The 56,727-nt window shown below is 60.4% G+C and carries 54 protein-coding genes, 1 tRNA gene and 4 pseudogenes (1 of these 59 running past the window's edge); 37 read left to right on the forward strand and 22 right to left on the reverse strand.

Going from position 1 to position 56,727, the window contains the following annotated elements:
• From nifV to NKJ35_RS09020, 14 genes are all read left to right on the forward strand, one after another.
• A protein-coding gene (gene nifV, locus NKJ35_RS08955) for a homocitrate synthase (RefSeq protein WP_352646401.1) crosses the window boundary here: on the forward strand, positions 1-58 show its 3' end. 1,151 nt of this gene lie to the left of the window's left edge; the window shows 58 of its 1,209 coding nt (coding positions 1,152-1,209); the start codon falls outside the window, past its left edge; it ends in the stop codon at positions 56-58.
• Positions 55-435 (forward strand): nitrogenase stabilizing/protective protein NifW, encoded by a 381-nt coding sequence (nifW, locus tag NKJ35_RS08960; protein WP_352646402.1) that lies wholly within the window; start codon positions 55-57, stop codon positions 433-435. Before nifV ends, nifW begins: the two co-directional genes overlap by 4 nt.
• Positions 436-621: 186 nt before the next feature.
• Complete coding sequence (locus tag NKJ35_RS08965; protein ID WP_352646403.1) at positions 622-1,473, forward strand: electron transfer flavoprotein subunit beta/FixA family protein; 852 nt, start codon at positions 622-624, stop codon at positions 1,471-1,473.
• 18 nt (positions 1,474-1,491) lie between these two features.
• Positions 1,492-2,601, forward strand: a complete 1,110-nt coding sequence (locus tag NKJ35_RS08970; RefSeq protein WP_352646404.1) for an electron transfer flavoprotein subunit alpha/FixB family protein — start codon at positions 1,492-1,494, stop codon at positions 2,599-2,601.
• Between the two features lie 8 nt (positions 2,602-2,609).
• The gene (locus NKJ35_RS08975; RefSeq protein WP_352646675.1) at positions 2,610-3,917 is read left to right on the forward strand and encodes an FAD-binding protein; all 1,308 of its coding nucleotides are present in this window, start codon (positions 2,610-2,612) and stop codon (positions 3,915-3,917) included.
• A gap of 11 nt (positions 3,918-3,928) precedes the next feature.
• On the forward strand, positions 3,929-4,228 hold the full coding sequence (locus tag NKJ35_RS08980; RefSeq protein ID WP_352646405.1) for a ferredoxin family protein: 300 nt from the start codon (positions 3,929-3,931) through the stop codon (positions 4,226-4,228).
• Positions 4,229-4,404: 176 nt separating this feature from the next.
• Positions 4,405-6,168, forward strand: coding sequence for a nif-specific transcriptional activator NifA (gene nifA / locus NKJ35_RS08985; RefSeq protein WP_352646406.1), 1,764 nt, complete (start codon positions 4,405-4,407; stop codon positions 6,166-6,168).
• Between the two features lie 237 nt (positions 6,169-6,405).
• Positions 6,406-7,884 (forward strand): nitrogenase cofactor biosynthesis protein NifB, encoded by a 1,479-nt coding sequence (gene nifB / locus NKJ35_RS08990; RefSeq protein ID WP_352646407.1) that lies wholly within the window; start codon positions 6,406-6,408, stop codon positions 7,882-7,884.
• Between the two features lie 32 nt (positions 7,885-7,916).
• Positions 7,917-8,111 (forward strand): 4Fe-4S dicluster domain-containing protein, encoded by a 195-nt coding sequence (locus tag NKJ35_RS30885; protein WP_023678248.1) that lies wholly within the window; start codon positions 7,917-7,919, stop codon positions 8,109-8,111.
• A gap of 99 nt (positions 8,112-8,210) precedes the next feature.
• The gene (locus NKJ35_RS09000; RefSeq protein WP_352491475.1) at positions 8,211-8,531 is read left to right on the forward strand and encodes a nitrogen fixation protein NifZ; all 321 of its coding nucleotides are present in this window, start codon (positions 8,211-8,213) and stop codon (positions 8,529-8,531) included.
• A complete protein-coding gene (gene nifT / locus NKJ35_RS09005) occupies positions 8,528-8,740 on the forward strand; it encodes a putative nitrogen fixation protein NifT (protein WP_023678250.1) in 213 nt (70 codons plus the stop codon). The genes NKJ35_RS09000 and nifT overlap by 4 nt, the downstream gene beginning before the upstream one ends.
• Positions 8,741-8,778: 38 nt before the next feature.
• Complete coding sequence (locus tag NKJ35_RS09010) at positions 8,779-9,681, forward strand: SIR2 family NAD-dependent protein deacylase (RefSeq protein ID WP_352646408.1); 903 nt, start codon at positions 8,779-8,781, stop codon at positions 9,679-9,681.
• Positions 9,682-9,754: 73 nt separating this feature from the next.
• Positions 9,755-11,623, forward strand: coding sequence for an ABC transporter ATP-binding protein (locus NKJ35_RS09015; RefSeq protein WP_352646409.1), 1,869 nt, complete (start codon positions 9,755-9,757; stop codon positions 11,621-11,623).
• Positions 11,623-13,518, forward strand: a complete 1,896-nt coding sequence (locus NKJ35_RS09020) for an ABC transporter ATP-binding protein (RefSeq protein ID WP_352646411.1) — start codon at positions 11,623-11,625, stop codon at positions 13,516-13,518. Before NKJ35_RS09015 ends, NKJ35_RS09020 begins: the two co-directional genes overlap by 1 nt.
• A 612-nt stretch (positions 13,519-14,130) precedes the next feature.
• Here NKJ35_RS09020 and NKJ35_RS09025 read toward each other — a convergent pair.
• From NKJ35_RS09025 to nifA (NKJ35_RS09035), 3 genes are all read right to left on the reverse strand, one after another.
• Positions 14,131-15,171 (reverse strand): LLM class flavin-dependent oxidoreductase, encoded by a 1,041-nt coding sequence (locus tag NKJ35_RS09025; RefSeq protein WP_352637426.1) that lies wholly within the window; start codon positions 15,169-15,171, stop codon positions 14,131-14,133.
• A 91-nt stretch (positions 15,172-15,262) separates the two neighbouring features.
• Positions 15,263-16,402, reverse strand: a complete 1,140-nt coding sequence (gene hisC / locus NKJ35_RS09030; RefSeq protein ID WP_352646413.1) for a histidinol-phosphate transaminase — start codon at positions 16,400-16,402, stop codon at positions 15,263-15,265.
• Between the two features lie 235 nt (positions 16,403-16,637).
• Positions 16,638-18,410, reverse strand: coding sequence for a nif-specific transcriptional activator NifA (gene nifA / locus NKJ35_RS09035; RefSeq protein WP_352646415.1), 1,773 nt, complete (start codon positions 18,408-18,410; stop codon positions 16,638-16,640).
• 998 nt (positions 18,411-19,408) lie between these two features.
• Here nifA (NKJ35_RS09035) and NKJ35_RS09040 point away from each other — a divergent pair.
• The gene (locus NKJ35_RS09040; protein WP_352591359.1) at positions 19,409-20,737 is read left to right on the forward strand and encodes a dicarboxylate/amino acid:cation symporter; all 1,329 of its coding nucleotides are present in this window, start codon (positions 19,409-19,411) and stop codon (positions 20,735-20,737) included.
• A gap of 302 nt (positions 20,738-21,039) precedes the next feature.
• Complete coding sequence (locus tag NKJ35_RS09045) at positions 21,040-22,071, forward strand: LacI family DNA-binding transcriptional regulator (RefSeq protein WP_023678260.1); 1,032 nt, start codon at positions 21,040-21,042, stop codon at positions 22,069-22,071.
• Between the two features lie 553 nt (positions 22,072-22,624).
• On the opposite strand, the gene NKJ35_RS09050 is transcribed toward NKJ35_RS09045, so the two are convergent.
• Positions 22,625-23,554, reverse strand: a complete 930-nt coding sequence (locus NKJ35_RS09050) for a LysR family transcriptional regulator (protein WP_352646416.1) — start codon at positions 23,552-23,554, stop codon at positions 22,625-22,627.
• A gap of 268 nt (positions 23,555-23,822) precedes the next feature.
• Here NKJ35_RS09050 and NKJ35_RS09055 point away from each other — a divergent pair, with 268 nt between their 5' ends.
• The 9 genes and pseudogenes from NKJ35_RS09055 to NKJ35_RS09095 all read left to right on the forward strand — a co-directional run.
• The gene (locus tag NKJ35_RS09055) at positions 23,823-24,416 is read left to right on the forward strand and encodes a NodA family N-acyltransferase (RefSeq protein WP_352646417.1); all 594 of its coding nucleotides are present in this window, start codon (positions 23,823-23,825) and stop codon (positions 24,414-24,416) included.
• A complete protein-coding gene (gene nodB / locus NKJ35_RS09060) occupies positions 24,413-25,072 on the forward strand; it encodes a chitooligosaccharide deacetylase NodB (protein ID WP_352646418.1) in 660 nt (219 codons plus the stop codon). The genes NKJ35_RS09055 and nodB overlap by 4 nt, the downstream gene beginning before the upstream one ends.
• A gap of 14 nt (positions 25,073-25,086) precedes the next feature.
• Entirely contained in the window at positions 25,087-26,412 is a 1,326-nt protein-coding gene (gene nodC, locus NKJ35_RS09065; RefSeq protein ID WP_352646419.1) for a chitooligosaccharide synthase NodC, read from the forward strand.
• Positions 26,413-26,491: 79 nt separating this feature from the next.
• The gene (gene nodS, locus NKJ35_RS09070) at positions 26,492-27,088 is read left to right on the forward strand and encodes a nodulation methyltransferase NodS (protein WP_502904625.1); all 597 of its coding nucleotides are present in this window, start codon (positions 26,492-26,494) and stop codon (positions 27,086-27,088) included.
• Between the two features lie 35 nt (positions 27,089-27,123).
• Positions 27,124-27,369: pseudogene (locus NKJ35_RS09075) on the forward strand (carbamoyltransferase N-terminal domain-containing protein); the annotation flags it as partial.
• Between the two features lie 43 nt (positions 27,370-27,412).
• Complete coding sequence (gene nodI, locus NKJ35_RS09080) at positions 27,413-28,324, forward strand: nodulation factor ABC transporter ATP-binding protein NodI (RefSeq protein WP_023719311.1); 912 nt, start codon at positions 27,413-27,415, stop codon at positions 28,322-28,324.
• 3 nt (positions 28,325-28,327) lie between these two features.
• Complete coding sequence (locus NKJ35_RS09085; RefSeq protein ID WP_352450738.1) at positions 28,328-29,116, forward strand: ABC transporter permease; 789 nt, start codon at positions 28,328-28,330, stop codon at positions 29,114-29,116.
• A gap of 67 nt (positions 29,117-29,183) precedes the next feature.
• Positions 29,184-30,134 (forward strand): LysR family transcriptional regulator, encoded by a 951-nt coding sequence (locus tag NKJ35_RS09090; protein ID WP_352457039.1) that lies wholly within the window; start codon positions 29,184-29,186, stop codon positions 30,132-30,134.
• Between the two features lie 30 nt (positions 30,135-30,164).
• A pseudogene (locus tag NKJ35_RS09095) lies at positions 30,165-30,431 on the forward strand (IS21 family transposase); the annotation flags it as partial.
• 29 nt (positions 30,432-30,460) lie between these two features.
• On the opposite strand, the pseudogene NKJ35_RS09100 reads toward NKJ35_RS09095, so the two are convergent.
• Positions 30,461-30,889: pseudogene (locus tag NKJ35_RS09100) on the reverse strand (transposase domain-containing protein); the annotation flags it as partial.
• A 434-nt stretch (positions 30,890-31,323) separates the two neighbouring features.
• On the opposite strand from NKJ35_RS09100, the gene NKJ35_RS09105 reads away from it, so the two are divergent.
• The 4 genes from NKJ35_RS09105 to NKJ35_RS09120 all read left to right on the forward strand — a co-directional run bounded on the left by NKJ35_RS09105 (position 31,324) and on the right by NKJ35_RS09120 (position 37,456).
• Positions 31,324-32,115, forward strand: a complete 792-nt coding sequence (locus NKJ35_RS09105; RefSeq protein WP_352646423.1) for a calcium-binding protein — start codon at positions 31,324-31,326, stop codon at positions 32,113-32,115.
• Positions 32,116-32,510: 395 nt separating this feature from the next.
• A complete protein-coding gene (locus NKJ35_RS09110) occupies positions 32,511-34,280 on the forward strand; it encodes a type I secretion system permease/ATPase (protein ID WP_352646676.1) in 1,770 nt (589 codons plus the stop codon).
• Positions 34,255-35,568: an HlyD family type I secretion periplasmic adaptor subunit gene (locus NKJ35_RS09115; protein ID WP_352548197.1), complete on the forward strand. Its 1,314-nt coding sequence runs from the start codon at positions 34,255-34,257 to the stop codon at positions 35,566-35,568. Before NKJ35_RS09110 ends, NKJ35_RS09115 begins: the two co-directional genes overlap by 26 nt.
• Positions 35,569-36,238: 670 nt before the next feature.
• Entirely contained in the window at positions 36,239-37,456 is a 1,218-nt protein-coding gene (locus NKJ35_RS09120; RefSeq protein ID WP_352457555.1) for a tyrosine-type recombinase/integrase, read from the forward strand.
• A gap of 21 nt (positions 37,457-37,477) precedes the next feature.
• Here the strand turns inward: NKJ35_RS09120 and NKJ35_RS09125 are convergent.
• Positions 37,478-37,553 (reverse strand) — tRNA-Ile (locus NKJ35_RS09125).
• Positions 37,554-37,733: 180 nt separating this feature from the next.
• Between NKJ35_RS09125 and NKJ35_RS09130 the strand changes: the two genes are divergently transcribed.
• A complete protein-coding gene (locus tag NKJ35_RS09130; protein WP_352506781.1) occupies positions 37,734-38,444 on the forward strand; it encodes an SIMPL domain-containing protein in 711 nt (236 codons plus the stop codon).
• Positions 38,445-38,572: 128 nt separating this feature from the next.
• Here NKJ35_RS09130 and NKJ35_RS09135 read toward each other — a convergent pair whose 3' ends face one another.
• The 3 genes from NKJ35_RS09135 to NKJ35_RS09145 all read right to left on the reverse strand — a co-directional run bounded on the left by NKJ35_RS09135 (position 38,573) and on the right by NKJ35_RS09145 (position 40,699).
• Complete coding sequence (locus NKJ35_RS09135) at positions 38,573-38,932, reverse strand: hypothetical protein (protein ID WP_352637442.1); 360 nt, start codon at positions 38,930-38,932, stop codon at positions 38,573-38,575.
• 225 nt (positions 38,933-39,157) lie between these two features.
• Complete coding sequence (locus NKJ35_RS09140; protein ID WP_254820372.1) at positions 39,158-39,604, reverse strand: YcgN family cysteine cluster protein; 447 nt, start codon at positions 39,602-39,604, stop codon at positions 39,158-39,160.
• A gap of 273 nt (positions 39,605-39,877) precedes the next feature.
• Positions 39,878-40,699 (reverse strand): hypothetical protein, encoded by an 822-nt coding sequence (locus NKJ35_RS09145; RefSeq protein WP_352646424.1) that lies wholly within the window; start codon positions 40,697-40,699, stop codon positions 39,878-39,880.
• A gap of 75 nt (positions 40,700-40,774) precedes the next feature.
• Here NKJ35_RS09145 and NKJ35_RS09150 point away from each other — a divergent pair, with 75 nt between their 5' ends.
• On the forward strand, positions 40,775-42,040 hold the full coding sequence (locus NKJ35_RS09150; RefSeq protein WP_352646425.1) for an OmpA family protein: 1,266 nt from the start codon (positions 40,775-40,777) through the stop codon (positions 42,038-42,040).
• Positions 42,041-42,276: 236 nt separating this feature from the next.
• Positions 42,277-42,792, forward strand: a complete 516-nt coding sequence (locus NKJ35_RS09155) for a TIGR00645 family protein (RefSeq protein WP_254820365.1) — start codon at positions 42,277-42,279, stop codon at positions 42,790-42,792.
• Positions 42,793-42,845: 53 nt separating this feature from the next.
• Here the strand turns inward: NKJ35_RS09155 and NKJ35_RS09160 are convergent, their stop codons facing one another.
• From NKJ35_RS09160 to NKJ35_RS09170, 3 genes are all read right to left on the reverse strand, one after another.
• Positions 42,846-43,712 carry an SDR family oxidoreductase gene (locus NKJ35_RS09160; RefSeq protein ID WP_352646427.1) on the reverse strand — a complete coding sequence of 289 codons (867 nt, stop codon included), beginning with the start codon at positions 43,710-43,712 and terminating at the stop codon, positions 42,846-42,848.
• 114 nt (positions 43,713-43,826) lie between these two features.
• Positions 43,827-44,459, reverse strand: coding sequence for a helix-turn-helix transcriptional regulator (locus NKJ35_RS09165; RefSeq protein WP_254820363.1), 633 nt, complete (start codon positions 44,457-44,459; stop codon positions 43,827-43,829).
• Positions 44,460-44,466: 7 nt separating this feature from the next.
• Positions 44,467-45,336, reverse strand: a complete 870-nt coding sequence (locus NKJ35_RS09170; protein WP_352646428.1) for a S1C family serine protease — start codon at positions 45,334-45,336, stop codon at positions 44,467-44,469.
• Between the two features lie 168 nt (positions 45,337-45,504).
• Here NKJ35_RS09170 and NKJ35_RS09175 point away from each other — a divergent pair, with 168 nt between their 5' ends.
• A complete protein-coding gene (locus tag NKJ35_RS09175) occupies positions 45,505-46,452 on the forward strand; it encodes a S1C family serine protease (protein WP_254820361.1) in 948 nt (315 codons plus the stop codon).
• Between the two features lie 120 nt (positions 46,453-46,572).
• Here NKJ35_RS09175 and NKJ35_RS09180 read toward each other — a convergent pair whose 3' ends face one another.
• Both NKJ35_RS09180 and NKJ35_RS09185 read right to left on the reverse strand, forming a co-directional pair.
• Complete coding sequence (locus tag NKJ35_RS09180) at positions 46,573-47,484, reverse strand: arginase family protein (protein WP_352646429.1); 912 nt, start codon at positions 47,482-47,484, stop codon at positions 46,573-46,575.
• 118 nt (positions 47,485-47,602) lie between these two features.
• Positions 47,603-48,025 carry a VOC family protein gene (locus NKJ35_RS09185; RefSeq protein WP_352646431.1) on the reverse strand — a complete coding sequence of 141 codons (423 nt, stop codon included), beginning with the start codon at positions 48,023-48,025 and terminating at the stop codon, positions 47,603-47,605.
• 67 nt (positions 48,026-48,092) lie between these two features.
• On the opposite strand from NKJ35_RS09185, the gene NKJ35_RS09190 reads away from it, so the two are divergent.
• The gene (locus tag NKJ35_RS09190; protein ID WP_352646432.1) at positions 48,093-48,719 is read left to right on the forward strand and encodes a TetR/AcrR family transcriptional regulator; all 627 of its coding nucleotides are present in this window, start codon (positions 48,093-48,095) and stop codon (positions 48,717-48,719) included.
• Here the strand turns inward: NKJ35_RS09190 and NKJ35_RS09195 are convergent.
• Complete coding sequence (locus NKJ35_RS09195) at positions 48,652-49,608, reverse strand: LysR family transcriptional regulator (RefSeq protein WP_352646434.1); 957 nt, start codon at positions 49,606-49,608, stop codon at positions 48,652-48,654. The genes NKJ35_RS09190 and NKJ35_RS09195 overlap by 68 nt on opposite strands.
• 110 nt (positions 49,609-49,718) lie before the next feature.
• Between NKJ35_RS09195 and NKJ35_RS09200 the strand changes: the two genes are divergently transcribed.
• On the forward strand, positions 49,719-50,363 hold the full coding sequence (locus tag NKJ35_RS09200; protein ID WP_352646435.1) for an FMN-dependent NADH-azoreductase: 645 nt from the start codon (positions 49,719-49,721) through the stop codon (positions 50,361-50,363).
• A 59-nt stretch (positions 50,364-50,422) separates the two neighbouring features.
• Positions 50,423-50,752: a hypothetical protein gene (locus tag NKJ35_RS09205; protein WP_352646678.1), complete on the forward strand. Its 330-nt coding sequence runs from the start codon at positions 50,423-50,425 to the stop codon at positions 50,750-50,752.
• Between the two features lie 5 nt (positions 50,753-50,757).
• Here NKJ35_RS09205 and NKJ35_RS09210 read toward each other — a convergent pair whose 3' ends face one another.
• A complete protein-coding gene (locus NKJ35_RS09210) occupies positions 50,758-51,048 on the reverse strand; it encodes an HlyU family transcriptional regulator (RefSeq protein WP_023678291.1) in 291 nt (96 codons plus the stop codon).
• A 113-nt stretch (positions 51,049-51,161) separates the two neighbouring features.
• Positions 51,162-51,842, reverse strand: coding sequence for a PadR family transcriptional regulator (locus NKJ35_RS09215; protein ID WP_352646437.1), 681 nt, complete (start codon positions 51,840-51,842; stop codon positions 51,162-51,164).
• A gap of 219 nt (positions 51,843-52,061) precedes the next feature.
• Here NKJ35_RS09215 and NKJ35_RS09220 point away from each other — a divergent pair, with 219 nt between their 5' ends.
• Positions 52,062-52,208: a hypothetical protein gene (locus NKJ35_RS09220; protein ID WP_352646439.1), complete on the forward strand. Its 147-nt coding sequence runs from the start codon at positions 52,062-52,064 to the stop codon at positions 52,206-52,208.
• A 60-nt stretch (positions 52,209-52,268) separates the two neighbouring features.
• Here NKJ35_RS09220 and NKJ35_RS09225 read toward each other — a convergent pair whose 3' ends face one another.
• The 5 genes and pseudogenes from NKJ35_RS09225 to rpoD all read right to left on the reverse strand — a co-directional run bounded on the left by NKJ35_RS09225 (position 52,269) and on the right by rpoD (position 56,427).
• Positions 52,269-52,649 (reverse strand): thiol-disulfide oxidoreductase DCC family protein, encoded by a 381-nt coding sequence (locus NKJ35_RS09225; protein ID WP_352646441.1) that lies wholly within the window; start codon positions 52,647-52,649, stop codon positions 52,269-52,271.
• Positions 52,650-52,754: 105 nt separating this feature from the next.
• Positions 52,755-53,048, reverse strand: coding sequence for a GYD domain-containing protein (locus NKJ35_RS09230; protein ID WP_352450720.1), 294 nt, complete (start codon positions 53,046-53,048; stop codon positions 52,755-52,757).
• Between the two features lie 207 nt (positions 53,049-53,255).
• A pseudogene (locus tag NKJ35_RS09235) lies at positions 53,256-53,685 on the reverse strand (sigma-70 family RNA polymerase sigma factor); the annotation flags it as partial.
• A 119-nt stretch (positions 53,686-53,804) separates the two neighbouring features.
• Complete coding sequence (locus tag NKJ35_RS09240) at positions 53,805-54,290, reverse strand: hypothetical protein (protein ID WP_352646443.1); 486 nt, start codon at positions 54,288-54,290, stop codon at positions 53,805-53,807.
• Between the two features lie 115 nt (positions 54,291-54,405).
• The gene (gene rpoD, locus NKJ35_RS09245) at positions 54,406-56,427 is read right to left on the reverse strand and encodes an RNA polymerase sigma factor RpoD (protein ID WP_023678297.1); all 2,022 of its coding nucleotides are present in this window, start codon (positions 56,425-56,427) and stop codon (positions 54,406-54,408) included.
• Positions 56,428-56,727: the final 300 nt, after the last annotated feature.

The following is a 56,727-nucleotide window of genomic DNA, read 5'->3' on the forward strand; positions in this document are numbered from 1 at the left end:
CCAGCCGTGCGCGAGCGCACCGGCACCACAGTTTTTCCGACCAGGGAGAATGCAATGAATTGTTCCGCTGACAGCCGCACCATCGATGTCACCGACATCCTCGCGCGACTGAAGCGCCTGTCGGCTGCGGAGGAGTTCTTCGCAGTCCTTGGCGTCTCCTATGACCCAAAGGTGCTGAATGTCTCGCGGCTCCATATCATGAAGCGCGTGGGCCAATACCTTGCCGAAGAAGATTTCTCCGGTCTGCCCGACCAGGTGATTGCCGCGCGGGTGCGCGCGACGCTCCAACGCGCTTACGAGGACTTCGCGATTTCCTCGCCGCTCACGCATCGGGTCTTCAAGGTGCTCAAAGACCACGATCCCAACAAACCTGCCACGCCGGGCCGCACCTTTGTCCCGTTCGACTCCGTACTGAAGCGGTTCGGAGAGGAATGACCGCGACACGGGTTGCGACGCGACAATGTCGAGAAGCCGACAAATCCGGTCATCACCACGGCGCCCTCAGAAGCAACAACCGAAGTTCTAGGAATAGGGGCACGCAAAACAATTGGCACGAATGATGCAAATCAAGGAGATGAACCGCCAAGCCCGCATCAGGACAGGAGCCTAGAGAAACCGCCAATGCACATCGTAATCTGCATCAAGCAGGTGCCGGACTCGGCACAGATACGGGTCCATCCGGTGACGAACACGATCATGCGCCAGGGTGTTCCGACCATCATCAACCCTTACGACCTGTTCGCCCTCGAAGAAGCCCTCAGACTGCGCGACGCCTATGGTGGCGAAGTCACCGTGCTCACCATGGGTCCGCCCATGGCAGAGGACGCGCTGCGAAAGGCTCTCGGTTACGGCGCCGACCGAGCGGTGCTCTTGACCGACCGCTATTTTGCCGGCTCCGACACGCTGGCGACCTCCTTCGCCCTTTCCCAGGCAATCGCGAAGGTTGGCGAGACGTTCGGCACGCCAGACCTCGTCTTCACCGGCAAGCAGACGATCGATGGCGACACCGCCCAGGTCGGGCCCGGCATCGCCAAGCGCCTCGGACTCCTGCAACTGACCTATGTCGCGAAGATCGCCTCCGTTGATATCGCTGCGCGCGAGATCAAGGTTGAGCGCCGCTCCGAAGGGGGCACACAGATGCTGAAGAGCAGGCTCCCTTGCCTGATCACCATGCTGGAAGGCACAAACGAGATCCGCCGGGGCTCGATCCAGGACGCCCTGTGCGCCGCGCGCAGCCAGGTCTTGAAATGGAGTGCGGCCGACGCCGGCATTGAGGATCTCACCAAATGCGGCCTGCGCGGTTCACCGACGGTCGTCAAGCGCGTTTTCGCGCCTCCTGCGCGAGCGGAAAAGGCGGCAAAAATCGACACCGCCGAGATGGCCTTGCGCGATGTCGCTGACGAACTCATCACGGCAATTTTCACCCGCCAGCCGGCATTGGAACATGAGCTCGCCTTCAACGGCGGCGCGTGAGAGGGCAAGGAGCAGACGATGTCGACCGCGAACCGAGAAACCCCTCGCGCTGCCGCCGGCCGTGCCGGCATAAAGAAGGAGCTGCCCGCGCATTTCAAGGACTACCGGCACGTTTGGGTTTTCATCGAGCTCGAACGCGGCCAGGTCCATCCCGTATCATTCGAACTGCTCGGCGAAGGCCGCAAGTTAGCAGACAAGCTGCAGGTCCAGCTTGCGGGCGTCGTGCTTGGACCGCCGGGAGAGGCCATCGGGAACGCCGTTGCCGAAGCGTTCGCTTATGGCGCCGACCTTGTCTACATCGTCGAGGCGCCGCTGCTCGCCGACTATCGGAACGAGCCATTCACCAAGGCGATGACGGATCTGGTCGATACCCACAAACCCGAGATCCTTCTTCTCGGTGCCACCACACTCGGCAGGGATCTTGCCGGCTCCGTGGCGACGACCTTGCAGACAGGGCTCACGGCCGACTGCACCGAACTCGATGTGGATACCGACGGTTCGCTCGCCGCCACCCGTCCGACTTTCGGCGGTTCCTTGTTGTGCACGATCTATACGCTCAATTTCCGACCCCAGATGGCGACAGTGCGACCGAGGGTCATGCCCATGCCGCAGCGGGCGGATAAACCGGTCGGGCGTGTCATCCGGCACAAGCTCTCGGTAGCCGAGGACGAGATCGTTACCAAAGTCCTCGGCTTCCTGCCGGATAGTCAGTCGGCAAAGGCAAATCTTGCCTACGCCGACGTCGTGGTTGCGGGAGGCCTCGGTCTTGGCGCGGCGGAGAACCTGCAGCTTGTGAAGAATCTCGCGCGGGCAATTGGTGCCGAGCATGGCTGTTCGCGCCCGTTGGTCCAGAAGAGCTGGATGTCGGCTGATCGGCAGATCGGCCAAACTGGCAAGACCATCCGGCCGAAGCTTTACATAGCGGCCGGGATTTCCGGCGCCGTCCAGCACCGGGTTGGCGTCGAGGGGGCGGATCTCATCGTGGCCATCAACACCGACCCGAACGCGCCGATTTTCGATTTCGCTCACCTCGGGATCGTCACCGACGCGATCCGCTTCCTGCCCGCACTGACGGAAGCCTTCACCCGGCGGCTGTCGCCCCACAGTCGCGATAAGCTTGCGAGCTAAGGATGGACATGATTGAGGAACAATTCGACGCCATTGTTATTGGGGCCGGCATGTCCGGAAATGCAGCTGCTTACACCATGGCCAGCCACGGCCTGAAGGTGCTGCAGTTGGAGCGGGGTGAATATCCGGGGTCCAAGAATGTCCAGGGTGCCATCATGTACGCGAACATGCTGGAGAAGATCATCCCGGATTTCCGGGACGATGCGCCTCTCGAGCGGCATTTGGTTGAACAACGGCTTTGGGTGATGGACGACACGTCCCACACCGGGATTCACTATCGGTCGGACGACTTCAATGAGGCGAAGCCCAACCGCTACACGATCATTCGTGCCCAGTTCGATAAATGGTTTTCGCGTAAGGTGCGCGAGGCCGGCGCGACGGTTCTGTGCGAGACGACCGTGACGGAACTCATCCGTGACGCCAAGGACAGGGTGATCGGCGTCCGCACAGACCGGGCCGGCGGAGCCATCTACGCGGACGTGGTCGTCCTCGCAGAAGGTGTCTGCGGACTGCTTGGCACGCGGGCCGGCCTGCGCGAGATGCCGAAGCCGCAAACCGTGGCGCTCGCCGTCAAGGAAATGCATTTCCTCCCCGAAGAGGTCATTGAGCAGCGGTTCGGCCTCAAAGGCGATGAAGGCTGCGTGATCGAGGCGGTGGGCACGACTTCCCGCAGCATGGCCGGGCTCGGCTTCCTCTACACCAACAAGGAGTCGATCTCACTGGGCATTGGCTGCCTCGTCTCCGACTTCGCCGCGATGGTCGAGAGCCCTTACGTCCTCCTCGACGCCTTAAAAACCCATCCTTCGATCCGGCCGCTGATTGCCGGCTCGGAAGTGAAAGAATATTCCGCGCATCTCATTCCCGAAGGCGGCTACAAGGCTATTCCGCAGCTCTTTGGCGACGGCTGGGTCGTGGTCGGCGATGCCGCGCAACTGAACAACGCCATTCACCGCGAGGGTTCGAACCTCGCCATGACCTCCGGCCGCATCGCGGCTGAGGCAATCGTCGAGGTCAAGAGCCGCAACGGTCCTATGACCAAACGGAATCTCGCCCTTTACAAAGCCATGCTGGACAAGACCTTCGTGGTCAAGGACCTAAGGAAATACAAAGACATGCCGGCCTTGCTTCACACCAATTCCTGCAATTACTTCACGACCTATCCGCGGTTGATGTCGCAAGCCGCGCAGAACTTCATGCGTGTCGACGGGACGCCGAAGATCGAGAAGGAAAAGGCCACGACGGCGGCCTTCATCAAGGCGCGCTCGCGCTGGGGGCTGGTCAGCGACGCGGTCCGCCTTGCATTGGCGTGGCGCTGAGGGGAGACGAAATGACGATCGCAGTGACGAAGTCACGTGTCGAGGACAAGCTTTACCAGAACCGCTACTTGGTGGATTCCGGCCGTCCGCATATCAAAGTGCTACCGCACGATACGCCAAGCGCGAACTTGCTCGCGCTGACCCACGTCTGCCCGGCGAAATGCTATGAGTTGAACGACAAAGGTCAAGTGGAGATCACCGCCGACGGCTGCATGGAGTGCGGCACCTGCCGGATTTTGTGCGAGACCACTGGCGAGATCGAGTGGAACTATCCACGCGGCGGCTTCGGAGTCCTCTTCAAATTTGGATGACAGAGGCACTCACCGTATCAACAGGGTCAATCTTGGTAGACCTGAGATCGCGACCAACGCCAAGTCTATCTCTGCTGGAATCGCCTCGCAATGAAGAGAAGCTCGTGAATACTGTGCTTTCATAATTCAGATCCAAAAGGAGGAGCACTCTGGACGACAACCCCTGAGGTGTTTCCATGGCTCACGTACCGCAAGATCGGGTCGACGAGGTAGGACCTCGGGATACCCACCCTGAACCGCCCATCAAAAGCATGCCCCAAGCAGATATCGCGCTCAGGGGACTCTACGAGATATCGAAGGTGCTGACCGCCCCCAGCGAGCTGGAGACTACGCTCGCCAATGTCGTGAACATCCTGCCTTCGTTTCTGCAGATGCGTCACGGAGCAATCGTCGTCCTGGACGCTGAAGGAGAGCCGGAGATTGCCGCAACTGCCGGCAATACCCATGCACCTCAATCAGGCACTCGCCGCGTCATACCACAGGCCGTAACAGATCAAATCGTCGCTACGGGAACGCCGCTCTTCATACCGGACGTCCGCAAGTCCCAACTATTCCCGGCTGACCTTCAAACGTCTTCGAGCAGCGGCACCATCCCAATTGCCTTTATCGGTATCCCGCTAAAGGCTGATCATAAGATCCTTGGGACATTGTCGATCGACCGCGCCGGAGACGGCGCCACCGACTTTCGCGACGACGAGGACACATACTTCCTGACGATGGTCGCGAATCTTGTCGGCCGGACCATCCGTCTCCATCGCATCCTGAGTACAGATCGTCAGCGGTCTGTCCATGAGCAATGGAGACCGGAGAAATCGCCCAACGAGGGTAGGACCTACGACCCTGCCCGGCATGCGGATGTCAAAATCGACGGGTTCATCGGGGAAAGCCCCGCACTCAAGCAGGTGCTCGAAACCGTCTCGGTCGTAGCAGGGACTAATTCCACCGTGCTTCTGCGGGGTGAAAGCGGTACCGGCAAGGAATTCTTTGCGCAGGCCATCCATAAGCTCTCACGTCGGAGAAAGAAGTCTTTCGTCAAATTGAACTGCGCCGCACTGTCTGAAAGCGTTCTGGAGTCAGAACTGTTTGGGCATGAAAAGGGCGCTTTCACGGGTGCTATCTCCCAGCGCGCCGGTCGTTTTGAATTGGCAAATGAGGGAACGCTGCTACTTGATGAAATCGGCGAGATTTCGCCGGCCTTTCAAGCCAAGCTGTTGCGTGTCTTGCAGGAAGGCGAGTTGGAGCGAGTCGGCGGCACCAAAACGCTACAGTTCGACGTGCGCCTCATATGCGCCACCAACAAGGACCTCGAGAAGGCCGTCATAAAAGGGGAGTTCAGGGCCGACCTTTATTACCGCATCAATGTGGTGCCAATTATCCTGCCTCCGCTCAGAGAGCGACCCGGCGATATTCCACGCCTTGCGAACGCCTTCCTCAACCGATTCAACAAGGAGAACGATCGCGCACTCGCCTTCGCGCCGTCGGCGCTTGAACTAATCTCGCAATGCTACTTCCCTGGTAACGTCCGCGAGCTGGAGAACTGCGTCCAAAGGACGGCCACACTTGCGCGTTCAAGGACGATCACGCCATCCGATTTCGCCTGTAAGAAGAGCCAGTGCCTTTCCTGGCTCCTCTGGAAGCGAGCCGACCGCTCGAATGGCGGCAATGCCATCGACGATCTCGCACGGGTCAACGCAGTGCCGGTCGAATTGCGGCTGCCGGCCAGTCGCATCGGTGCCTCCGCAGGCAAGGTATCTCCCCTTACGGCCGGCGATCCGAACGATCCCGCTTGTCCCCCGCGTCTGACGGAACGCGACCGGCTGATCGACGCGATGGACAAGGCCGGTTGGGTTCAGGCCAGGGCGGCTCGTATCCTCGGCCTCACGCCGCGGCAAATCGGCTACGCCCTGCGCCGGCATGGTATCGAGGTGAAGAAATTCTAGACGTCGTGATGACGTCAAACGTAAGCCCGGAGTAGTCTCCCTCACACTCTGCGCGCCCAAGGCTGGTAGCCTTCGCGACCCGATTTGCTTGTCCACTGTCGGAAGCCCGACAAAGGTGTGTCGGAGCAATCCGACGGAATCCGACACGAAGCCAATTCGTGAACCAAAACCGCTCTTTGAGCTGGCATAGCTCTTGCGGTTTGAACTGCGACATTCACCCAGCAACGGAGCCGTTCGATGTCCGCACCGGCAATTTCGCTTGAGAGCCTCAGCACGACATTCGATGACCAGTTGCTTGCCACCGTGAAAGCCGGTGGCTGCGCGTCTTCGTCCTGCGGCTCGTCGATAAAGCCGGACGACACGGATCCGGCTGTCTGGGAGAAGATCAAGGATCACCCCTGCTTTTCAGAAGAGGCGCATCACTATTTCGCGCGCATGCACGTCGCGGTCGCGCCCGGCTGCAATATCCAGTGCAACTACTGCAATCGCAAATATAACTGCGCCAACGAAAGCCGGCCTGGGGTGGTCTCCGAAAAGCTGACGCCCGACCAGGCGCTACGCAAGGTGGTCGCGGTCGCCAACGAGGTGCCGCAACTCTCCGTGCTCGGCATCGCCGGACCGGGCGATGCCTGTTACGACTGGAAGAAGACGAAGGCAACGTTCGAACGAGTCGCCAGGGAAATCCCAGACATCAAGTTTTGCATCTCCACGAATGGGCTCGCGCTGCCGGACCATGTCGATGAGCTTGCCGACATGAATGTCGATCACGTGACGATCACCATCAACATGGTCGACCCTGAGGTCGGTGCAAAGATCTATCCTTGGATCTTTTACGACCATCGCCGCTACGTCGGCATCGAAGCCGCCCGGATCCTGCACGAGCGGCAGATGTTGGGCCTGGAGATGCTGACCGCGCGCGGTATCCTCACCAAAATCAATTCGGTGATGATCCCCGGCGTGAACGATGAGCATCTGATCGAGGTGAATAGATGGGTCAAGGAGCGGGGCGCGTTCCTGCACAACCTCATGCCGCTGATTTCGGACCCGGCGCACGGCACGCACTACGGACTGAGCGGGCAACGCGGCCCAAACGCAATGGAGATGAAGGCTCTTCAGGATCGTGTCGAAGGCGGCGCCCAGTTGATGCGCCACTGCCGGCAGTGCCGGGCAGATGCCGTCGGCCTGCTCGGTGAGGATCGTGGCCAGGAATTCACACTCGACCGGATTCCCGGCGAGGTCACCTACGATGCCAGGAATCGCAAGGCCTATCGGGAGCTGGTCGCGGAGGAGCGCCGTGATCACGTGGCGGCTAGGAGAGAAGCGATCGGATTGGTCAAGGCAGCGAGCCCCGGCAAGTCCCTTCTCTTCGCGGTGGCGACCAAGGGCGGCGGCCGCGTCAATCAACATTTCGGCCATGCGAAGGAATTCCAGGTTTATCAAGCCTCGCCGAGAGGGATCAGTTTTGTCGGGCATCGCAAGGTCGAGCAGTATTGTCTCGGCGGCTCGGGCGGAGAAGCCGCCCTGGATGGCGTCATCGCTGCGCTTGAGGGCATAGATGTCGTGCTGTGCGCCAAGATCGGAAACTGCCCGCAGGATCAGCTCGCCGACGCTGGTATCCAAGCCACCGACGCATATGCCCACGACTATATCGAGACCGCAATCAGCGCGATTTACGCGGCCGCGTCTGGGACCCCCGCACTCGCGGCGACGGCCTGAGCGCGTCTCATCCATTCGGACCAGGAGTTAAAATGGCTTTCAAGATCATCGCATCCCAATGCACCCAATGCGGCGCCTGCGAATTCGAGTGTCCCTCCGGCGCGATCAAGTTCAAAGGCGAGAGCTATGTGATCGAGCCGCAAAAGTGCACCGAGTGCGAGGGGGTCTTCGATGCGCAGCAATGTGCCTCGGTATGCCCGGTGCCGAAGACCTGCGTTCCTGCGTGACGAACATTGGGCTGCCGACATGGTCGGGGATGCCTTCGCAGGACGCCTGGAACGCCTTTGTTCACAATCTGCAGCCTCAAGAGAAATCAGGGAACGGACATGTCGCTCGGACGCGAAGAGGAGGTCGAAATCCGCAGGCCTCCACGATTCATGCCGGGAGAGCGGGTACGTGCCACTCGCCACATAAAAAATGACGGCACCTATCCTGGCAGGGAGATCGGCGAAAATCTCGTGCGGAAGGGCGACGAGGGATATGTGCGCGACATTGGCACCTTTCTCCAGCAGTTCTTCATCTATGCGGTCGAATGGATCGACCGTGGCACCGTCGTCGGCATGCGAGCGCGTGAACTGATGAGCCTCGACAAAGCCGAGGCGCCCTGCAGTGCTGAAAACAATACCAATGAAGGGACGGCCAGATGAAAGTCATGATCCGCAGGACCGATGCTGGCTTGTCGGCGTATGTCCCCAAAAAGGACCTCGAAGAGCCGATCATCAAGCTTGAGAAGGAAGAGTTGTGGGGCGGAACTGTGACGCTCAGGAACGGGTGGCGGCTCCTCCTACCCGATCTTCCACGGGATACGCGTCTGCCGATCACCGTCGAGGCAAGGAAGGTTTCCGAAGAGGACTGATGCTGCCCCTTGATAACGTGCGTCGCGAGGAAACGAGCATGAACACCATGACATCGGGCCACCTGGTCATCGTGCGGGACAGTTTTGCCGAAAAGCTGCTTGACCTGGCGGAGGAAGCGCTCGCCGCCGATGAGGTGATCCCCTATCTCGGTCCGGGTCTTCTTGAATTCAACTGTGCGGAACCGCCTGTGCCGCATACGCCGGAGCTCGTTGCCGCGGCACTCAATGCGCGGGCGCCAGCCCCTTCCAGGATCCGCACCAATATGTGGTCGGTTGCGCAGTTCATCGAACAGCGCCGGCATCGCCGGACGCTTCAAGCTTGGATGACCGACATATTCGCAGCGCCGGTGGCGCCGACCCTCCTCCACGCCTGGCTCGCAAGGCTGCCGCTCTCCCTCATCGTCGACAGCTGGTACGACGGCGCGATGCGCACGGCTCTCGTAGAGACCGGCCGAACGGACGTCGTTGAGATACAAGGCGTCACGCGGGCGAACGAAATCCGGGACATTTGGACGAAAACCTACGATCTTTCCGGGAGGGAACTCGACCCCCGATCGGGGGCAAAGACGGTTCTCTATACACCTCACGGGAGTATTAGGCCGGCGCAAAACTTTCTCGTCGCAGATTCCGACTATGTCGAAGTCCTGACCGAAATCGATATCCAGACACCGATCCCAGACGTGGTGAAGGAAGGGCGCATCACCCGTGGATTTTTCTTCGTTGGCTGCCGCTTCAACGATCAGATGCTGCGCACCTACGCCAGGCAGATCATGAAGCGCTCCCGAGGTCCACATTGCGCGGTAATGGACACGGAAACGCTGTCCAGAAACGAAGCGCGTTTCCTTGCGGCAAGCGGAATCACGGTGATCGACATGCCAGTAAGTGAAGCCGCGGCTCGGCTTATAGGAACGCGCACTGCTGCAGGTGGTGGACAGGATTAACAATGGCGGGCCCCTTTGATGATTGGTCCTTCGGCTTGCCCCGAAGGCGCAAAATGCAGTCGGGAATACACCCGTGAGCAGTGATGCTGTCGGCAGCGCAACGAACGCTCTGAATTCGTTGACCCATGTGGAAGCGGCGCGCTGGGGCCGGGATGTGAGTACGCTGTTGCGCATCACGCGTATGAATTTGCGGCACCCCTGGCAGGTCGCCTTCGCTATGGGCTCGACGGTCCTGGCGGCGATCCTCCAGTTGCTCATTCCCCAGCTTCTCGGCCGGGCCGTCGACCTGACCCAGACAGCCATCGGGGGCGGTGTCGCGGGGACCGCGGCAGGACAAGCGCTCTGGACCCCTGCTCTCCTGCTGCTCGCCGTCAGCGCGCTACGCGGCCTTTTCACGATGGCGCAGAACTATTTTGCCGAAGCCGTCGGGCATCATGTCGCGTACGAACTGCGGCTCGCCTACTACGACAAGATCCAGCGTCTCAGCTTTTCCTTTCACGACCGGGTCCATTCAGGCGATCTGATCACCATCGGAATGCTCGATCTCCAAGGCGTGCGGATGTATTTTTCCACCGCGCTCGTTCGCGTGCTCCTGCTCACCATGCTGATCGGGATCGGCGCCTACATGATGATCTCGACCGATCCCATGCTCGGCCTGGTCGCGCTGAGCTTCGTGCCTTTTGTCGCCTGGCGCTCATCGGCCACACAGCTTAGGCTGCGCGCCACCTGGCTCGACCTGCATGAGCGGCTTTCGGTACTAAGCCGCGTGATGGAGGAAAATCTCGCAGGCATCCGCGTGGTCCGCGCTTTTGCGGCTCAAGCCTATGAGATGCTGAAGTTCGACGGCGCTTCCAAGAACGCGCTCGACCTCGCCCACGACCGAGTTGACATCTACGTGCCCAGCACGTCGGCGATGACCTTGTCCTTCTTTTTCGCAATGGGATTGGTGCTCTGGATCGGTGGCAGCAAGCTCGTCGCTGGCGAGATCAGCGTCGGAACGGTGGCGACCTTCCTGACCTTCATGACAATCCTGCAAATGCCAGTCCGCCAGATCGGCCTCATGGTCAATGCCTTTGCCCGCGCTTCTAGCTGCGGTTCGCGGCTTTTCGGTCTCCTCGACCAGGAGATCACAATCAGGGATGCTCTCGAGGCCAGACCGCTCGAGATAAGCGACGGCACTCTGCGCTTCCACAATGTCTCGTTTGCTTACCCCAGCGCCGAAAACCGCGCCATTCTGAAGAACCTCAGCTTTGAGGCCCGTAGGGGCGAGACGATCGCGATCGTCGGTCCGCCGGGTTCGGGCAAATCGACGATGGCTCATCTGGTCCCCCGCTTTTACGACGTGACCGGTGGCGCCATCACGCTGGACGGCCAGGACATACGCAATGTCACCCTCGCGACGCTTCGCAAGGCGGTCGCCGTCGTACAGCAGGATGCATTCCTATTCACCACCACGATCGAGAACAACATCGCTTATGGCGATCCCTGGGCGAAGAGACAGCGAATAGAACGCGCTGGCGAATTCGCCCAGCTCCACAACTACATCCTCGGGCTCCCAGCAGGCTACGAGACGGTCGTGGGCGAACGCGGCGTCTCTCTCTCTGGCGGCCAGCGCCAGCGTCTCACGATTGCTCGCACCATGATGCTGCGCCCCTCCGTCGTCGTTTTCGACGACTCAACGGCCGCGATCGATGCCGGCACCGAGCAGCGCATCCGCGCGGCGATGCGGCGCTTCGCCAAGGATCGGGTGACGATCATCATCGCGCACCGGCTGAGTGCGCTTATGCATGCCGATCAGATCCTTTTTGTCGATAACGGCGAAATCGTAGAACGCGGCACGCATCAAGAGCTTTTGGAGAAGCGGGGACGCTACAGCGCCCTTTACGATCTCCAGACGCGCCCGGGTGATGACATTATGACCCAGTATGGGGGCGCCCGCTGATGGCGCAGGGCCGCGCCGGCGAACTCGAAGCCGAACGTGACGACGGCAGACGCCCTCCGCGCGCGGTTGTCGGCTCGCACCGCATCGAGGAGGAGATGTTCGGCCGGGCTTTCGACAAGAGCATCCTCCGGCGCATCTGGGCCTTCGTCCGTCCCTATCGGGCCAGGGTAGTCATCACGATTGCAGCAATGCTGATCTTCACCGGGACGCAGCTTCTCATCCCGTTGATCATCCGCTACGCGCTCGACCAGAGCATGAACCCGGCAAGGACCGATCGCTCAGCCCAGCTTGCGGCCGTCGGCGCGTTCGTTTTGGCGATCTTGGTCAATTTCGCTGCCGGCTACATGCAGGAAACCGTAGTTGGGAAAGTGGCCGAAACTGTCCTGTTCGACATCCGCCGCGCCATGTTTGGCCATCTGCAGAAGGTTTCGCTCTCCTTCATGGACAAGACCGAGGTCGGACGCCTCATGTCGCGCCTGCAAGGCGACGTCAACTCCATACAGGAATTCCTCGAAACCTCGGTATATTCGGTAGGCGATGTTGCCCTTCTCTTCGGCATCGTTTTCGTAATGCTGTGGCTCGACTTCCGCCTCGGCCTCCTGACGCTCTCGGTTCTTCCGGTCCTGGTGATCGTCCGCATTGTCTGGCTGCCGCGTGCCCGCGAAGCCTTCATGGCTGCACACGAGACTAATTCCGCCGTCAACGGCGCGCTGGCCGAAGCCATTCACGGCGTGCGCACCGTCCAGTCCATGGACCGCCAGCAGGTGAATTTCCTTCTTTTTGACGACAAGGCCCATGCCAACCTGAGGACCCACCTGATCGCTGCCAAATATGCACTGGTCATGGTGCCTATCGTCGATGGCCTCACCGGCCTCGCCATGGCCGCCGTTATTGTGGTCGGCGGCTCGAGGGTCATGAATGGCCGCATAGATGTGGGCGTATTGGTTGCCTACCTATTTTACATCCAGCGCTTCTTTGACCCGATCCGCTCACTCACCCTGCAATATTCGATCATGCAGCGCGCCATGGCCTCAGGCAAGCGCCTGACCGATGTGCTCGACGTCAAGATCGGTGTTCAGGACAAACCCAATGCCGAGGTGCTTTCGCCCGAAATGGACGGCTCGGTCGAGTTCAGGGACGTCACCTTCGGCTACAATCCGAACCGTTCGGTGCTGAAAAATGTCTCCTTCCGGGTCAATCCCGGCGAGACGGTCGCACTGGTCGGGCCGAGCGGTTCTGGCAAATCGAGCGCGATGGCCCTGGTCCACCGCTTCTATGATGTTCAGCAGGGCCAAGTGCTGGTCGGCGGACATGATGTGCGCGATCTCACCCAGGAATCGCTCGGCCGCCAGATCGCCATGGTGCTGCAGGAGCCGTTCCTGTTCACCGGGACGGTCTTCGAGAACATTCGATACCACAAGACGGAAGCCACGCGCGACAAGGTGATCGAGGCCGCCAAGGCGGTCGGCGCCCACGACTTCATAATGAGCCTCGCCGACGGGTATGAGACCCAACTTGGCGAACGCGGCGACAACTTATCTCTCGGCCAGCGCCAGCTTATCAGTTTCGCCCGCGCCCTCGTCGCCGACGCCAAGATCCTCGTGCTCGACGAAGCTACCGCCAACGTCGACAGCTACACGGAAATGCAGATTCAGAAGGCTCTGATAAAGCTGCTTGAAGGCCGTACTGGCCTCGTCATCGCCCACCGTCTTGCCACGATCCGGGGTGCCGACCGCATCATCGTGCTTCAGAATGGCCAAGTTATTGCGACTGGCAACCACGATCAGCTAATAGCCATGGGGGGCCTGTATTCCAAACTCTACAATCTCAACTACGCCTCCTTTGACGATATTCCAGAACACGATACGACCGTACAAGCCGGCTCCCAGACCTGACGTCTTGGCGGCCTTGTGGTACTGACATTGACTTCGGGCGTGCCGGCGGACACTCAGGCCGCCGCAGACGAGGAAGCAGGCAGCATTCATGCAAAGCACTCGCGCAGATCGTGAAGACCGGCTGCGAACGATTTCCTCCAGCATCATTATCCGACCGCGGCGCACCCCGCGACATCGGGCGAACTCGCTCCAGGTGGTGTCGCTCGGCGTAGCAAAGCCGCTCGCGAGCGCGCCCTCAACAGCGCCGTAGCGAGTGACGGCTTTGCTACCGCCGAGCCGCTGATGAAGCTGGATGCGGGAGCCGCCACCGGCGCCGCCCCGGTCGAGAAGAACCCTCTGCGGCGGGCTATGGGCAATGACTAGCGCGAGCGCGACGAGCAGACGCGTGCGGGCATCGTGACGCGCTCGGCCATTATCTCCTTAGGATCGTGCAGGTTCACACGATGGCCCAGACGCCAGCCAACGCACAAACCTGGTAGTCCGTCCCGCCGGCTCGTCGTCAGTTTGGCCTCCCTCCCGATTGCCCGCCCCGCCACGTGCACGCTCGAGCATGTGGATGAGGGAGCGCTGTTACAACGATTTAACCTTCAGATTAGACCGCCAATTTCATGGTCAGACAAGTCGAGCCATGATTTCGGATTGAATGGTCGTCGCGGTGTACAGGGAAGCATCTAGCGGCAGATTTCCAAATGCCAGTTGACAAAGCAGGTAGTTGGCACCTGCCTCTTCCAACTGATCTAACAGAGCTTTTTGCACAGATTCTGCTGATCCTACCACGCACAATTCACGCTCTATTGCCTCATCGAAGGTCAGCGGCAGGTTTGGTGGGGTCGGGATGGCATTAAGGTCGTAAAGGAATTGGAAGCTCTTGAGCCATCGTTCGTAAGCAGGTGCCGCGATCGAATACGCGTCTGTTTCAGAACGCCCAATCACCACCATTCGGAGCAATCCAATAAATGGCGCTCGATCGCCGGTGTCAGTGTTGTCCTCTCGATAGGCGCGGAAGGCATCTGTAGTTTTGCGAACAGAAGAGGAAGGCCCTACACACGCGATGTTTGCTCCATTCGCAGCGGCCCAGGCTGCCGACTCGGGTCGATTGGCGGCGACCCATGTCGGCGGATGTGGACGCTGATGAGGTCTTAGCGTCAAAGGAACGTCATTGAGCTCAAAATGGCGGCCTTGATAGCACAGCGTGCCGACCTTCATGGCATTAACAAGTATTTCAACAAGAATTTCGCTGGCTTCCGCATAGCGGCCCGGCACCGCGTCCGCACCAATCCCGAAGTAACCCAATTCGATCGGGAGAGCACCGCGCCCTATGCCCAGTTCGAGCCTGCCACCGCTCAACTGGTCCAGCATACAGATCTCTTCGAACGCACGCAGCGGATGATAAAGCGCAAGCAGCATCACCAAGGGTCCGAGACGCAGGCGGCGGGTGCGCTGGGCGACGCTCGATAAGAACAGATTCGGCGATGGACCTCTCCCATGGGGGGTACAGTGGTGCTCTGCGAGATGATAGGCATAGAACCCTAGCTGATCGCACGCCTCTGCTAATATCAGGCGATCTTCGTACTGCCGGGCGATATCGAGGCCGTCCTCGTCCAGATGATCGAAGATGCCGAAGGCTAGGTTTGAAGGAAAGACGTTTGTCACTCGATATTGTCCCCGATTTTAAAGAAAAATGTTGTCGTGCTTGGGTGACCAAGCAAGTCTAAAGATAGCAATGTGTGATATCGGATTAGCGTCAGCGTACCGAACGAGCAGAGCCTGACGCTCCCCTGCCCGTGGTGCTTGGTATGTTTAAGCTTCCAACTATATCGCGAGCGGCAGCAAGAAATGCATCCAATTGCTCTTTTGTGCCGATGCTGACGCGGATGCAATGTTCCAAACCATTGTCCGGAAAGTAGGCAACGAGTATCTTTTGCCTTTCCAAGGCTGCTTGCCACCATGAGCCGTCCTGTCCCGCTGGCACACGGGCTAGCAAGAAATTTGCGTGGGAGGGCGTTACGGAAAATCCAAGTTGCGACAGTGCGGCTGTCACTCGCTGTCGTTCATGTCTGATGTGCTTGTGGTTCTCTGCGTAGGCGCCGCGATGCGCAAGCACGCTGATACCAACCGCATGCCCGATCACGTTCATGTTGAAGACGTTCTGGATGTTGCGCAGCCTGCCAATAATCTCAGGGTGACCGAAACCGAAACCGACGCGAATGCCGGCGGCGGCATAGCTCTTCGAAAATGTTCTCAAGATCAGAAGGTTCGAATAACGGTTGATGAGGCGCAGCCCGTGATCGGGTGCAAAGTCGACGTAGGCCTCATCAAGGACGACCAGGCGATCCGATTGTGCCACGAGGCGTTCGATATTGCTTATCGAGAGGAATGTTCCGGTCGGATTGTTTGGATTGGCCACCAGAATGAACTTGGCGTCTTTTGCCGGACCGGAAAGCAATTGCTCCATTGGCAGCGAATGAGTTTGACATCCGATCTCGAGAAACTCAGCACCATGCAACATGGCAAGTTTGCGGTTGAACGAAAACCCTGGCGATATCATCGCCACCGTGTCGCCAGGGGCGAGGAAAGCTCTGTAGATGAGTCCGAGCAGTTCAGACGACCCGTTGCCTGCGATGACCTGATCCGTGGATACGCCATAGGTATTGGACGCTGCTTCCCTCAAGCTGATGTTATCGTCGTCCGGATACAGATACTGGCGATTGAGGGCCGCCACTGCACTTTGCATTATGATTGGCGGCAACGGAAACGGGTTCTCATTCGTATTCAGCTTGACAAAACTTCTGTCCGGCGCTGGTCCGTTGGACGGCAGAGCATCTAACTGTCGCGTCCCTTGCGGAAGAGACGAAAGCACAGCTTGCAGTTTTGCATCGGACATATTTTATCTCCGTTTCAGTCGCACAGGTTCATCCGTATGAGCTCGCAACGAGAGCAACATGGCGGACGGATTGACGATGGCAGCGTCGCCTTTCACAAGATGGTCGCAACGCCGGCTGCCACGGGAATTCGGCCAGGCTGTCCTCGGTCGGATCGACTTGACGCGGACGCGGATCTGCATCCCTGCGCGGGCCAAGCCGCTAAGCGGTCTCAGCTAATCCGCCTGAGTCATGCTTTCACAGACGCTTGACCTCGATGCCGTATTTCCTCAGCACGTAGCCAATCTGGCGCGGGGTCAGTCCAAGCAGGCGCGCCGCCTTTGCCTGCACCCAGCCACATCTTTCCATGGCAGCAATGACGCGCTCGGCGTCGGTGGTCCTCGCGCCCAATGAGTGGGTTGCTCCGGCAGGCGGGACTGTGGTGGCGGCCGAACGAGCGGCCGCATCCGGCGGCGTGGCCGGATTCACTGCCTCTGGCAGGATTGGCGCTGGTTGCAGCGCGGCCTTGCCCGATCTGCTCTTCCGCAGCGCCTCGGCAAAGCATTGGTCGTGGGAGCACGCAAAGTCGTTTCTCCCGATTGATAGTCCCTCCGCCAGGATCGCTGTCCGGTGCACGCAATTTTCAAGCTCGCGAATGTTGCCGGGAAATTCACATTTCATCAGTACTTCAATCGCACGCGGATCGAAGGTCAGCGTACGGCCGTTCTCATCGTTGAAATTCTTGAGAAACTCAGCTGCGAGGAGCGGAATATCGCTGCGCCTTTGGCGTAACGCCGGCACCAGCAAGGGAACCACGTTGATGCGATAATACAGGTCGGCGCGGAACTCATTCCTTGCAACCGCCTCTTCAAGGTTCCTGTTCGTGGCGGCAATCACGCGAACGTCGACCTTGATCGTCTGGTTGCTGCCGACGCGCTCAAACTCCTGCTCCTGTAGCACGCGCAGTAGCTTTGCCTGGAAGGAGGCCGAGATCTCGCCGATCTCATCCAGAAACAACGTCCCCTTGTCGGCGAGTTCAAAGCGACCCTTGCGGGAATTGAACGCGCTTGTGAAGGCACCCTTCTCATGACCGAACAATTCGGATTCCAGGACTGTCTCTGGCAGCGCTGCACAATTGAGTTTGATGAAGGGCCGCTTGGCGCGCGGCGACAACTCGTGAATTGCCTTGGCAACCAGCTCCTTCCCGGTCCCGGATTCGCCTCGCAACAGAACCGTGGTCTTTGCCTTGGCTACCACTGCGATCTTCTCGAGCAGCGCGCTTAGCGCCGGACTATCGCCAATCATCCCCTTGACGTGAACCTTCTTGCGCTGCGGTGCAGGGCGCTTGACATCAGAGAATTGCGTTTGCAGCCGATCTTCCACCTCCGTCGGTCGTTCGCGGTCGCCCGCGGAGAAGCGATGCAACTTCACTGTCTGTCCCACCATGTTGGCGATCATGGTGAGCAGCCGGACATCATGATCGAGCCGAAACGTTGACCTGCTGTCCAGGGCGCGGTCGATAGTCAGCGTGCCTCCGACGTTCCCACCAACACGAATGGGAACGCCGATGAACGACACGGTGTCGGAGGCCCCAAGCACCTCTATGTCAGCGGCACTGAAAGCCGAATGCACCGCTATGTTCTCGGCGACGAGCGGCGTGTCCGTCGTCACAATCCGATCGATTGCGTTGCGCGGCAGGCGCATCCGGGAGCGCTCATCGCTGTTCTCGTCGCAGCCGGTGACTACGGTGATGTCCAGTACGCCCTCAGCGTCGAAGAGAGCGATGATGCCGTGCCGCATCTGCACAAACGAGGGCAGGAGATCGACGACCTTGGCCAACGTGACTTCGAGCCGGGCGGGGTCGGTGAGTACTTTCGATATTTCGAAGATGCCGGTAAGCGCGTGCTCGTGCGATGGCACAAAAGGGACCGCGGTGTTCATCCCGGACTTTGGGTAGCCCCTTTTCGCATCCGGAAGCGAGATGCGGCACTCGCTGGCATTTTGTTCTGATTTGGGAATGTTGTGGTGCATGTGATCCTCGATCTCGCGCCATCAAATGAATGCCGGCGGCATGTGCGCCCGTGACGTCGCGGGCAAGCGCGAAAATGCTCTGACGTGAACTCGTGCCGCCGCCGTGTGGTCGAGTGCAAAGCGGGTCGACCCCTGACGCATCGCTTGGCTCTCCCTCCACGAAGCTTGGCTACGTTCTCGGCTTGCACCGGGGCAACCACACGTTGATTCAAAAGACTGGAGCGAGGCGGGATAGTCAATCGAGCTTTCTTTCATTCGTGAAAGGAAACCTCGCGGCCTATGATAGAATTCATCAGTTCTAATTTTTGTCGGCGATGTTGAACGACAGAAATACGGCGCCGGCGATGCGGTTCCCGAGCGGCTGACCGCCCCGAGTGTAAATTGCCGGGCCGCGCCATTGACCAGCGCCTGCGAACCAGGGGCGGGAGCGATAATCACTGCCGACGACACTGGTCGGCGGCAACCGCCATTTTCTCGATATTGATGACGCAGATAAGGCGGCGGCGTCGCGTGTGAAGGCGCGAAGCTGGCGGTCGAGCGCGGTTTTCTCGGCGGTGCTCGGAACTTCTGAACCGCATCGTCGCGGTCAGCACCAGCGGCGTCAATCTCTACGTCTCGACGTCGCTTTCAAGCTGTCGCTGCAGCGGGAGCGCGGCAAAGAGCACGGCAATTCTCCCTGGTGCCAGCGATGCGGCCCTTCCCAAAGTCGGCAACGCGAGGGGCCCACCACGATGTGCAGCAAAACCGCACGCCAGAGAGATCGACCGGCAATCTGCCGGAGAACATCAAGGGCGTGCTGGACGGCGGCCTTGTCATTCCCGTCTTGTGCCACCGCATTCATCCCATCATTGGCGAGCCCAACGTCAGTTCAGGTCATGCGGATCCCTTTGGCATGCGTATTGCGGCGGCGTTGGTGCAGCGTTCGACCGGAGCGCCGCGATAGGGAGAAGCCCGGGAAGAAGTCACGCCACCTCGATCCGGTCAGGGAGAGAGAAAAAGTGTCAGCTGCACAAGTCCGCGGCGCGAGTCCCGCGCCCCGCAAACCCTTCTATGCCAAGCTTTACGCCCAGGTGCTTGCCGCCATCGCCCTCGGCGTCGCAATTGGCTATTTCTATCCGGGGACCGGCGAGAGCCTGAAGCCGCTGGGTGATGCCTTCATCAAGCTGGTCAAGATGATCATCGCGCCTGTCATCTTCCTGACAATTGCGACGGGCATTGCCGGCATGAACGATCTTCACAAGGTCGGCCGGGTCGCCGGCAAGGCAATGGTCTATTTCCTCACCTTCTCGACGCTCGCGCTGATCGTCGGCCTGATCGTCGCCAATGTCGTCCAGCCTGGCGCCGGCCTCAACATCGATCCGGCCTCGCTCGATGTCCAGGCCGTGAATACCTATGCCGCAAAGGCCCACGAGCAGTCGGTCACCGGCTTCCTGATGAACATCATCCCGCCAACGATTGTCGGTGCCTTCGCGGAAGGCGACATCCTGCAGGTGCTGTTCTTCTCGGTTCTGTTCGGCATGGCGCTCGCGATGGCCGGAGAGACGGGCAAGCCTGTCGTTTCCTTCCTACAGGCGCTCATCGCGCCTGTCTTCAAGCTCGTCGGCATTCTCATGAAAGCCGCGCCGATCGGCGCCTTCGGCGCAATGGCCTTCACCATCGGTAGATATGGCATCGGTTCGGTCGTCAACCTCGCGATGCTGGTCGCGACGTTTTATTTCACCGCCTTTCTCTTCGTGTTCGGGGTTCTCGGCGCGGTCTGCCGCTACAACGGCTTTTCGATCTGTTCTCTCATTCGCTACATCAAGGAAGAGCTGCTGCTTGTCCTCGCAACGTCCTCCTCGGAGGCCGCGCTCCCCTCGCTCATGCAGAAGATGGAGAAGGCGGGCGCCAGGCGTTCGGTTGTGGGTCTCGTCATCCCGGCCGGATATTCGTTCAATCTGGACGGCACGAATATCTACATGACCCTGGCGGCCCTCTTCATCGCGCAGGCGACGAACACGGATCTGTCAATCGGCGATCAGGTGCTGCTGCTGCTCGTTGCGATGCTTTCCTCCAAGGGCGCTGCAGGTGTAACAGGTGCGGGCTTCATCACCCTGGCTGCTACGCTCGCCGTAGTTCCGAGTGTTCCCGTTGCTGGGATGGCACTGATACTCGGCATCGACCGCTTCATGTCCGAATGCCGGGCGCTGACGAATTGCGTCGGCAACGCAGTGGCATCCCTCGTCGTTGCCCGCTGGGAAGGAGAATTGGACCGGGCGCAGATGAAAGCCGCCTTCTCCGGTCATCAGCTTGCCGAGGCATCAAACCGGCTATCCTCCGCCGAGTAAGGACGACGCACCGCGACCGGTTTCGCCAAGCTGGTCACATGACCTGAACGATCGACTCGCAGGCTCTAAACGGCGCCTCACGGACCATGTATCAGAAGCGCTAAATGTGTGAGTGCAAATCGTCGCCGCCCTAAGCGAATGAACCTTCCGTTATACCCCGCCGGTCTACGTCTGGAGTAGTCCAATACGCTGTCGATCATTCAGTATGCGGGCGTCTTCACTTTGCCCACCCGAAACCATTGTCGAATCGCGCTAGGTGACAGAGAGCCAGCCTGCGTCAAAAACCAATCAGAATAGGACCCATGACCAAGCGCCCCACAATTGCCGATCTCGCCCGCGAAGCCCGAGTCAGCGTAGCAACGGTCGATCGGGTTCTGAACGCCCGCCATCCGGTGCGCGAGGAGACCGCGCGGCGGGTCCACGACGCCGCCCACGCGATCGGCTATCATGCTGCCGGGCTCATCAAGCAGCGCTTGCGGCGAGACCTACCGTGCTACCGTCTGGGCTTCATCTTGAGAAAACCGGCCCAGCATTTCTACCAAGACTTTGCGCGCGAGGTCGAAGCGTCGGTCAATTTGGCCCAGTCCTTCCACGGCATTCCGCTCATCCAATTCGCCCCGTCACATATGCCGAGCGACCTAATCGCACCGCTCAAGGATTTGGGCGCACGCTGCCATGCGATCGCGATGGTGGCACCGGACCACCCAAAAATTACAGCAGCGGTTGAGGACCTCAAGGCCAAAGGCATTCCGGTTTTCTCGCTGCTTTCCGACTTCGCCGCCGGCGTGCGACAGGGCTATATCGGCCTCAACAACCGCAAGGTGGGGCGCACGGCCGCTTGGATGGTGTCCAAGGTCGCAAAACGGCCCGGCAAGGTGGCGGTGTTTGTCGGTAGCCATCGTTTCCAGGGGCACGAGCTCCGTGACGTCGGCTTTCGCTCCTATTGCCGTGAGAACGCGCCGACGTTCGAGGTACTCGATCCGCTTGTGAACCTGGAGAAACGGCAGGTCACCTACGAGGCAACGCTTGATCTCATGCAGCGGGAACCCGAGCTCGTCGGCTTCTATGTCGCCGGGGGCGGCATGGAGGGCGCCATCTCCGCGGTCCGGGAAGAGGGTAAAAGTCGCGATCTCGTCGCGATCGTGAATGAAATCACGCCGGAATCTCGGGCGGCACTCGCTGATAACATCATCACGATGGCGGTCGCCACGCCAATGCGCCGGCTTTCCCAGGAGCTGATAACGCTGATGACGCGGGCTATCGAGACCGGCACTGCTGAAACACCAGGACAGACATTTCTGCCGTTCGACATCCATCTGCCGGAAAATATATGAAACTGATGGCTTCTATCGTAAGCGGGGAGTTTCCTTTCATGAATGAGAGAAAGTTGATTGATTATCCCATCCACGCGGGGTAGCCGCACCCCACAGGCCTCAGCCGCGGCCCAGGATGAAGCGCCGATTGGGTGAACGGATCGGCCACGCGTTCAGGCGGAAGCGCGAGGTCGCGACCGGCTTCATTGCCAACATCTCGACGTTGTCGGTGCAGGGCGGTGTCGTCAAGGATGCCTCACGCCAGTAGCCGAGCGAGGCCGGCACAGTCCATTGGGATTGACCTCGTCGACCGGCATCTCCTCGCCTGGCCGCGCGTGAAAAGCCGCGGCAAGGCCGGCAAAGTTGGGATTGAGTGGGGCTAGACATCTTCTGGGACTTCGCACGCGAAATCGGAGGCGGCAGTCAACTCAGCACCAACCCGGGCATGTGTTCTGCTCGTTCCTGGCCCTCGTACTCAGCAAGGAACTGCGCCGCTCTGCCGAGCCAAAGGCCTGACGCCCGAATGGCAACCGCTCCTACGCGATCGCGACCGCCTCCAGGAAGCCCGAGACGCTCAATAGCTTTCAACCAAAGGCGCCAGGCGAGATGCCTCCTGCAACATCATTTCCCGCATCCACAGGCTTGCCGGATCAGTATTGTGAAGCGCAGGCCATTGGACGGCCTCCGTGAATGCGGGATGAGGAAGTGGCGGCGGAAGTCCGACAATCCGCAGGGGTGTTGTTTTTGCGAAATGCTGCGCCAGCCGTAAGGGCATGGTCCCGATGCGGTTGGTGCCTGATAGGACGGGCGCGATCAGGCTAAAGCCCTGTACGACGACCTCGATACGTCTCTCGAAACCGTGCTCGAGCAAATACCACTCCTCCATGGTGGGCTGCCGGGTGTGCCTGAATTTGAGCACGACATGCCCCATCGACAAGTATCGCTCGAATGTAAGTGGCTCTGACAGCTGCTTGTTCGTGCCGCAGCCTACGCATACGAGCATATCTTCGAACAGGGCTGCGCGAGGATGTTTCGACATGAACACTTCCGGCATAATCAGAAAATCAACGTCGCCGCGCCGGAGAAGCTCCTCGGGGTCGTCGCAAATAGGGAGACATTCGAAGCGGACGGCGGGAGCTTCCCGCGCAGTACGCTCTACGATCCTCTTAAAAAGCACGAGCGTGAGGTAATCGGAAAGCATGATTCGGAAGAGACGATCCGATTGGGCTGGGTTAAAGGCGTCGGAGGAAATAATCGATAGCTGGATGTGCAGCAATGCGTCCCGGACTGCTGGGGCAAGCCCCTCCGCGCGCGGTGTCAAAATGAGCTCGCGGCCGTTCATCGTAAATAGCTCATTGCTGAAGTAGGCGCGTAACCGAGCGACGGCGGCGCTCATGGCCGGCTGGCTCAGGTTAATACTGTTGGCCGCGGCAGTGACTTTACGCTCCCTGATCAGAGCGTCCAGCACAACGAGGAGATTCAGATCCAGCCCCTTAAACCGCATATCCTGATCTATCCAGCGTGTGGATGGGCATCATCTAAACAATCAATTTTACGAATTTACGAACCATGCATTAGAGGAACGTAAATGACCGACGTCAAGCTCAAATCGACGGCGCCGCGACACGGGCGGGAACATCGAGAGAGCTCATTGGCGAGCCCCACCGGCTGGCTCACCGCCGCTAACGACAACGGTTGAGTGCAGCCAACAACGCCGCCGCTTTGGCCGGGTAATGCGGCCCGCAAGAAACTATTTTGAAGAGAGGTCCTGAATGCGCCCTCAGGTGCAGTGGAAATTGTGCTGGGAAAACGAGTTGCAGCTCTCGGAACACGTCGAGCTCGCCCAGTTCTTTCGTAATACCTACGGGCCGACTGGGGCGTCCAACGCAGAACCGTTCGAAGGTAGTCGAAGCTGGGCCGGAGCCAGGCCTGAACTCCGCGTAATCGCCTATGATTCGAGCGGTGTAGCGGCTCACATGGGCATACTGCGCCGTTTCATCAAGGTTGACGCGGTCGATCTGCTGGTGGCTGAGCTGGGCCTGTACGGGGTACGTCCGGATCTTGAGGGTCTCGGAATCGCCCATTCAATCCATGTCATGCTTCCAATACTGCAGGAGCTTGGCGTTCCATTCGCTTTCGGAACCGTCCGAGACGCGCTGCGGAATCATGTTGAGAGGTTCGGGCGGCGATACAGCCCTTTGGCCGTTTTGTCGGGAATTCGCGTGCGCTCCACCCGACCAGAGGCGCGCCTCGACCTGCCGCCCACACGCACCGATGACGCACTCACCATTGTTCTGCCAGTTGGACGGCCGATCAGCGAGTGGCCCACGGGCACGATGATCGATCGGAACGGACCAGAGCTATGAGCCGTCCCGATTGCTTGTACGAAGTGGGCCGTGAGTGCTCTGACGGCACCGGCCGTCGCAGCGTTTATCTGACGTTTGACGACGGTCCCAATCCACTTTTCACACCGGAGATTCTCGATGTGCTGGCAGAGCAGCGGGTGCCGGCGACTTTCTTCGTCATCGGCGCCTACGCCTTAGAGCACCCGGATCTAATCCAACGAATGTTTGCAGAAGGGCACGAGCTAGGCAACCACACGATGACTCATCCGGATCTGTACAAATGCGGCTTCGGCGAAGTGCAACGTGAGATCTTTGAAGCGAACGGCGCCATCATGAGGGCGTGCCCTCAGGCCTCGGTGCGCTATATTCGCGCGCCCTACGGCGCCTGGAGCGAAGAAGTCTTCACAGCGTCACAGATCGCCGGGCTGACGGCCCTCCATTGGTCCGTCGATCCTCGAGATTGGTCTCGCCCTGGGGTCGACGCGATTATCGATACCGTGCTCGCCTCTGTCCGGCCGGGCGCAATCGTACTCTTGCACGACGGATGCCCTCCCGGCGAGTTGAGCCAGGGCGCTCACGCCGGTCTGCGCGACCAGACGGTCACGGCGCTGTCCCGTCTGATTCCAGCACTTCATGAGCGCGGATTTGTAATCCGCTCACTTCCTCAACATCACTGAACAAACGAGATCCCATGACTCTTCTTGGTACAACCAGCACTGTGGCCATTTCGCTTTATGCACTGCTCTCGACTGCTTATAAGAGCATGCAGGGGATTTATGCTCTGCCGACAAACGACTCATCGGCGTTGAAGGATCTCGTCGGCTCCGATCAACTGCCCAGCGTGGATGTCATCGTCCCCTGCTTCAACGAGGATCCGCGCACGCTTTCAGAGTGCCTGGCTTCCATTGCAGACCAAGAATACGCCGGAAGACTTCGGGTCTATGTGGTTGATGACGGTTCTGGAAATCGCGAAGCCGTAGGAACTGTCCACGAAACCTACGCGCGCGACCCTAGGTTCGACATCATTTTGCTTCCCGAGAATGTTGGAAAGCGCAAGGCGCAGATCGCCGCGATACGCCGCTCATCCGGGGATTTGGTGCTTAACGTTGATTCAGACACGATACTCGCGTCCGACGTCATCACCAAGCTTGTACCGAAGATGCGAGATCCAGCGGTCGGCGCAGTCATGGGTCAGTTGATTGCCAGTAACCGGAGCGAGAGCTGGCTGACAAGGCTGATAGACATGGAGTACTGGCTGGCTTGCAACGAGGAGCGCGCGGCACAGGCTCGCTTCGGTGCCGTTATGTGCTGTTGCGGCCCATGTGCCATGTACCGCCGGTCTGCGCTCCTTTTGTTACTGGACCAGTACGAGTCGCAATTTTTTCGGGGCAAGCCAAGCGACTTCGGGGAGGATCGCCATCTCACTATCCTCATGCTGAAAGCAGGCTTTCGAACCGAGTACGTTCCGGGCGCCATCGCGGCCACAGTCGTTCCGAACAGACTCGGACCGTATCTGCGCCAACAACTCCGTTGGGCACGAAGCACATTCCGGGACACGCTGCTTGGGCTGCGCTTGCTGCCCGGCCTCAATAGCTATCTCACGTTGGACGTGGTCGGACAGAATCTCGGGCCGCTACTCCTCGCCCTATCGGTACTAACGGGCCTCGCACATTTCGCACTGACAGGCACTGTGCCTTGGTGGACAGGACTGATGATTTTGTCCATGACCATGCTCCGATGCAGCGTGGTAGCATTTCGTGCTCGACAGTTTCGATTTCTGGGCTTTTCCCTGCACACGTTCATCAACATCTTTCTCTTACTTCCCTTGAAGGCCTACGCGCTGTGTACATTGAGCAATAGCGATTGGCTGTCGCGAAGCTCTGCTGTCGCTACATCGAACACTGGGGGAAAACAGGCCCCCACCCAAACTCCGATCACTGGATCAAGCAGGGCAGAATTCTCACCGCATGCGGCTCCGCTTCGCAGGCTCAATCTTGCGCGGATTCTTCGGGATTAGCGCTGTCGAGCAACATCTGCGGCGACGAGTGATCGCTGATTACCTAGGTGACGAGAGGTGGACGAGTTTGACCCAGAACATGAATCATCAGTTGCTCGATCGGGAATTGGCCGCAGACGATCCGTGGCGCCTCGACGGCAATCCGTTCGAGCGGGAGCGCCACACGCAAATGCTCCAGCTGGCGCTTGCCCAAGGCTCCATTACAAATGCCCTCGAAGTCGGGTGCGCTGCCGGCGCATTCACGGAAAAACTAGCTCCCTACTGCCATGGGCTCACCGTCATCGATGTCGTGGCGCAAGCGATTGCTCGAGCACGTCAACGGATAAAGGAGCCGTCGCGCATCAACTGGATAGTCTCCGATGTTCAACAGTTTTCGACCGACGAGTTGTTTGACCTGATCGTTGTGGCGGAGGTCCTATACTACCTCGAAGACATAGCCGAGATGCGCGCGGCCGTCAAAAACCTGGTGCGGGTGCTTGCGCCAGGCGGGCATCTGATCTTCGGATCGGCAAGGGATGCTAATTGCCGTCGTTGGGGTCACGCCGCTGGTGCTGAGCCAATCATCGCCATGCTGAACGAAACGTTGATCGAGGTAGAGCGTCTTGAGTGTCGGGGCGAGTCGGTCAACGAAGACTGCTTGCTCGTCCGTTTCCGGAACCCGCTTTCCGCTTCCTGATGAATCGAATCTATCGCCGTTAACGTGGAGACACTATGCGCATCTGTGGTACCAAGCTGACCCATGATGGGGCGATCGCCCTTGTCGAGGATGGACGGCTCGTCTTCTGCGTTGAGCAGGAAAAGCGGCACAACAATCCGCGTTATCAAACCATCGATAATCTCGACGCAATTGTCGCCGCTTTGGCGGAACACGGGCTAAATCCTTGTGATGTCGATCAGTTCGTTATCGACGGCTGGGATGGCGAAGACGAGTCACAGTTTCAGGTCCGGCAGGCAACCAAGCAACCGCCAGTCTTGGCGTCCCTCTCGGTAAAATGAACCCATGTCCATGGTAGCGATCGATCTTACTGACGTAAGCAAAACTTATGACAAGCTCGTTGTCGACAGACTCTCGTTCCGCGTTGCGGCGGGGGAATGCTTCGGGCTCTTGGGACCGAACGGTGCGGGCAAAAGCACGATTGCGCGTATGGTCCTCGGCATGACATCGCCTGATGCGGGGAAGATTACTGTGCTCGGCGCTCCAGTGCCGGCGCGCGCGCGTTTGGCACGTATGCGCATCGGCGTGGTCCCGCAGTTCGACAATCTTGATACCGCGTTCACTGTACGCGAGAACCTGTTGGTGTTCGGGCGCTACTTCCGGATGAGCAGACGCCAGATCGAAGCGGTCATACCGTCGCTGCTTGAGTTCGCCCGCCTCGAGAACAAAGCGGATGCGCGCGTCGCCGAACTGTCCGGCGGCATGAAGCGGCGCCTGACGCTCGCGCGTGCGCTGATCAATGACCCGCACTTGCTGGTGATGGACGAGCCGACCACCGGCCTCGATCCGCAGGCCCGCCACCTGATCTGGGAACGGCTGCGATCGCTGCTGGCGCGGGGCAAGACTATTCTTTTGACTACCCATTTCATGGAAGAGGCCGAGCGGCTGTGCGATCGGCTGTGCGTTATGGAGGAGGGGCGCAAGATCGCCGAAGGCCGCCCGTCCGCACTCATTGACGAGCAGATCGGCTGTGACGTGGTCGAGGTCTACGGCGGCAATCCGCATGAACTGGGTGCGCTGATCCGGCCGTACGCACAGCGCATCGAGGTGAGCGGTGAGACGCTTTTTTGCTATGCACCCGATCCGGAGCAGGTGCTGGTGCAGCTACGCGGGCGCGCGGGTCTGCGCCTTCTGCAGCGTCCCCCCAATCTCGAGGATGTGTTCTTGCGGCTAACCGGGCGCGAGATGGAGGACTGAACAATGGGCGAACGTTATGCGGCGGCCATGCCCGCCAATGCGTGGAATTGGGTCGCGGTTTGGCGCCGCAACTATCTTGGATGGAAGAAAATCGGGCTTGCATCGGTTCTCGGCAACCTCGCCGATCCGATGATCTATCTGTTCGGTCTCGGCTTTGGCATCGGAACAATGATAGGTCCTGTTGAGGGCACTTCGTACATTGCGTTTCTCGCGGCTGGCATGGTTGCCACAAGCGCGATGGCATCGGCGACTGCTGAAACGGTTTACGGGAGTTTCGGCCGCATGGACAACCAGCGCACCTGGGAAGGAATGCTATGCACTCAGCTGACGCTCGGCGATATCTTACTCGGCGAATTGGCGTGGGCAGCCACCAAGGCCCTGATGGCGGGCACAGCAATCACTATTGTTGCCACCACGCTCGGCTACACATCGTGGCCATCCATCCTCTGCTTGCTGCCAGTCATCGCTCTCAGTGGCCTCGCCTTCGCGAGTCTAGCGATGGTCGTCACGGCGCTTGCGCCCAGTTATGAATATTTCATATTTTATAATACGCTTGTTATAACACCCATGCTGTTCCTTTGCGGCGCGATGTTTCCGGTCAACCAATTGCCCGGCGCTTTTCAGGACGTCGCCTCCTTGTTGCCGCTCGCACATGCAATTGACCTCATTCGTCCGGCGATGCTTGGCCGTCCGGCCGGCAGCATGGGCCTGCATATCGGCGCGCTTTGCATATACACGGTTTTGCCGTTCTTCCTATCGGTTGCTCTATTTCGTCGTCGGCTGATGCGTTGACGCTACTCACCATTCGTAAAATTGATTATTTGGGCGATACCCATCCACGCGTCGGATAGGTCAATACATGCGTTTTAAGGGACTCGATCTAAATCTCCTGGTTGTGCTGGACGCTTTGATCAGGGAGCGTAAAGTCACCGCCGCGGCCCGCAGTATTAACCTGAGTCAGCCGGCCATGAGCGCCGCCGTCGGTCGGTTACGCGCCTATTTCAGCGATGAGCTATTTACGATGAACGGCCGCGAACTCATTTTGACACCACGCGCGGAGGGGCTCGCCACAGCAGTCCGGGAGGCATTGCTGCACATCCAGCTGTCGATTATTTCCTGGGACGCCTTTAACCCGGCCCGATCGGATCGTCGCTTCCGCATCATCCTTTCCGATTACCTCACGCTCGTATTTTTTAAGAAGATCGTAAAGCGTGCTGCGCGGGAAGCTCCCGCCGTCCGCTTCGAATGTCTGCTTATTTCCGACGACCCCGAGGAGCTTCTCCGGCGCGGCGACGTTGATTTTCTGATTATGCCGGAAGTGTTCATGTCGAAACATCCTCGCGCAGCCCTGTTCGAAGATATGCTCGTATGCGTAGGCTGCGGCACGAACAAGCAGCTGTCAGAGCCACTTACATTCGACCGATACTTGTCGATGGGGCAGGTTGTGCTTAAATTCGGGGACACCCGGCAGCCCTCCATCGAGGAATGGTATTTGCTCGAGAACGGTTTCGAGAGACGTATCGAGGTCGTCGTACAGGGCTTTAGCATGATCCCGCCCCTTCTATCAGGCACCAACCGCATCGGGACAATGCCCTTACGGCTGGCGCAGCATTTCGCAAAATTAACACCCCTGCGGATTGTCGAACTTCCGCCGCCACTTCCTGCCGCATTCACGGAGGCCGTCCAATGGCCTGCGCTTCACAATAATGATCCGGCAAGCCTGTGGATGCGGGAAATGATGTTGCAGGAGGCATCTCGTATGATTACCCCGCCTAAGAGCACCGGACGTCTCAGTTGTCGGCCGAATTGAGAAACTGACCCCTCGGTTATGAGAGGAGGCATGGATGGCGATTGGGGATTGGGCGTTCCTGCATTGTCGAGAACGATGCAGGGAGAGCAGATCCTTCAGCATGAAGAGGTGGCAGCGATGCTGCGGCTGCATGAGCTTGGCTGGGGAATGAACCGACGGGCGAAAGAATTCGGGTGCGCGCGCAACACGGTGCCTCGGTATCTAAGCGAGGGCGGGACTGTTCCGTTTCGCAAGCCTGTGCGGCCGACCGCGTTTGACGGACTGGACGATTGGCTGCGGGAGCGCTTCTTCCCCCATGGCTCGGGCTGGATGACGATCTCGACCCGCTCCAGATGCGCCGGGAACGCCTTGCGCGGTCGCGCAGCACGTCGCGGCTCGCCTGTCGGTCTTGCGGCCTCGAGCTCGGACTCAATCGCGCCGAGCCCGGTCTGGATTTCGTCGAAGGCGAAGGCCTGCTGGTCACGTTTGAGCTTCTCGGAGCTGCGACCGAAGCGGCGCGCTCCAGCTGCTTGACGATCCCATGAAGGTCGGCGATCCGCTCCTGGGCAGGCTCGTTGAGTGTCGCCATCCGGACGATCTCGGCCTTGAGTGTTTCGCTCCGGAGTTGTTGGAGTTCGGCCTTCTCCGCCGCCATGGCGACGAACATCGCCTTGAGCATGTCGATTTCGTGGGGACGGGCCGAAGCGCTTCTCGTCATGACGCCGACAGAAGCTTATTGTGCACGGCCTGAAGCCCGCCTTTTGCGCCTGAGTCACTTCGCCACCGCCTTCCGGCCGGACGCCGTCGCCGTTCGGCTCGAACGCGTGTCCAGTCCATGCCTTCGACGAGCGCCATCAGTTTCGGCGCGGCAAGCCGATCACGCCGTTCTCCGCCAGCGGAACTTGTCCTCGTCCAGCGCTCACGGTGCGGGTATGCCGGCGTCGAGCAAACAGAGAGAAGTTTGGGGCCCAACCAGGACGGCCCCGTTACGAAGTTCGTCCTAGTCCCGGTTTGAGTGTCGAATCTTCATCGATTGCATCGGCGACCAGCGTCTCCGCCGCCTGCGAGCCCGCAACTGCTCAGCAGAAGGAAGTGAACGTGAGTGCATCCATTTCGTAAATGTGTGTCTATCCAAGCAATCGATTTCTCTAATTATCCGATGAGCAATATGAACGCGTCGGGCAGGGTGCATCATTAGGAGTATTTTTCGATGGCAAACATTATCGAGGGTGGCCCGGGTGCCGAAACACTCCTCGGCACCGAGCGTGAAGATTGGATGGAGGGTTTCCAGGGCGGTGACTGGATTGACGGTCGTGGCGGCAACGACGAGATCTCGGCTGGCCCGGGCAGTGACCGAGCCCTCGGCGGCGAGGGTAACGACCGCATCTTCGGCGGAGATGGCTGGGACGATCTCTCCGGCGACAACGGCCGCTTCAACGCGCGCATCTCCGGTGAGGACAATGACAGGCTCAGCGGCGGTCCCGGCCAGGATGTCCTCTACGTGGGTGACGGCCAGGACACGTTGACCGGGGGCACCGACAATGACACGTTCGTGTTCCAGTTCCACAATCCGGTGCCTGGGGTTGTCGGGTCGAAGTCGGACATTACCACTATCACCGATTTCAACCCGGCGGAGGACAAGTTCGCCTTCGATGCGGTGGGCCTCTACAATGACGGTTTTGGCGCGAACTTCGTCAACAACGCCAGCATACAGTCCGGCTACCCGGTGAGCAGCTTCTACAGTGGCGCGGCCTCGGGTGCGAACGGCGAACACGTCGTGGTAATCACTGGCGAATCTTTCAACTCTGCTTCTGAAGCCGCGAGTGCGATCTCCGGCGAGCACGCCGGCGACATCATTGTCTACCAAAGCAGCTACACCGACAGACTCGCAACTCTGGCCTATGTCACCGCCGACAACAGCGCGCATGAGTTCGCCCACCTGGGCGGTGTGGTCACCGTGGCCGACCTAGGCCTGACCGCGTCGGACTTCACCTTCGTTTGATCCAGAAAACCCATACGGAACAGCGCCCCGCCCCCCTGGGCGGGCGCTTTCCGTTTCCGCTACTTGCGATGGGCCGGGGCGCCCGGGAGCAGTCGCAGCGTGTACAGCTTGACGAAGCCCTGCACGTCGCGCTGGTCGTACACCGAAATCTCCCTGAAGGCGTGGAGGCGGAAGCCTGTTCGGGCCCTTGCGGCCGGCCACGATGACGTTGCCCTTCCAAACCTTCAGCCGGACGGTGTTGTTGTTGACCCGCTCCATTAGATGCCAAACCAAACATATTCGGCGGGAGCACTGATCCTGAATCAGCGAGCGGATGCAGTCGGTCGCCGCTCGGGGAGCAATATGGGGAGCTGGGTCGCCAGATCCTCACGGAGACCTACGTGAGTAACCATTCCTTGAAGGATTCAGCTTTGAGACCTTTCCCTCTGACTTCCGCTATTTGGGGAATTCTGTTGATCAGCGGCGTGGTGAACGTGCTTGCGCTGATCTCGCCGCTGTTCATGCTTCAGGTCTACGACCGCGTTCTGGCAAGTGGCAGCGTATCGACGCTAGTGGGGCTCGTCGTGCTTGCTACAGGGCTTTATGCGTTCCAGTGCCTGCTCGACATTTTGCGCGCGCGCGTGCTGCTGCGGATTGGCGAGCGTTTCGATGAACAGTTTTCCGGACGCGTTCACGATGCGATCGTTCGCCTTCCGCTTTCAACGCGCATGCCGGGCGACGGCTTGCAGCCGCTACGCGATCTCGACAATGTTCGCGGATTCTTAGGTGGAAACGGCCCGACAGCGTTCTTCGATCTGCCATGGATGCTGCTTTATCTTGGCATTTGCTTCCTCTTTCATTTCTGGATCGGCATGACGGCACTTGTCGGGGCGATCGGTCTCACATCTCTGACACTTCTTGCCAACACTCTCTCGCAACGACCGATACGCGATACCATTGCCCACAACATGGCACGGAATGGTCTACTGCAAGCAGCGCGTTGCAATGCCGAGGTCGTGCAAGCTCTCGGTCTCGGAAAGCGGATCGCTGCCCGATGGCACAACGCCAATGCCAAGTATCTGGCCGCCAGCCGGAAAGCCGGGGACGTGGCAGGTGGGCTGGGTGCCATTTCAAAGTCGCTGCGCGTGCTGCTGCAATCGGCCATTCTTGCCGTCGGCGCGTACCTTGTGATCAGGCAGGAGACTACGGCCGGGGTCATGATTGCCAGTTCGATCACGATGGGGCGTGCGCTGGCTCCGGTCGATCTGGCCATTTCAAGCTGGAAACCCTTCCTCATGGCGCGCCAGGGTTGGGCGCGGCTGGAGGACCTCTTGGGAAAGGTTCCTGAAACCGCTCCTGTTATGCCAATGCCTGCACCTGAACGCGAACTCCGCCTCGAAGGCGTGACAATCGTTCCGCCCGGCGAAAGGAAGCCGACCGTGACCGGCCTTGCGTTTGCCGTTCAGGCGGGAAGCGCACTCGGGATCATCGGTGCATCGGGTTCGGGCAAGTCGACACTCTCGCGCGCCATCGTCGGCGCATGGGCGCCGGTCGCCGGAAAGGTTCGCATCGACAGCGCAAGCCTCGATCAATGGGACCGGGAAGCGCTAGGCCGTCATATCGGCTATTTGCCGCAAGGTGTTGAACTATTCGACGGCACCATTGCCGAAAACATCGCTCGTTTTGAAGATAATCCTGACCCTGAGGCTATTGTCACCGCGGCGAAAGCAGCGGGCACGCACGAACTGATCCTCCGATTTGAGCACGGCTACGAAACTCCGATTGGTGAGGCCGGATCGGCACTTTCCGCCGGGCAGCGCCAGCGTATCGGTCTTGCCCGTGCTCTTTATCGAGACCCTTTCCTTGTTGTGCTGGATGAACCCAATGCCAATCTCGATGCGGAAGGCGAGGCTGCGGTTGTCAAGGCGATCGCCTCCGTGCGCGAGCGCAAGGGCATTGCGGTTGTCGTTGCCCATCGGCCGAGCGCCATCCGCGCCGTGGATTTGGTGTTGGTGATGGAAGGTGGACGGCAGCGAGCATTCGGTGCGCGTGATGAGGCGCTTTCCAAAGTCCTTAAGGGGGCAGCGATGGCATCAGGCGCTGGGGTCAAGGCCATCGAGTCTACACAGGATAACGAGCGCGCTGACATGGAGGATCCCGGTGTCCGGCATTCATCAGAACAATGACGTTTCCAGGTCCATTCGCCGGCACCTGGTGGCGGGCCTGCTGGCGAGCGTGATCTTTGTGGGAGGAGCCGGAGCCTGGGCGGCCTTCACGAATCTCTCCGGCGCGGTTGTCGCGTCCGGACACTTTGTCGTCGATTCCTATGTGAAGAAGGTGCAGCACCCGACCGGCGGGGTGGTGGGAGAAATCCTGGTGAGCGAAGGTGATAAAGTAAAAGCCGGCGACATCCTCATGCGGCTCGACGCCACCCAGACGCGCGCCACTCTCGCTGTAGTCACCAAGCGGCTCGATGAGCTGGCCGCCAACCTGGCACGACTCGAAGCTGAGCGTGACGATCTGGCGGAGATCGCCTTCCCGGACTGGCTGCTCGCCCGCAGAGATGTTCCGGACGTAGCTTCGGCAGTACATGGCGAGACGCGGCTGTTCGAATTCCGCAGACAATCCCGCGACGGAAGGCAGGCGCAGCTAGCGGAACGCATCACTCAATATGAGCACGAGATCGAGGGGCTCAAGGCGCAGGCAATCGCTTGTGAGAAAAGCACCGAGATCCTTCAAAAGGAAATTGCTGCCCTGAGTGGGCTGCGCGACCAAGGCATTGTCTCGGACCAACGCTTGAACAGTCTGAAGACGCAGGTTGCCACTTTCGGCGGCGAACGCGGTGAGAAGATTGCACATCAGGCACAGACGGCAGCCCGCATAGCCGAAACGCGCCTGCAGATCCTGCAGATCGATCCGGATTTCAAGACGGAAGTCGGCCAGGAGCTCAGAGAGGTTCAGGCGCAGGTTGGGGAGTATGTTGAGCGCAAGGTGGCGGCTGAACAGGAACTGCGACGGATCGATATTGTCGCGCCGCAGTCAGGCGCCATTCAACAACTCGCAGTTCATACGGTCGGAGGAGTGATCACGCCCGCCGATCCGATTATGCTAATTGTGCCGGAAGGCGACGATCTTGCGCTTGAAGCACGAATCACCCCGAAGGACATCGACCAAATCCAGCTTGGTCACAAGGCCGTGCTGCGGATGTCAGCCTTCAATCTGAGGACCACGCCGGTATTGAACGGATATGTCAGCCGGATCGCAGCCGATCTGGCGACGGACGAAAAAAACGGCGTTTCGTATTACCTGGTGCGTCTGTCGGTTCCGCATGCGGAACTGACGAAGCTCAAGGACCTGACGCTCGTGCCCGGCATGCCGGCCGAAGCGATGATCCAGACGGGCGAGCGTACGGCGCTTTCTTATTTTGTGAAGCCGCTGTCGGACCAAATCAGTCGCGCATTCCATGAGGAATGAAAGTAACCACAGAAACATTTTGTTGGTATTCTTGTTGGTTGTTACGCATGCATGAGAGTCATAACCGTCTGAAAACACAGCCATACTTTCCTCAGTTGGATTCCGCCTCTGACTCAGATTCGTGGTTCCACGGTCATTTTGCCCTTCCAAGTCGCCGACCATTCAGTTCTTGGCCTCGAGCGCATTAAGATACCCATCATCGTACACAAAGGCTGGAAAAGAGTCCGGTGTCTTGAGCGATCCTGAGGTCTGGAGACCTAGGGTGAGCCTGCAAGCACAGGGCTAGGACATGATTGAGCGTCTGCAATATTCGGACAGGTACATAGGAAGACAGGCAGGCGTCAAAAACGCGCTTTCAACGCGCTAAACCGATGCTACGCACCCCGAGCGTCTTGCCGCCCTCGCTCCCGCCGGTAGGAATCAATCGCGAGCAGGCTGCGACGTTCATCGGCGTAAGCTCAACGACCTTTGATGAAATGGTCCAGGACGGCCGGATGCCCCAGCCACGAATGCCGAGCAAGGGGCGCATTGTTTGGGACGTCGAGGAACTTGTATTGGCCTTTCGAAAGCTCCCTCACCGCCAAATCGGAGGAGCACCAAAGCTTGACGAAGATTCGCCGCCACTAGACAATCCTTGGGATCGAAAACCACGAACATGACGGATGAGCCCGTGAAAATCGATCTTAAGGGCGTAGTGAAGGACACTGATCGCCACGGCAATGATCGGTACTATTTTCGCGCACCGGGTCGGAAGAAGGTCCGGCTCCGTGAACCGACCGGCAGCGACGAGTTCCTCGAGGAACTGCGGTGCGCGCGCGCCGAGGTCACTTATGTTCGGCCCGGCACTCTTCCCGAGATTTGCCGGCGCCTCCCCAAGCCTTCCGAGCCAGCGAAGAAAGGCACGTTGCTGTGGCTTTGCCAGGAGTATTACCGTCGGGGCGGCACGGAAATCACCCAAGACACTATGGCGCGCCGACGAGCAATTCTGGAGCGCGTATGCGAATTACCTCATCCCCTCGAAGGTGACCCGGATCCTCAGTATCCCACCAAGGGATCTCTGCCATTCGCCGGTATGAAACGGTCTCATGTTAAGGAGATCAGGGACACCAGGCTCGACGCCCTTGGCGCGGCAAACAATATCGTAAAAGCCATCAGCGCGATGTTTGAGTGGGCAAAGGACACAGAGATTCCGGGCGTCGACTCCAATCCCGCCCGCGGCATCAGACGGCTAAAGAGCGGCGACGGCTGGCACCCATGGGACGTGTCGGAGATCGTTCAATATGAGAAGCGGCATCCGCTGGGTACCGCAGCCAGACGTGCGCTCTCGATCTTCATGTTTACTGGCCTGCGGTTGTCCGACGTCGCGATCTTCGGTCGACAGCACATCACGCTCGTCTACAACGAGGAGACCGAGCAGTGGGAGAAGTGGATCAGAATTAAGCCTGGGAAGACCAGTCGTAACAAGGATGCGGTGTTGGTGGAGCTCCCGCTTCTGCCCGAACTAGAGGCGGAACTTGAGCACACGCCCTCCGACCAGATGACCTTCCTGGTCAATGAGTATGGTCGCCCGTTCTCGGAGAACGGTCTGGGCAACAAGATGCGCCAGTGGTGTGATCAAGCTGAGCTGCCGCACTGCAGTGCTCATGGAATTCGCAAGGCCGGCGCGACGATCGCCGCTGAGAACGGCGCGACGCACGAGCAGCTGAAGGCGATATATGGGTGGACTACGTACCAGCAGCCCGACCACTACATCAAGAAAGCGCGTCGCCGGAAGGTAGCGAGAGCGGCGAAATACCTGCTGGTTATCGATCGAAAAGAGAACAAAATTGTCCCACTTTCTGAGGGGGTTGAAAGAGGTGGGACAAAAATGGCCAAAAAATCCAATTAAATCAACGGCCACAAAAGCCAATGGTGGGCCCGGAGGGACTCGAACCCCCAACCAAGCGGTTATGAGCCGCCGGCTCTAACCATTGAGCTACAGGCCCCACGGTGCTGGATTAGTGTTTTTCCCTGAACCGCACAAGGCTTTCCGAAGCTATCCAAGCAGGCGCTCCAAGGGGGCTGGCAGAGATCGCCCAAATCAGCCCATATTGATAACCTATTGCACGTCGCCCATTGGACGCGGCCTACTCGGCTGCCTTGGGATCGCAGATCGAGGAGATTTTATGACCAGACGTATTTTGCCCCTGGCGATTGCCGCCGCAGTCGCATTTCCGGCGATCGCGGCCGCCGCCGATTCGCCACCGCCGCCGCGTATCGTCGTCACCGGTGAAGGCGAGGCGGCGATAGCACCCGATCTGGCTCTGCTGACGCTCAGCGTCATGCGTGAAGCCAAGACGGCACGTGCAGCGCTCGATGCCAATAACGACGCCATGGCCGCGGTGATCGCTGCAATGAAATCATCCGGCATCAAGGAGCGCGACCTGCAGACCGCGGGCATCCAGATCAACCCGCGCTATAACTACACCAACAAGCCCGACGGCAGCCAGGAGGCCGAGCTTGTCGCCTATCAGGTGACCAACACGCTGTCGGTGCGCATCCGCGACATCGACAAGACCGGCGACATTCTCGACAAGGCGGTGTCGCTCGGCGTCAACCAGGGCGGCGGCATCTCCTTCTCCAATGACGATCCGGCGGCAGCCGTCACCGAGGCGCGCAAGAAGGCCGTCGCCAATGCCATGGCCAAGGCCAAGACGCTGGCCGAAGCGGCCGGCGTCGGCATCGGCCGGGTCCTGGAAATCACCGACCAGAATTTCGCACCACCGCCGATGCCGATCAACGCCAAGGCATTCGATGCCGCTGGCGCGTCGGTCCCGGTGCAAGCCGGCGAGAATTCCTATACCGCACAGGTGACGGTGACTTTCGAATTGAAATGATCATCGCTTGCACATGCAAAACCCCGGAGGATCGATCCTCCGGGTTTTTGAGCCGCGCTTTCCGTCCTGGCGGAAAGGGCTCCGCTACTCTACCGGCTGCAAGTCAACCGGCCGCACGCCCGAAGACCTTAGCGATAGATAATCGGACAGCCGCGCTCGTTGGCAAATACGATCACGACACGGTCGCCATACTGGCGGCCGGCGACCTTGACCGTGCGGCGGTTGATGTCGATGATGCGGGCGCGGTGCAGGCCCATGCGTTCGGCCTTGTCGATGGCACGCTCCGGCGAACAGGACCGGCGCCAGCCGCCATGACGGCGGTGTTCGCGATAGTAACCATCATCTTCGTCGCCGGTATAGACGCCGACGCGCGGATCCTGGTTGTTGCCGAAGCCGAGATAGATGCTGTCAGCATGAGCGGGGATGGCAGCAAGCGTGCCAAGGCCGACAAGAGCCGAAAGAGCAACCGTCTTGATGGTATTGAACATTGTCTTCTCTCCTTGTTGAGGGGTTTCAACTCGTTTTCGTCGAACCGATGGGAGGAGAATGCACCCGCCTGTCTGAATTTTTTGCGAACCGGCCATTCATCCCCCGTTCATGCGGCAAGAATGGGCCAGCCGTTAGTCTCTCCGTCTCTGGAACCGTTCTATGCAGGGCAGATGGGGAACGTACCCTTTTGCCATGGTTCCCGGTCTTCGTTACCGCAGGAAATCCTATGGCTCGTCTGCGAGAATATGGTCGAAATAGTCGTCCGGCTCGGCAAGGTCGGTCTCGCTGGCGCTGACCCGGCCCCGCATCGAGATGCCGGCCTCGTGCACGGTCTCGTCGCTTCCAGACACCAGCCTGTGCCACCAATAGAGATCGCGGCCCTCGGCGACCAGCCGGTAAGCGCAAGTCTTGGGCAGCCAGCTGATGGTGCGCACATTCTGCGGCGTCAGCCCGACACAATCCGGAACACGCGCCAGCCGGTTGGCATAGTCGGAACAGCGGCAGCTTCCAGCGTCGAACAGCCGGCAGCCGACGCTGGTCCAGTAGATTTCTCCGGTGTCCTCGTCTTCGAGTTTGGACAGGCAGCATTTGCCGCAGCCGTCGCAGAGTGATTCCCACTCGGCCGGGGTCATCGCCTCGAGCGTCTTGGTCTTCCAGAACGGCTTGTCCATTGTCGGCATGTGGCCCTCGGACGCCTCAAGGTCAAGCACGGCAACCCTTGCGCCTCGTCCGAACGATACGCCAGGAACATACGAATGACACGAAGTCGCCTTCAAAACGCCGGTCAATCGCCCCGTGCCACCGCTAAGACCTACAAACAGGAACCAAACATGGTTACCGAAAGTTTGGGCAGGGATGGGACGCCACAAGGAGTGTTTATGATGAAACGCCAACCACGGATTCTGGCAGGCACGGCGCTTGGCCTGTTGATGGCGTCCGCGCCGTTAGGCGCGTTCCCGCTGCAAGGCAATGCTGCATTCGGCCCCGCCCGGAACAGCGCAATGTTTATCCCGGCGCAGTCGAATTGTGCCGAGGGCGAATCGGCCGACGCTTGCGCTCAAGGCGGAAAGTCGGAGCCGGAACAGAAGCCCGGCAAGAGGCGCGACCGGCAAAAACAATCCGAAGCGGCGCCCGCCGAACAATCGGGCGAGCCCGAGCAGAAGCCGCGCAGGAACAAGCGCGAGCAGCAAAAACAGAGTGAATCCGCGCCTGCCGAACAGCTCGCGCCTTCTGGCGAAGAGCAGCAAGGAAATCAACGAAGGAAGAAGAGGCAGCAGCAGATCGAAGCCGCTCCGGCTGACCAGCAGGCCGCACCTGCGAACGACGATCAGCAGCAACTCAAACCGCGCAGGAAGAAGCGCGACCAGCAGCAGATCGAAGCCGCTCCGGCTGACCAGCAGGCCGCGCCTGCGAACGACGATCAGCGGCAACTCAAACCGCGCAGGAAGAAGCGCGACCAGCAGCAGGAAGCTGCACCTGCTGAACAACCCGCCAGGCAGGTTGCGCCCGCGAACGACGATCAGCGGCAGCTCAAGCCGCGGGGAAAGAAGCGCGACCAGCAACAGCAGGAGGCCGCGCCTGCCGAACAGCCGGCCGAGCAGGCTGCACCCGCGAACGACAACAACGAGCAAGTCAATCCGCGCAAGAGGAAGAACAAGCAAGACCAGCAGATCGAGGCGGCACCGGCCGAACAGGCGCCGCGCAAGAAGGAACGCCCCGCCGGTGAGCCTCTCCCACAGGCCGAGCCACTTCCAACCGAGAAGCAAGCGGCTCCTGCTCAAGGCGAACAGCCCGAGAACCAGGCGAAAAAGCGTGGCAAGAAGCCCGTTGTGGAAGAGCCGGTGACCGGCGAACAGCAGCCCGCAACCGGTGAGCAGCCCACGACGACTGGCGAACAGGCAGCACCCGCCGAGGGTGGGCTCCCTGCTCAGGGCGAAGCCGCCGCCAACCCGAACGAGGCGCCCATACTGGACAGCCAGAAGGATGTCTTGCGCAAGCGCAAGGGCGGCAAGGAGCGCGGCCAAAATGCCGGTAAGCAGCAGGGCAACCAGCCAGCCCAGCAGGGCGAGAACCAGGTGGAAGCCCCGAAGCCTGCTCCGATCGAGGAGGGACCGCCACCTACCGACGACAAGGCAGCCCAGCAGGAGATCAAGCCTGAAAAGATCGTTCCGGTGACCGAGGAAAAAGGCAAGCGCGTCGAGCGTGCGCCCGACATCGAGGATGTTCGCCGCCGTCCGCGCCCGCAGGGCGCCAACGTCGTCAGGGAATTCGGCGACCGCGTCATCCTGCAGTTCAACAACCAGACCTTCGTGGAAAGCAGCGATGCCCCGCGCATGCACCGCGGCGCCAGGAATGTCTATTATGAGGACCTGTCGGGCGATCGCACGCGGGAAATCGTCGAGCGTGACAATGGTGTCCGGATCGTCACTATCCGCAACCGCTACGGCGACGTCATCCAGCGTTCACGCATCGCGCCTGACGGGCGCGAATATGTGCTGAGCTATGTCGACGAGCGCTACTATGACGATGATGCAGACTGGCGCGACCCGGGCGACGACCTGCCGCCGATGCGCCTTGCCATTCCGCAAGAGGAGTACATTCTGGATTCCGAAGAGGTCGAGGATCCGGACGACTATTACACCTTCCTCGAACGGCCGCCGGTGGAGAGGGTCCAGCGCCTCTATTCGGTCGACGAGGTCAAGCGCTCAGCCCGCGTGCGTGACATCGCCCGCCGGATCGACCTCGATACGCTCAACTTCGAGTTCGGTTCGGCTTCGATTTCCGACACCGAGGTCCAGAAGCTGGAGGGTGTTGCCAACGCCATGGAGAAGCTGCTGAAGAAAAACCCGGCCGAGACCTTCCTGATCGAAGGCCATACCGATGCAGTCGGCACGCCGGAGGCGAACCTCGCTCTGTCCGACCGCCGCGCCGAGGCGGTCGCCGAAGCTCTGACCAATGCCTTTGGCATCCCGCCGGAGAACCTGACGACGCAGGGTTATGGCGAGGAGTATCTCAAGGTCAACACGTCGGGACCCAATCGCGAGAACCGGCGCGTCGCCATCCGCCGGATTACCCCCCTGGTGGCGCCGGTGGCCAGCGCCCAATAAACCGCAATGTGAACCGCGCGATTCGATCAACCATTGAGTCGCGCGGTCATCAATCTTGAAACGCGCGGCTACCAATCCCAAATTCTGGACAGGGCTTCCCTGCCCTGTCCCGACTCCAGCGGGACACGCGAGCCCCGCCGGTCCCCTCCCGGCGGGGTTTCGTTTTTTTAGGACCTTGCAAACCGCCGCAGCCTGCCCGAAATACGGCGCTCCGCAAAGAAGCCCGGAACCGTCACATGAAGCGCATCGAACTTGCCATCGAATCGATCATTCTCGCCTCGCGCTGGCTGCTGGTCGCCTTCTATCTCGGACTGGGCGCGGCACTTGCCATCTATGCCGTGTCCTTCGGCAAGAAGCTGTTCGAGTTCGTTCCCGTCGCCTTCACGCTCGATGACACCGACACCATCCTGAAAATGCTCGGCCTCATCGATGCCGCGCTGGTCGCCTCACTGGTGGTGATGGTGATCATCTCGGGCTACGAAAACTTCGTCAGCCGCTTCGATGAAAATGACGGCAAGGTGCATTGGCTGGGCACGATCGATGTCGGCTCGCTGAAGGTCAAGGTCGCCTCGACAATCGTAGCGATCTCCTCGATCCACCTCTTGCAGGTGTTCCTGAACTCGGTCTCCTACACGACCGACCAGCTGATGTGGCTGACCATCATTCATCTGGCCTTCGTCGCCTCGGCATTCATGCTTGCTTATATCGACCGGCTGATGGGCCTGGGCAAAGCCAAGAAAGCCGGGGAGTGAGCACGCGTCTGTGCCGGTCTTTTGAGGGATACTTCTGTAGGTAGATGCTTCCGTCAGTAGATAGCTTTGATTTTGGTATCAGTCCGGCCGAACACCTCGTCCGGCACAAAAAAGTCGCCGGCGAGCGGGCCTGTCGCGCCCGGCGCATAGGTCGAGAAATCGCTGACGCCCTCGGCACGCAGCACTTCTTCGTCGATGTAGAAATTGCCGGTCGCCTCACGCGACGGCCTGACCAGGATGGCGTATGCCGCATCGGCCATGATGTCGGGCGAACGGCTCATCGCTGCCACCGTCGCTCCGCCCAGCAGGTTGCGCACCGCCGCCGTGTCGATGGTTGAGATCGGCCATAGCGAATTGACCGCGATGCCGTCGCTGGCGAACTCGGCGCTCATGCCCAACGTGCACATCGACATGCCGAACTTCGCCATCGTATAGGCGACATGGTTCTTGAACCATTTGGCCTTCATGTCGAGCGGCGGTGCCAGGTTCAAAATGTGAGGATTTTCCGCCAACCTTAAGTATGGAATGCACATTTTGGAGACGAGAAAAGTGCCGCGCGTATTGATCTGGTGCATCAGGTCGTAACGTTTCATGTCGGTCTCCAGCGTGCCGGTGAGTTGGATGGCGCTGGCGTTGTTGATACAAATATCGATGCCGCCGAACCTCTCCACGGTTTTGGCGACGGCTTCGGCGACCTGCGCTTCATCACGGATGTCGCACAGCGCTGGCAGCCCCTTGCCGCCGGCCCGCTCGATCTCTCGCGCCGCCGTGTGGATCGTCCCCGGCAGCTTCGGATGCGGCTCGGCGGTCTTGGCCGCGATCGTCACGTTGGCGCCGTCGCGCGCCGCGCGCAACGCAATCGCCAGCCCGATGCCGCGCGACCCGCCGGAGATGAATAGCGTCTTTCCCTTGAGCGACATCGTTGCGTCTCCCTGCAACATGAAAGACACGATCCTTGCGCGGCTGAGAACCGCCGCGCAAGGCCCAACCCACCGCATGCGGGTTACGCTGCGTAGGCCTTGAGACAATTCGAGCTAGACCAGCACCAAGCCCTGCCGCATGGCAATGGCGATCGCATCGGTGCGGTTGGCGGCACCGAGCTTGGTCAAGATAGCCGCGACGTGGAACTTCGCCGTGTGCACGGAGATGTCCAGCCGTCGCGCGATAACCTTGTTGGGCGCGCCCTCGGCCAGCAGCGCCAGCACCTCGCTTTCGCGCGGCGAAAGTGTTGGCCGGGCGATGTGCCCATCAGTCGGTTCCTCATCGAACCGGTCGCTGTCATGGAAGGTAAAATCGTGCCGATCGGATAGAGCATGGCTGTCGCGCGAAATCCGGTAGCCCGCCGCCGCCAGCCGCGCGGCGGCGGCGATCAGCAACTCGTCCGCTTGCACCGGCAGCACGGCAAACACTGTATCGGCCGGCCGTTCACGGGCCGCTCGCGATAATAGCAGCACGCGAGGCATAGCCGCGTCGAAGAGACCGCCTTGTACTCCATGGTCATCGACGATGGCGACATCCGCCGCCCCGCGCCCGTCGACGTCGCCCGCCAGAACCGGCCGCAGATCATCGGTCGCGGCGAGAGCCGCAGACAGACTTCGTGCGCGCTCGGCGTCAGCGAGCGCGATCAGCACCGTCAGCCGTCTGCCAGCGACCTCACCGCTTACCATCTATCCCTCAGCTCAGTGGTTTTTCACCGATGGTCAGGGAAACCTCACGATTCTCGCCGCCGCGCACCACGCCGAGTGTCGCCAAGGCACCGGCACTGTCTGGTCCGAGCTTGCGGATCAGCTCGCGCGGGCCATGCACCGCCTCTGCGTTCCACGACACGATGATGTCGCCGAGGCTGAGACCGGCTGCTTTCGCCGGGCCGTTATCGTCCAGGCTCATCACCATGGCGCCCTGTGTATCACCATTGCGGACCGGATGCAGGCCGGCGCCAAGATAGCCGCGCGCCACATGACCCTTCTCGCGCAGCGTCGTGACTGCCCGTTCGATCGTTTCGTAAGGCATGACCAGTGCCCGCCGGCGTGGCCCGAACAGCAGCATACCGATCAGTCCGCCCTTGGCGTCGAGCACAGGGCCGCCCTCGAAACGGCCGCCGGCATTGACGGCAAGGTTGATGCGCCGGTCGATCGTGCCGCCCCGCATCGAGCGCCAGGCCGGACCGACCTCGCCGACCGTGCCGAAGGTGGCGAGTGACGTACCGTCACTATTGCCCGCGATGATTGCCAGATTGCCCGGCCGCACCGCCTCCGCCTTTACCAGTGACGGGGCGCTCGGCGCGCCGGCCGGTTTCAAAACGGCCGTGCCGGTGGACGGGTCGCGGCCGACCAGTTCGGCCTTGACGGCTTGGCCCGAAGAAAACGTCAGCTCGATCTCCTCGCCGGCCTCGACCGCCTCCTCGGCAGTGACGAAATAGCCGTCCCGCCAGTGGAAAGCAGTTGACGTCCGGTGGTGCGTCGCGAAGCTGGCCGTCGCTGGTGCCGCAGCTGCCGCGATGTCGGCAACGGCGTCGGATAACATGCTCAGATTGAAATCGCTCATGATTTGTCTCCTGGGTTCTTCGTGACCCAGATATCGCCCGGCGGGGGTTGGCGGATACTCGCCTGACGGCTAGTTGAGCATTTGACTGGCCATCTGGTCAGGTCGCGGCCGGTCCGGCTGCTCCGCACATATAGGCATTGTTCATCTTGTTCCAAACGGAGTCCTCAGGTGGCCCTGCCCGCTCAGCAATTGCAATATGACGATGCCCTTCTCGATGCTTATTCGGCGACGGTCGCCGATGCCGTCGACCGCATCGGGCCCGCCGTCTGCCGCATCGAGCGCATCGGTGGCCCGGGCGGCCATGGTTCCGGCTTCGTCATCGCGCCGGACGGGCTGGTCGTCACCAACTTCCACGTCGTCGGCGATGCGCGCAGCGTGCGCGTATCAATGCCGGACGGCGCTTCCAGGGAAGGCCGCGTGCTCGGCCGCGACCCCGACACCGACATTGCGCTGGTGCGCGCCGACGGTGACTTTGCCGACGTTGCGCCGCTCGGCGATTCCAAGCGTTTGAGGCGCGGCCAGATTGCAATTGCCATTGGCAACCCGCTCGGCTTCGAATGGACCGTCACCACTGGCGTCGTCTCGGCACTCGGCCGCTCGATGCGTGCCTCCACCGGCCGGCTGATCGACGACGTCATCCAGACCGACGCCGCGCTCAACCCCGGCAATTCCGGCGGACCACTGGTGTCCTCGGCCGGCGAGGTGATAGGCGTTAACACCGCGATGATCCATGGTGCGCAAGGCATCGCCTTCGCGGTTGCCTCCAACACGGCCAATTTCGTCATCTCGGAAATCATCCGCTTCGGCCGCGTGCGCCGTGCCTTCATCGGCGTTTCAGCCGACACCACCAACCTGCCGCGCCGCGCAGCCCTTTTGTCGCAAGTATCGAGCCGCACGGCGGTGCGCCTGCGCACCGTCGAAAAGAACAGCCCGGCGGACAAGGCCGGCCTCAGGGAAGGCGACATCATTGCCGCCATCGACGGCCGCCCGGTCACCGGTGTCGACGATCTGGTGCGCATGCTCGACGCCGAGCGCATCGGCCACGAGACGCTGTGCACGGTGGTGCGCCGCTCCGGCATTACTCAGGTCACGGTGATGCCAGTGGCGCGAAGCTGAGTGCTCGACCTTGATCCCGAACCGAAGGTCAGCGCAGCAAAAAGTGGGAACCGGTTTTTCGGACAACATCATGGTCAAACAAGATAGAGCCCATCCCGAACCTATCGGAATGGGCAGGCTCTATCGCGGCGCATAGATCCGGCCAAGCAGCGAAACCAGCAGCGCGGCCAATTCGCCGGTCGGATCGAGATCCGGATCGAAAATGGTCATATCCATTCCGGTGCAGCGCGGATCCGCCACCAGCGCCGTGAGAATGTCGACGAGATCGTCAGGATCGATGCCGGGGCTGCCCGGTGAATCCACTGCCGGCATGACTGTCTGATCGAGCGCATCGACGTCAAAATGCACCCAGTGGGGCCAGCCGGTTCGCGCCAACGTGCTCCAGGTCTTGTCCAGGACCTTCGCCGCGCCAAGCTCGCGCACGGCAAAGACGTCGATCAACGTCATCGCGGTCGAATGGATGTCCGGCCAGGCGAAGTTGGCGTTGCGGTTCTCGCGTTCGCCGATCTGTATCACCTGTTCGTCCGCGACAAGCGGTCTTGCGATGCCGGGCCAGTCGGTCAGCAACGGCTCACCACGTCCGGTTGCGAGCGCAAGGTCCATGCCGGCGGCCGAGCCGAGTGAGGCGTTGACGTCGTAATTGCCCGGATGGCGGAAATCGCTGTGGCCATCGACATGGATCAGCGCAACCGGACCAGATCGCCGTGCTGCGGCCAGCGCGCCAAGCAGGACAGCGCAGTCGCCGCCCACGACCAACGGGAACTCGCCTCGTCCCAGCGCGCCGGCAACGATTTCGGCGAGTGCGAGATTGAAGCTGCGTATGGCGTTGCCGTTGCGCAGCCGGGTGCCGGGCTGTGGCTCGGTGCTATAGGCGGGCCGATCAAGATCAACCACCTTGGCGGGCGAAAGCATCTCGACCAAGCCGGCTTCGGTAAGAGCCCGCGGCGCGCGCCAGGTCCCCGGAATATGCCCCGGCCGGAGCGGGCGGAGGCCAAGGTTGGAGGGTGCGCGGACAAGGCAGATTTCACGCATGGAGAAGGCCCAGGGTTGATTAACCCCTAAGTATAAACCGCAAGGGCGTGACCGGCCACGCGGCTAAAGCCCTCACGTCGCGTCTGCGGACAGTTCCTGCCAGCGGCCGCTGTCTCGCTCAGCCCGCCGCGCCATCGGCATATTGCGCTAGGAATTCCGTGCTCGGCGGGATCGGCTTGATCACGTCGATCAGCACGCCGTTGGGATCCCTGGTGATAAAGTGGCGCTGGCCGAAGGGTTCGTCGCACAGCGTTCGCAGGATCGGTAGCCCGGCGGCGGTGATCCGCTCATAGACGGCATCCGCATCCCTGACCTCGAAATTGATCAGCAGGCCGGAGGTGCGGCCCCGCCCCTCCTTCGGGATCGTCTCATGATCGCCCTGGACGATGCCGAGGTTGACGCGACGATCTTCTGCCGAGCGCAGATGGACGTACCAGTCGGCCTCGAACAGCGGCTTGAAGCCGAAATGCGCGATATAAAAGGCTGCAGTGCCGGCAACATCGCCCGTCATCAGCACCGGATAATAGCTCGTCGTCCTCATCTTTCCTTCTCCCGGCGAATAACATACAGTCTGCATGTAAATGGGAATTAACATACAGGCTGCATGTATGCAACAACGATCCGCTCGCCGCTCCAACCGCGATCGCACCGAGGCGACACGCGCCGAGCTCATCGCCGCGGCGCGAAAACTGTTCACCGAAAAATCCTATGCCGAGACCAGCACACCCGAGATCGTCGCCGCTACCGGCGTAACGCGCGGCGCGCTCTATCATCACTTTGCCGACAAGCAGGCGCTGTTTGCCGCTGTGGTCGAACAGGAGGCGCAAGCCATCGCGGAAGAGATCGAACGCGCGTCGCCGCCTTCGCTATCTGCCCCCGATGCGCTGATTGCCGGCTCGGATGCCTATCTGGCTGCCATGCGTGCCCCCGGCCGAACTCGACTCCTGCTGCTTGATGGCCCGGCCGTGCTCGGCCGCGCCGCCATGGATGCGATCGACAATCGCCATGGCAACCGTTCGCTGCGCGAGGGCCTTATCGCCGCGATGCGGTCGCACTCCATGAAGAGATTGCCTGTGGAAGCACTGACCGCTTTGCTCGCCGCTGCCTTCGACCGCGCATCGCTCGCCATTGAAGCTGGAGCCTCGATCGAGGACTATCGCGCCGTTCTCATGGCGCTGATCGACGGCCTGTCTCCGGCTCCTCCTCAGGCACCTCGCCCGGCTCGAACTCGTTGAAACAGCCGAGTTGGCGCTTGAACTGGTCGATCAGCCAGGCGGCCGCCGGTTTCGGGCTGCGATCGGCGCGATGCATGGCATAGAGCGGCGAGCGGACTTCGCTGTAAGGCTCGAGGTCGAGTTCGACGAGCCGGCCGTTCGCCAGATCATCGGCAATCAGCCAGCGCGGCAGCCCGCCCCAGCCCAGCCCCTCGCGCATCAGCACGTGCTTGGTGCGCACATCCGTCAGCCGCCAGGTGCGGTAGGCGAAGACGCCATAGTCACGCCCGCGCGTACGCTCGGACTGGTCCGAGACGACCAGCTGGATGTGTTCGCGGACATCCTCTAGCGCCACTGGTCTCGGCAGCAGCGCCAGCGGGTGTTCAGGCGCTGCAGCTGGCACCAGGGAGATGAAGCCGATGCGAAGCAGATTCACGTCCGTCTCACCCAGAAGCCCCCCGATGCCGAGATCGGCCTGTCCGCCGACAACATGATCGAGGATCAGGCCAAGCGAGCCGATATGCAGACGCAGCGTCACTGCCGGGAACTGCGCCTCGAATGCCTTTAGCACCCGAACCAGCACCGGCGACGGCAGTGTCACGTCGACCGACAGCGTAACTTCCGCCTCCAATCCCTGCCGGTATCCGTCGACACGCGAGCGGATGCGTTGCAGCACGCCGACCATGCGTCGCGCATCTTCCAGCGTCGCCTTGCCGACATCGGTCAGTTGCGGTTCACGCGTGCCCTCGCGCTCGAACAGCTTCAGCCCGAGCTGCGCTTCGAGGTTGGCGATAGCGTAGCTGATCACCGATTGCGCGCGATTCAATTTGCGGCCGGCGGCCGAGAAGCTGCCGGTCTCGGCCACCGCAACCAGTATCTGCAGTTGGTCAAGCGTCGGGTTCGGTTGCATCGTTCAATCCACAATTTAGATGGATCATATACAAAATATACCAGTTTTTCAAATGGGTCTGCGCACACATATTTGCCGGGAGATTTTAAGTCCAACCCTGGAGACCCATCATGTCGATCCTTCTTGTCACATCCAGCCCACGCGGCGCCGCCTCGCACTCGACCCGCATCGCCACCGAACTCGCCGAGAAGCTGCTTGCCGCCAATCCCTCGGCCAGGCTTGTCGCCCGCGACCTGGTAGCCAACCCGCTGCCGCATATCGACCCCGACTATTCGACCGGCATATATATGCCGGTCGAAGCGCGCAGCCAGCGCCAGGCTGAGGTCGTCGGCGTTTCCGACACGGTGCTGGACGAGCTGTTTGCGGCCGAGACCGTCATTCTCGCCACCGGCTTCATCAACTTCAACATCTCTTCGACGCTGAAGTCCTGGGTCGATCACATTGCCCGTTCCGGCAAGAGCTTTGCCTATGGCGAGAACGGCCCCAAGGGCCTCGTCACCGGCAAGAAGGTCTATATCGTGCTGGCTTCGGGCGGCATCTATTCCGAAGGTGCGGCCGTGCAGTTCGATCACGCCATTCCCTACCTGCGCAGCGTACTCGGCTTTCTCGGCATGAACGATGTCGAGGTCATCCGCATCGAAGGAGTCGGGATGGGCGCCGATGCGGTGGCAGCAGCGCTGGCCAAGGCGTCGGCCAAGGTCGACGCCATTGCGGCCGCGAACGGTAGTGCCGAGCGCGTGGCCACCGCGGCGTAGAGCGTCAGCATCGTCTGAATTGTACAAGGGCAGGCGCCTGGCGCCTGCCCTTGTACTCGTTGGCGACAACCTATTGTGGTGGGCCACACAACTGCCATTGGTTATTCGTCAGCCCTGGCAAGAAGGGGCTCATCCAGCCGGCGCTGAAGGTCCGCGGCCCGGAATATTTGCGCATCATCTATGGTCCCGAATATGACGCGCCCAACAATCTCGTCCGCCTCCGAGAACGCGGCCTGGCCGGCAAGCGCAGCCTGGCGCTCCGGGAGTTCGCACTTGGCCACGAAGCACTGACGCGATTTGTCGCCAAGCAGCCGCTACGCCGGGTTCACGAGTGTGTCTTCGCCGTGCTGGCGTTAGAAAGCGGGCCAATCGACCCAAGGCTGTGGTAGCCGATCTACCCGAAGATCTTTTCGCCTTGCTCGTCGACCAGTTGGATGCCCTTTTTGATCGAGATGTCGACAGCGTCGTCAAGCCCGGCAAAGCGGTCGGCGCGGATGAATTTGTGCTCCTTCATCACGCCGTCGATCTCCTTCGAAACCACGCCGCAGGTCTGGTACTGGCCCTCGGCCTTGTAGGGCGTGGCGCTGATCAAAAAGCCCTTGTGCTCGATCTGCTTTGCCGGCGCCGCTGTCTTTGGCTCGGCGGCTTCGTTGCCTCCGCCAAAAAGACGCTTCAGAAAAGACATGGGGTATCCTCCAACGGCAATCATCCTGCACCACATAGCGCGGTGCAGGATGATTTTCAGTACCGGTCCTAGGCCGAGCGGGCAAGGGCCGCAGCTGGCTTGGCACTCAGAGGTCAGTCGCGCGACAACGCTTCCAAGGCCTCTGCGGCAGCTTCCAATATGCTGATTGCCTCGGCCTGCTTTGCTTCAGGCGCATCGACGATTTCGCCGAGCGCGGCGCGCAGCCGGTGGCGCACGGCGCGAAACTCGTCGCGCTTTTCCGAGCGGCCGCGGCCGCGCCGGCCACCGTCGCCGTCATCGTTCCAGCCGAACCAGTCGCGCGCCTTAGCCATCTTGCGGCCGAAGCGCTCGAGATGTTCGAGCACGTGGTCGATCATCTCGCGATTTTGGTTGAGGTGCGCCTGCCCAGCCTCGGTGATTGAAAACACCTTCTTGTTGCCGTCCGCCGCAGAAACGGCGTAGCCGGCCTCTTCCAGGAAGGTCAGTGTCGGGTAGACCACGCCGGGGCTCGGGCTGTAGAAGCCGCTGGTGCGCTCCTCCAGCGCCTTGATGATGTCGTAGCCGTGCCGCGGCGCCTCGGCCAGAAGCGACAGCGTGATCAGCTTGAGGTCGCCGTCGGCCAGCATGCGCCCGGCGCGGAACATGTCGCCCGGCCCGCCGCGTCCGCCTCTCATGCCATGCCCGAACGGGCCGAAGCCGCCGCCGCGTCCGCCGAACTTGCCGGCCATATGCATGAAAACGCGCTCGGCGTGTTCGCCAAAACGATGACGCCCGAAATGATTGTCTTTGTGCATTGTCTGCTCCTTGAGTTATGTCTTAAGATATATCTCAACTACGTATTCGCAGCGACGGAGTCAAGATATATCTTACGATGTATCTGAAGATAGCGCCAGCAGGATTGGTTTTCGCCGGCAAGGGCGGTTAGGAAGCGCGCTAGGGGCCGAAGGCCACTCCCCAGGCGTCTAACGTGAAGCAACGCCCCCGTTCCGGGCAGTTACGCCGAAGACCGGCGAATGGATGCCAAGGCGACGAACCGGATGCTTCAGCGAAAATCCCAGATGATTGTGAAAACCTCGCGCAGAAAGCTGCCTCCGACGCTGCTGCCGGTGCTGCCTGCGGTGCGCCGCATCGTTGGCTGGCTTCGCGACCCCGCGGCTTGATAGCGGAGCATGCGAAAGGCTCGAAACTTTCTCGGGCGGTGCGAGAGGAATGGATACCCGTTACCAGCGGCCTTTGCGCCGGTTCCAGGCATAGAGCAGATCGGCGAAACGATCATAGGCATAGCGCGTCAACGGCAGTGCGGCCGGATTGCCGAACAGCGTCGCCAACCAGCCCTCGCCCGGCGTTATCAGCCACACCGCAACGGCAACATCGGCGCCGACCAGCAATTTGACACCGGCGTCGGTCGCATGCAGCCGACGCCGGATATCCTCCAGCCTTATGCCGTAGCGGGCCAACGCCGTCGGTTCGGCATTGATGTCGCGAAATTCGATCCGCCCGGCCTTGACCGCCTCGACCAGCCGCCGCTTCTGCCGGCTGATGCCGGCATCACAGACCGGACAGCGCGTATTATACCAGACGGTCAGCAGAGGCTTGCTCATGTTTCGAAACGGCACCAGAGGGACGCACCGACTATCCGGCAAACGCCATTGCGCCGCAACGCAACACGACAGCCGCGGAATGGCCGGCTAGTCCTGGAGCGCAACTTACCCGAGCGAGGTGATGATCTCGCGATAGGCATCCTCCGGGAAAGCCTTGAGTGTCCGCGTCCTGACGTTTCCGGCCGTCGCCAGCATCAGCGAGAAACGAGCCAGGACGGCATCGTCGGGCGCTTCGAGCACGGCCACCATGTCGCAATCCCCCATGGTGAGATAAAATGCCTTGAAGGACCCGCCCATGTCTCCCAGCAGCTTCTTGGCGGCATCGAGCCGTTTCGGCGATTCGCGCACGTTTTTGGCGCCTTGCTCCGTCCAGTTGATCAGCACGATGTAAGTTGTCATGGCACACCTCCCTCCGGTGCCACGGAGCACGGCGTCCAACCGCCGGGGCGGGCATCCGGGTTTGTCGCCCAGAGAATGCGTCCGTCGCGGAATTATCCTCCCGTAGGGCACGACCCGCAAGAGCGGCGCGTTCAATCGTGATCGCCTGTGCCCAAACGGAAAAGGGCGCCACCGGCGCCCTTGAAACTGCTTATCCGTCACCCGGCCTCAGCTGTCGAGGAAGCTTCTGAGCTTGCGCGACCGGCTCGGGTGTTTGAGCTTGCGCAGCGCCTTGGCTTCGATCTGGCGGATGCGCTCGCGGGTGACCGAGAATTGCTGGCCGACCTCTTCAAGCGTGTGGTCGGTGTTCATGCCGATGCCGAAGCGCATTCTGAGCACCGCTCTTCGCGCGGCGTCAGCGAGGCCAATACACGCGTCGTCGTCTCGCGCAAATTGGCCTGGATCGCCGCGTCAATCGGCAGGATCGCCATCTTGTCCTCGATGAAGTCGCCCAGATGCGAATCCTCCTCGTCGCCGACCGGCGTTTCGAGCGAGATCGGCTCCTTGGCGATCTTCAGCACCTTGCGCACTTTTCCAGCGGCATGGCGAGCTTTTCCGCCAGCTCTTCCGGCGTCGGCTCACGGCCGATCTCATGCAGCCGCCCGGAGAGGAGAGGACTATGACTGCGGTGAACAGTCAATGGACATTGCCCTATCATGCAAATGTCAACCGCTTTCATCCGGCTGTCACTACGGACAATCCCTGTGGAAATTATAGTTATTGAACAACATCAATTTCCGCCGCAAAAAGCCCGTCAGCCGTGCCGCGCCCGGTCAACATCACCCGAATGCCCTGATGAAGTGTCTTACGAAAGTCGTCAGGGACACCGCATAGAGTACCGGTCATTGTTGGCATGCGCGCCAGATCGACTCTATTTGGACAGCGAAACGACGGCCCCCCTACGTGATCGACGGAAAATTCGAGTTTCGTATCCTTCCCCATCAGTGCCGCGGCCCAAAGCGGGTATGCGGTTAGGACCGTTGCACGGACAACAATCCCGAAAATGAAAGGCAACAAAAGAACGCCGAAACCGGAAAGAATGAGGGTCTTGGCGGATGCGTCCCAGGCTTGAAAGTCGTTTGCGAACTTTCGGCAGCAAAGAACGAATATCAAGCAGCCACCGGGTATCGCTACCGATTTCGCTATAAAATCGTGGCCGCTGACATAGATTTGCGACGGCACAAAGGAATAGCCGAAGATCATGGCTCCAAGTAGAGCGCATGTTTGAATGGTAAGGCCAACCAGACAGAATATAAAAGTACGCAGAAGCCAGCGGCGCAACGGCCATCTCACTCCTGCATTCTCCACGCAAACTAGCCTAACTATCCAGAAAGCTCCGCAGCTTGCGCGACCGGCTCGGGTGTTTGAGCTTGCGCAGCGCCTTGGCTTCGATCTGGCGGATGCGCTCGCGGGTGACCGAGAATTGCTGGCCGACCTCTTCAAGCGTGTGGTCGGTGTTCATGCCGATGCCGAAGCGCATTCTGAGCACGCGCTCTTCGCGCGGCGTCAGCGAGGCCAATACACGCGTCGTCGTCTCGCGCAAATTGGCCTGGATCGCCGCGTCAATCGGCAGGATCGCCATCTTGTCCTCGATGAAGTCGCCCAGATGCGAATCCTCCTCGTCGCCGACCGGCGTTTCGAGCGAGATCGGCTCCTTGGCGATCTTCAGCACCTTGCGCACTTTTTCCAGCGGCATGGCGAGCTTTTCCGCCAGCTCTTCCGGCGTCGGCTCACGGCCGATCTCATGCAGCATCTGGCGCGAGGTGCGCACGATTTTGTTGATCGTTTCGATCATGTGCACCGGAATGCGGATGGTGCGCGCCTGGTCGGCGATAGAACGGGTGATCGCCTGCCGGATCCACCACGTCGCGTAGGTCGAGAACTTGTAGCCGCGGCGGTATTCGAATTTGTCGACCGCCTTCATCAGGCCGATATTGCCCTCCTGGATCAGATCGAGGAACTGCAGGCCGCGATTGGTGTATTTCTTGGCGATGGAAATGACGAGGCGCAGATTGGCCTCGACCATTTCCTTCTTGGCGATCGCGGCTTCGCGCTCGCCCTTCTGCACCTGGTTGACGATCTTGCGGAATTCCTGGATCGAAATCGCCGTCTCGGTGGCGAGGTTCTGGATCTCGGCGCGCAGGTCGCGGATGGCGTCCTTCTCGTTCTTGGTGAATTCCTTCCAGCCGCGCGAAGTCAAATTGCCGATCGAGCGGGTCCAGTTCGGATCGAGCTCCGAGCCCTGATATTCTTTGAGGAATTCCTCGCGGCGCACACCATAGCTTTCGGCCAGCCTGAGCAGCTTGCCTTCGTTCTGCACTAGGCGCTTGTTGATGTCGTAGAGCTGCTCGACCAGCGCCTCGATGCGCGCCGTGTTCAAGGACAGCGACTTCACCGCCTTGATCAGTTGGTCCTTCAATTCCTTCAGCCGGCGGTCCTGACTGGGCGACAGCGTGCCGGCGGCAGCCAGCCGGTTCTCGACCTGCTGGTCCTGCAGCTTGCGCAGTTTCTTGTAGGTGTCGGCAATGACGTCGAGCGTCTCCATCACCTGCGGGCGCAGTTCGGCTTCCATCGCCGCAAGCGACAGGCTCGCCTCGTCATCGTCTTCCTCGTCATCGTCCACCAGGCCACGGGTGTCGCCGCCGACGTTGGTGATGTCGTCCTCGTCCTCGCGCGAACGGCGCGACTTTTCCTCGGTCTTGGCTTCCTCGATACGCTCGACAACCGGCGCCTGCTTGGCCTCCGGCCCGGCATAGGTCGCCTCGAGGTCGATGATCTCGCGCAGCAGGATCTTCGATTCGTTGAGCTCGTCACGCCAGATGATGATGGCCTGGAAGGTCAGCGGGCTTTCGCACAGGCCCGCGATCATCGTCTCGCGGCCGGCCTCGATGCGCTTGGCGATCGCGATTTCGCCCTCGCGCGACAGAAGCTCGACTGAGCCCATCTCGCGCAGATACATGCGGACCGGATCGTCGGTGCGGTCGGTCGGCTCTTTCTTGGTCGTGGTGGCGGCGACGGCGGTGCCGGTCTGCTCGGCGAGTTCGTTCGCGTCTTCCTCGGCGTCAGCGGCAGTATCGGCGGCTTCGGGCTCCTCGCCCTGCTCGTCGTCCTCGACCACGTTGATGCCCATGTCGGAAAGCATGGCCATCGTGTCCTCGATCTGCTCGGAGGTCACTTCCTCCGAGGGCAGCACCGAATTCAGCTCGTCCATGGTGACATAGCCGCGCTTCTTGGCGGCCTTGATCATCTTCTTGACAGCATCGTCGGAAAGGTCGAGCAGAGGGCCATCGGTCGCGGCCTCGCGTTCGGTCTCGACTTCTTCCTTTTCCTTTGTCGCCATAGTCTTTATTTTCTCCAAGCGGCTGAGTATCAAAGCCGCGTAAGCTGCCGGTCCGGTCAAATTGGATGCGCTCCTTCCAGAACGCGCTTTACCGGGCCAGTAACTGCATCTCTCGTTAAGTCCAGATTAACCCTGATATCTGTGGCAAGCAGACTGCCTGTCCAGTGATCAGTACCTTACATCGCTGCATTCCCGTCGATGCCGGGGCGGGTTAACGTTTCGAATCGACCTGATTCCGCCATTCTGCCGGAAGGTCAAGCGCCTCTCGCATGATTCGCATGAAAAAAGCGAATCAATTAC

The organism is Mesorhizobium sp. M0136 (genome assembly GCF_040322515.1).
Taxonomy (GTDB): Bacteria; Pseudomonadota; Alphaproteobacteria; order Rhizobiales; family Rhizobiaceae; genus Mesorhizobium.

Excerpts from the sequence above, each read along its gene's own strand:
- nifW (WP_352646402.1), top strand. The coding sequence starts at position 55 with ATGAATTGTTCCGCTGACAGCCGCACCATCGATGTCACCGACATCCTC.
- NKJ35_RS08965 (WP_352646403.1), top strand. The coding sequence starts at position 622 with ATGCACATCGTAATCTGCATCAAGCAGGTGCCGGACTCGGCACAGATA.
- NKJ35_RS08970 (WP_352646404.1), top strand. The coding sequence starts at position 1,492 with ATGTCGACCGCGAACCGAGAAACCCCTCGCGCTGCCGCCGGCCGTGCC.
- NKJ35_RS08975 (WP_352646675.1), top strand. The coding sequence starts at position 2,610 with ATGATTGAGGAACAATTCGACGCCATTGTTATTGGGGCCGGCATGTCC.
- NKJ35_RS08980 (WP_352646405.1), top strand. The coding sequence starts at position 3,929 with ATGACGATCGCAGTGACGAAGTCACGTGTCGAGGACAAGCTTTACCAG.
- nifA (WP_352646406.1), top strand. The coding sequence starts at position 4,405 with ATGGCTCACGTACCGCAAGATCGGGTCGACGAGGTAGGACCTCGGGAT.
- nifB (WP_352646407.1), top strand. The coding sequence starts at position 6,406 with ATGTCCGCACCGGCAATTTCGCTTGAGAGCCTCAGCACGACATTCGAT.
- NKJ35_RS30885 (WP_023678248.1), top strand. The coding sequence starts at position 7,917 with ATGGCTTTCAAGATCATCGCATCCCAATGCACCCAATGCGGCGCCTGC.
- NKJ35_RS09000 (WP_352491475.1), top strand. The coding sequence starts at position 8,211 with ATGTCGCTCGGACGCGAAGAGGAGGTCGAAATCCGCAGGCCTCCACGA.
- nifT (WP_023678250.1), top strand. The coding sequence starts at position 8,528 with ATGAAAGTCATGATCCGCAGGACCGATGCTGGCTTGTCGGCGTATGTC.
- NKJ35_RS09010 (WP_352646408.1), top strand. The coding sequence starts at position 8,779 with ATGAACACCATGACATCGGGCCACCTGGTCATCGTGCGGGACAGTTTT.
- NKJ35_RS09020 (WP_352646411.1), top strand. The coding sequence starts at position 11,623 with ATGGCGCAGGGCCGCGCCGGCGAACTCGAAGCCGAACGTGACGACGGC.
- hisC (WP_352646413.1), bottom strand. The coding sequence starts at position 16,402 with ATGTCCGATGCAAAACTGCAAGCTGTGCTTTCGTCTCTTCCGCAAGGG.
- nifA (WP_352646415.1), bottom strand. The coding sequence starts at position 18,410 with ATGCACCACAACATTCCCAAATCAGAACAAAATGCCAGCGAGTGCCGC.
- NKJ35_RS09045 (WP_023678260.1), top strand. The coding sequence starts at position 21,040 with ATGACCAAGCGCCCCACAATTGCCGATCTCGCCCGCGAAGCCCGAGTC.
- NKJ35_RS09050 (WP_352646416.1), bottom strand. The coding sequence starts at position 23,554 with ATGCGGTTTAAGGGGCTGGATCTGAATCTCCTCGTTGTGCTGGACGCT.
- NKJ35_RS09055 (WP_352646417.1), top strand. The coding sequence starts at position 23,823 with ATGCGCCCTCAGGTGCAGTGGAAATTGTGCTGGGAAAACGAGTTGCAG.
- nodB (WP_352646418.1), top strand. The coding sequence starts at position 24,413 with ATGAGCCGTCCCGATTGCTTGTACGAAGTGGGCCGTGAGTGCTCTGAC.
- nodC (WP_352646419.1), top strand. The coding sequence starts at position 25,087 with ATGACTCTTCTTGGTACAACCAGCACTGTGGCCATTTCGCTTTATGCA.
- nodS (WP_502904625.1), top strand. The coding sequence starts at position 26,492 with ATGAATCATCAGTTGCTCGATCGGGAATTGGCCGCAGACGATCCGTGG.
- nodI (WP_023719311.1), top strand. The coding sequence starts at position 27,413 with ATGTCCATGGTAGCGATCGATCTTACTGACGTAAGCAAAACTTATGAC.
- NKJ35_RS09085 (WP_352450738.1), top strand. The coding sequence starts at position 28,328 with ATGGGCGAACGTTATGCGGCGGCCATGCCCGCCAATGCGTGGAATTGG.
- NKJ35_RS09090 (WP_352457039.1), top strand. The coding sequence starts at position 29,184 with ATGCGTTTTAAGGGACTCGATCTAAATCTCCTGGTTGTGCTGGACGCT.
- NKJ35_RS09105 (WP_352646423.1), top strand. The coding sequence starts at position 31,324 with ATGGCAAACATTATCGAGGGTGGCCCGGGTGCCGAAACACTCCTCGGC.
- NKJ35_RS09130 (WP_352506781.1), top strand. The coding sequence starts at position 37,734 with ATGACCAGACGTATTTTGCCCCTGGCGATTGCCGCCGCAGTCGCATTT.
- NKJ35_RS09135 (WP_352637442.1), bottom strand. The coding sequence starts at position 38,932 with ATGTTCAATACCATCAAGACGGTTGCTCTTTCGGCTCTTGTCGGCCTT.
- NKJ35_RS09140 (WP_254820372.1), bottom strand. The coding sequence starts at position 39,604 with ATGGACAAGCCGTTCTGGAAGACCAAGACGCTCGAGGCGATGACCCCG.
- NKJ35_RS09155 (WP_254820365.1), top strand. The coding sequence starts at position 42,277 with ATGAAGCGCATCGAACTTGCCATCGAATCGATCATTCTCGCCTCGCGC.
- NKJ35_RS09160 (WP_352646427.1), bottom strand. The coding sequence starts at position 43,712 with ATGTCGCTCAAGGGAAAGACGCTATTCATCTCCGGCGGGTCGCGCGGC.
- NKJ35_RS09165 (WP_254820363.1), bottom strand. The coding sequence starts at position 44,459 with ATGGTAAGCGGTGAGGTCGCTGGCAGACGGCTGACGGTGCTGATCGCG.
- NKJ35_RS09170 (WP_352646428.1), bottom strand. The coding sequence starts at position 45,336 with ATGAGCGATTTCAATCTGAGCATGTTATCCGACGCCGTTGCCGACATC.
- NKJ35_RS09180 (WP_352646429.1), bottom strand. The coding sequence starts at position 47,484 with ATGCGTGAAATCTGCCTTGTCCGCGCACCCTCCAACCTTGGCCTCCGC.
- NKJ35_RS09185 (WP_352646431.1), bottom strand. The coding sequence starts at position 48,025 with ATGAGGACGACGAGCTATTATCCGGTGCTGATGACGGGCGATGTTGCC.
- NKJ35_RS09190 (WP_352646432.1), top strand. The coding sequence starts at position 48,093 with ATGCAACAACGATCCGCTCGCCGCTCCAACCGCGATCGCACCGAGGCG.
- NKJ35_RS09195 (WP_352646434.1), bottom strand. The coding sequence starts at position 49,608 with ATGCAACCGAACCCGACGCTTGACCAACTGCAGATACTGGTTGCGGTG.
- NKJ35_RS09200 (WP_352646435.1), top strand. The coding sequence starts at position 49,719 with ATGTCGATCCTTCTTGTCACATCCAGCCCACGCGGCGCCGCCTCGCAC.
- NKJ35_RS09210 (WP_023678291.1), bottom strand. The coding sequence starts at position 51,048 with ATGTCTTTTCTGAAGCGTCTTTTTGGCGGAGGCAACGAAGCCGCCGAG.
- NKJ35_RS09215 (WP_352646437.1), bottom strand. The coding sequence starts at position 51,842 with ATGCACAAAGACAATCATTTCGGGCGTCATCGTTTTGGCGAACACGCC.
- NKJ35_RS09220 (WP_352646439.1), top strand. The coding sequence starts at position 52,062 with ATGGATGCCAAGGCGACGAACCGGATGCTTCAGCGAAAATCCCAGATG.
- NKJ35_RS09225 (WP_352646441.1), bottom strand. The coding sequence starts at position 52,649 with ATGAGCAAGCCTCTGCTGACCGTCTGGTATAATACGCGCTGTCCGGTC.
- NKJ35_RS09230 (WP_352450720.1), bottom strand. The coding sequence starts at position 53,048 with ATGACAACTTACATCGTGCTGATCAACTGGACGGAGCAAGGCGCCAAA.
- NKJ35_RS09240 (WP_352646443.1), bottom strand. The coding sequence starts at position 54,290 with ATGATCTTCGGCTATTCCTTTGTGCCGTCGCAAATCTATGTCAGCGGC.
- rpoD (WP_023678297.1), bottom strand. The coding sequence starts at position 56,427 with ATGGCGACAAAGGAAAAGGAAGAAGTCGAGACCGAACGCGAGGCCGCG.